57 protein-coding genes (1 of these 57 cut by a window edge) are annotated in these 56,233 nt (G+C 60.9%); 27 read left to right on the top strand and 30 right to left on the bottom strand.

From position 1 onward, the window contains the following. On the bottom strand, positions 1-197 hold the 5' portion of the coding sequence (locus tag QTL94_RS15080) for a formate--tetrahydrofolate ligase (protein ID WP_289802429.1). The gene continues 1,483 nt to the left of window position 1, outside the view; only the first 197 of its 1,680 coding nucleotides appear in the window; its start codon is at positions 195-197; the stop codon falls past the left edge of the window. 155 nt (positions 198-352) lie between these two features. On the opposite strand from QTL94_RS15080, the gene QTL94_RS15075 reads away from it, so the two are divergent. Both QTL94_RS15075 and QTL94_RS15070 read left to right on the top strand, forming a co-directional pair. Further along, the gene (locus QTL94_RS15075; protein WP_065690909.1) at positions 353-865 is read left to right on the top strand and encodes a TIGR00645 family protein; all 513 of its coding nucleotides are present in this window, start codon (positions 353-355) and stop codon (positions 863-865) included. A 268-nt stretch (positions 866-1,133) separates the two neighbouring features. Then, positions 1,134-1,853: a helix-turn-helix transcriptional regulator gene (locus QTL94_RS15070; protein ID WP_065690908.1), complete on the top strand. Its 720-nt coding sequence runs from the start codon at positions 1,134-1,136 to the stop codon at positions 1,851-1,853. Between the two features lie 6 nt (positions 1,854-1,859). Here QTL94_RS15070 and QTL94_RS15065 read toward each other — a convergent pair whose 3' ends face one another. The 3 genes from QTL94_RS15065 to QTL94_RS15055 form a co-directional block, all read right to left on the bottom strand. Beyond that, positions 1,860-2,990 carry a DUF2333 family protein gene (locus tag QTL94_RS15065; RefSeq protein ID WP_289802428.1) on the bottom strand — a complete coding sequence of 377 codons (1,131 nt, stop codon included), beginning with the start codon at positions 2,988-2,990 and terminating at the stop codon, positions 1,860-1,862. A gap of 105 nt (positions 2,991-3,095) precedes the next feature. After that, positions 3,096-4,169: a hypothetical protein gene (locus tag QTL94_RS15060; RefSeq protein WP_289802427.1), complete on the bottom strand. Its 1,074-nt coding sequence runs from the start codon at positions 4,167-4,169 to the stop codon at positions 3,096-3,098. 69 nt (positions 4,170-4,238) lie between these two features. After that, the gene (locus tag QTL94_RS15055; RefSeq protein ID WP_289802426.1) at positions 4,239-4,838 is read right to left on the bottom strand and encodes a thymidine kinase; all 600 of its coding nucleotides are present in this window, start codon (positions 4,836-4,838) and stop codon (positions 4,239-4,241) included. A 236-nt stretch (positions 4,839-5,074) separates the two neighbouring features. Here QTL94_RS15055 and QTL94_RS15050 point away from each other — a divergent pair, with 236 nt between their 5' ends. The 5 genes from QTL94_RS15050 (at position 5,075) to QTL94_RS15030 (ending at position 9,210) form a co-directional block, all read left to right on the top strand. After that, positions 5,075-6,031 (top strand): choline ABC transporter substrate-binding protein, encoded by a 957-nt coding sequence (locus QTL94_RS15050; protein ID WP_065690905.1) that lies wholly within the window; start codon positions 5,075-5,077, stop codon positions 6,029-6,031. An 81-nt stretch (positions 6,032-6,112) separates the two neighbouring features. After that, on the top strand, positions 6,113-6,958 hold the full coding sequence (gene choW, locus QTL94_RS15045) for a choline ABC transporter permease subunit (RefSeq protein WP_289802425.1): 846 nt from the start codon (positions 6,113-6,115) through the stop codon (positions 6,956-6,958). Continuing rightward, positions 6,955-8,007 (top strand): choline ABC transporter ATP-binding protein, encoded by a 1,053-nt coding sequence (gene choV / locus QTL94_RS15040; protein WP_065690903.1) that lies wholly within the window; start codon positions 6,955-6,957, stop codon positions 8,005-8,007. Before choW ends, choV begins: the two co-directional genes overlap by 4 nt. Positions 8,008-8,039: 32 nt before the next feature. Beyond that, positions 8,040-8,795: a HugZ family pyridoxamine 5'-phosphate oxidase gene (locus tag QTL94_RS15035; protein ID WP_289802424.1), complete on the top strand. Its 756-nt coding sequence runs from the start codon at positions 8,040-8,042 to the stop codon at positions 8,793-8,795. 100 nt (positions 8,796-8,895) lie between these two features. Then, the gene (locus QTL94_RS15030) at positions 8,896-9,210 is read left to right on the top strand and encodes an ArsR/SmtB family transcription factor (RefSeq protein WP_065690901.1); all 315 of its coding nucleotides are present in this window, start codon (positions 8,896-8,898) and stop codon (positions 9,208-9,210) included. Positions 9,211-9,278: 68 nt separating this feature from the next. On the opposite strand, the gene QTL94_RS15025 is transcribed toward QTL94_RS15030, so the two are convergent. Beyond that, positions 9,279-9,482 carry a hypothetical protein gene (locus QTL94_RS15025; protein ID WP_289802423.1) on the bottom strand — a complete coding sequence of 68 codons (204 nt, stop codon included), beginning with the start codon at positions 9,480-9,482 and terminating at the stop codon, positions 9,279-9,281. On the opposite strand from QTL94_RS15025, the gene aptA reads away from it, so the two are divergent. The 3 genes from aptA (at position 9,481) to ade (ending at position 13,990) form a co-directional block, all read left to right on the top strand. Continuing rightward, positions 9,481-10,806: an omega-aminotransferase AptA gene (gene aptA, locus QTL94_RS15020; protein WP_289802422.1), complete on the top strand. Its 1,326-nt coding sequence runs from the start codon at positions 9,481-9,483 to the stop codon at positions 10,804-10,806. The genes QTL94_RS15025 and aptA overlap by 2 nt on opposite strands. A 250-nt stretch (positions 10,807-11,056) precedes the next feature. After that, positions 11,057-12,160, top strand: coding sequence for a branched-chain amino acid ABC transporter substrate-binding protein (locus QTL94_RS15015; protein ID WP_065690898.1), 1,104 nt, complete (start codon positions 11,057-11,059; stop codon positions 12,158-12,160). Between the two features lie 120 nt (positions 12,161-12,280). Further along, positions 12,281-13,990 (top strand): adenine deaminase, encoded by a 1,710-nt coding sequence (gene ade / locus QTL94_RS15010; protein WP_289802421.1) that lies wholly within the window; start codon positions 12,281-12,283, stop codon positions 13,988-13,990. A gap of 22 nt (positions 13,991-14,012) precedes the next feature. On the opposite strand, the gene bglA is transcribed toward ade, so the two are convergent. Further along, on the bottom strand, positions 14,013-15,665 hold the full coding sequence (bglA, locus tag QTL94_RS15005) for a beta-galactosidase BglA (RefSeq protein ID WP_289802420.1): 1,653 nt from the start codon (positions 15,663-15,665) through the stop codon (positions 14,013-14,015). A gap of 103 nt (positions 15,666-15,768) precedes the next feature. Further along, positions 15,769-16,005: a hypothetical protein gene (locus tag QTL94_RS15000; RefSeq protein WP_289802419.1), complete on the bottom strand. Its 237-nt coding sequence runs from the start codon at positions 16,003-16,005 to the stop codon at positions 15,769-15,771. A gap of 156 nt (positions 16,006-16,161) precedes the next feature. Between QTL94_RS15000 and QTL94_RS14995 the strand changes: the two genes are divergently transcribed. Together QTL94_RS14995 and QTL94_RS14990 are read left to right on the top strand one after the other, a co-directional pair. After that, on the top strand, positions 16,162-17,082 hold the full coding sequence (locus tag QTL94_RS14995) for a sugar kinase (RefSeq protein ID WP_065690895.1): 921 nt from the start codon (positions 16,162-16,164) through the stop codon (positions 17,080-17,082). Positions 17,083-17,220: 138 nt separating this feature from the next. Next, positions 17,221-18,417 carry a glycosyltransferase family 4 protein gene (locus QTL94_RS14990; RefSeq protein WP_289802544.1) on the top strand — a complete coding sequence of 399 codons (1,197 nt, stop codon included), beginning with the start codon at positions 17,221-17,223 and terminating at the stop codon, positions 18,415-18,417. A gap of 20 nt (positions 18,418-18,437) precedes the next feature. Here the strand turns inward: QTL94_RS14990 and QTL94_RS14985 are convergent, their stop codons facing one another. After that, on the bottom strand, positions 18,438-19,652 hold the full coding sequence (locus QTL94_RS14985) for an MFS transporter (protein ID WP_289802418.1): 1,215 nt from the start codon (positions 19,650-19,652) through the stop codon (positions 18,438-18,440). 264 nt (positions 19,653-19,916) lie between these two features. Here QTL94_RS14985 and QTL94_RS14980 point away from each other — a divergent pair, with 264 nt between their 5' ends. After that, the gene (locus QTL94_RS14980; RefSeq protein WP_065690892.1) at positions 19,917-20,150 is read left to right on the top strand and encodes a hypothetical protein; all 234 of its coding nucleotides are present in this window, start codon (positions 19,917-19,919) and stop codon (positions 20,148-20,150) included. Between the two features lie 180 nt (positions 20,151-20,330). Further along, positions 20,331-21,923, top strand: a complete 1,593-nt coding sequence (locus QTL94_RS14975; protein WP_289802417.1) for an ABC-F family ATP-binding cassette domain-containing protein — start codon at positions 20,331-20,333, stop codon at positions 21,921-21,923. Positions 21,924-21,968: 45 nt separating this feature from the next. On the opposite strand, the gene der is transcribed toward QTL94_RS14975, so the two are convergent. The 3 genes from der to QTL94_RS14960 all read right to left on the bottom strand — a co-directional run bounded on the left by der (position 21,969) and on the right by QTL94_RS14960 (position 24,778). Further along, a complete protein-coding gene (gene der / locus QTL94_RS14970) occupies positions 21,969-23,390 on the bottom strand; it encodes a ribosome biogenesis GTPase Der (protein ID WP_289802416.1) in 1,422 nt (473 codons plus the stop codon). A gap of 15 nt (positions 23,391-23,405) precedes the next feature. After that, positions 23,406-24,089 carry a tetratricopeptide repeat protein gene (locus QTL94_RS14965; RefSeq protein ID WP_065690889.1) on the bottom strand — a complete coding sequence of 228 codons (684 nt, stop codon included), beginning with the start codon at positions 24,087-24,089 and terminating at the stop codon, positions 23,406-23,408. 104 nt (positions 24,090-24,193) lie between these two features. Next, positions 24,194-24,778, bottom strand: a complete 585-nt coding sequence (locus tag QTL94_RS14960; protein WP_289802415.1) for an NnrU family protein — start codon at positions 24,776-24,778, stop codon at positions 24,194-24,196. Between the two features lie 117 nt (positions 24,779-24,895). On the opposite strand from QTL94_RS14960, the gene QTL94_RS14955 reads away from it, so the two are divergent. Continuing rightward, a complete protein-coding gene (locus tag QTL94_RS14955; RefSeq protein WP_289802414.1) occupies positions 24,896-25,891 on the top strand; it encodes a polysaccharide deacetylase family protein in 996 nt (331 codons plus the stop codon). Between the two features lie 95 nt (positions 25,892-25,986). On the opposite strand, the gene bacA is transcribed toward QTL94_RS14955, so the two are convergent. After that, the gene (bacA, locus tag QTL94_RS14950) at positions 25,987-27,252 is read right to left on the bottom strand and encodes a bacteroid development protein BacA (RefSeq protein WP_289802413.1); all 1,266 of its coding nucleotides are present in this window, start codon (positions 27,250-27,252) and stop codon (positions 25,987-25,989) included. 122 nt (positions 27,253-27,374) lie between these two features. Beyond that, a complete protein-coding gene (locus QTL94_RS14945) occupies positions 27,375-28,559 on the bottom strand; it encodes a YbfB/YjiJ family MFS transporter (RefSeq protein WP_289802412.1) in 1,185 nt (394 codons plus the stop codon). 150 nt (positions 28,560-28,709) lie between these two features. On the opposite strand from QTL94_RS14945, the gene QTL94_RS14940 reads away from it, so the two are divergent. Then, on the top strand, positions 28,710-29,279 hold the full coding sequence (locus QTL94_RS14940; RefSeq protein WP_065690885.1) for a PadR family transcriptional regulator: 570 nt from the start codon (positions 28,710-28,712) through the stop codon (positions 29,277-29,279). A gap of 49 nt (positions 29,280-29,328) precedes the next feature. On the opposite strand, the gene map is transcribed toward QTL94_RS14940, so the two are convergent. The 11 genes from map to glpK form a co-directional block, all read right to left on the bottom strand. Continuing rightward, positions 29,329-30,087 carry a type I methionyl aminopeptidase gene (gene map / locus QTL94_RS14935; RefSeq protein WP_065690953.1) on the bottom strand — a complete coding sequence of 253 codons (759 nt, stop codon included), beginning with the start codon at positions 30,085-30,087 and terminating at the stop codon, positions 29,329-29,331. Between the two features lie 101 nt (positions 30,088-30,188). Next, positions 30,189-31,250: an LLM class flavin-dependent oxidoreductase gene (locus tag QTL94_RS14930; protein ID WP_065690952.1), complete on the bottom strand. Its 1,062-nt coding sequence runs from the start codon at positions 31,248-31,250 to the stop codon at positions 30,189-30,191. Between the two features lie 153 nt (positions 31,251-31,403). Next, positions 31,404-31,820: a DoxX family protein gene (locus tag QTL94_RS14925; RefSeq protein ID WP_289802411.1), complete on the bottom strand. Its 417-nt coding sequence runs from the start codon at positions 31,818-31,820 to the stop codon at positions 31,404-31,406. 30 nt (positions 31,821-31,850) lie between these two features. Beyond that, positions 31,851-32,318, bottom strand: coding sequence for an SRPBCC family protein (locus QTL94_RS14920; RefSeq protein ID WP_289802410.1), 468 nt, complete (start codon positions 32,316-32,318; stop codon positions 31,851-31,853). Positions 32,319-32,419: 101 nt separating this feature from the next. Next, entirely contained in the window at positions 32,420-33,679 is a 1,260-nt protein-coding gene (locus QTL94_RS14915) for an RNA polymerase sigma factor (RefSeq protein ID WP_289802409.1), read from the bottom strand. Then, positions 33,676-34,050, bottom strand: a complete 375-nt coding sequence (locus QTL94_RS14910; RefSeq protein WP_289802408.1) for a YciI family protein — start codon at positions 34,048-34,050, stop codon at positions 33,676-33,678. Before QTL94_RS14910 ends, QTL94_RS14915 begins: the two co-directional genes overlap by 4 nt. A 274-nt stretch (positions 34,051-34,324) precedes the next feature. Next, positions 34,325-34,546, bottom strand: coding sequence for a DUF4287 domain-containing protein (locus QTL94_RS14905; protein WP_289802407.1), 222 nt, complete (start codon positions 34,544-34,546; stop codon positions 34,325-34,327). Next, positions 34,543-35,028: a VOC family protein gene (locus QTL94_RS14900; protein ID WP_289802406.1), complete on the bottom strand. Its 486-nt coding sequence runs from the start codon at positions 35,026-35,028 to the stop codon at positions 34,543-34,545. Before QTL94_RS14900 ends, QTL94_RS14905 begins: the two co-directional genes overlap by 4 nt. Positions 35,029-35,412: 384 nt before the next feature. Continuing rightward, positions 35,413-36,402 (bottom strand): potassium channel beta subunit family protein, encoded by a 990-nt coding sequence (locus QTL94_RS14895; protein ID WP_289802405.1) that lies wholly within the window; start codon positions 36,400-36,402, stop codon positions 35,413-35,415. 68 nt (positions 36,403-36,470) lie between these two features. Then, a complete protein-coding gene (gene greA, locus QTL94_RS14890; protein WP_289802404.1) occupies positions 36,471-36,953 on the bottom strand; it encodes a transcription elongation factor GreA in 483 nt (160 codons plus the stop codon). A 141-nt stretch (positions 36,954-37,094) separates the two neighbouring features. Beyond that, positions 37,095-38,588, bottom strand: coding sequence for a glycerol kinase GlpK (gene glpK, locus QTL94_RS14885; RefSeq protein WP_289802403.1), 1,494 nt, complete (start codon positions 38,586-38,588; stop codon positions 37,095-37,097). Positions 38,589-38,772: 184 nt separating this feature from the next. Between glpK and QTL94_RS14880 the strand changes: the two genes are divergently transcribed. The 5 genes from QTL94_RS14880 to QTL94_RS14855 all read left to right on the top strand — a co-directional run bounded on the left by QTL94_RS14880 (position 38,773) and on the right by QTL94_RS14855 (position 45,430). After that, positions 38,773-39,549, top strand: a complete 777-nt coding sequence (locus QTL94_RS14880) for a 3-hydroxybutyrate dehydrogenase (RefSeq protein WP_289802402.1) — start codon at positions 38,773-38,775, stop codon at positions 39,547-39,549. 34 nt (positions 39,550-39,583) lie between these two features. Further along, positions 39,584-41,050, top strand: a complete 1,467-nt coding sequence (gene xdhA / locus QTL94_RS14875) for a xanthine dehydrogenase small subunit (protein ID WP_289802401.1) — start codon at positions 39,584-39,586, stop codon at positions 41,048-41,050. Beyond that, positions 41,050-43,389, top strand: coding sequence for a xanthine dehydrogenase molybdopterin binding subunit (gene xdhB, locus QTL94_RS14870; RefSeq protein ID WP_289802400.1), 2,340 nt, complete (start codon positions 41,050-41,052; stop codon positions 43,387-43,389). Before xdhA ends, xdhB begins: the two co-directional genes overlap by 1 nt. 3 nt (positions 43,390-43,392) lie before the next feature. After that, the gene (xdhC, locus tag QTL94_RS14865; protein WP_289802399.1) at positions 43,393-44,247 is read left to right on the top strand and encodes a xanthine dehydrogenase accessory protein XdhC; all 855 of its coding nucleotides are present in this window, start codon (positions 43,393-43,395) and stop codon (positions 44,245-44,247) included. 286 nt (positions 44,248-44,533) lie between these two features. Then, positions 44,534-45,430 carry a LysR substrate-binding domain-containing protein gene (locus tag QTL94_RS14855; protein WP_289802397.1) on the top strand — a complete coding sequence of 299 codons (897 nt, stop codon included), beginning with the start codon at positions 44,534-44,536 and terminating at the stop codon, positions 45,428-45,430. Positions 45,431-45,437: 7 nt separating this feature from the next. Here QTL94_RS14855 and QTL94_RS14850 read toward each other — a convergent pair whose 3' ends face one another. Beyond that, on the bottom strand, positions 45,438-45,770 hold the full coding sequence (locus QTL94_RS14850) for a hypothetical protein (RefSeq protein WP_065690868.1): 333 nt from the start codon (positions 45,768-45,770) through the stop codon (positions 45,438-45,440). Between the two features lie 303 nt (positions 45,771-46,073). On the opposite strand from QTL94_RS14850, the gene puuD reads away from it, so the two are divergent. The 3 genes from puuD (at position 46,074) to guaD (ending at position 49,139) form a co-directional block, all read left to right on the top strand. Continuing rightward, a complete protein-coding gene (gene puuD / locus QTL94_RS14845; protein ID WP_289802396.1) occupies positions 46,074-47,318 on the top strand; it encodes a urate hydroxylase PuuD in 1,245 nt (414 codons plus the stop codon). Next, positions 47,315-47,731, top strand: a complete 417-nt coding sequence (locus QTL94_RS14840; protein WP_065690866.1) for a COG3650 family protein — start codon at positions 47,315-47,317, stop codon at positions 47,729-47,731. Before puuD ends, QTL94_RS14840 begins: the two co-directional genes overlap by 4 nt. A 100-nt stretch (positions 47,732-47,831) precedes the next feature. After that, complete coding sequence (guaD, locus tag QTL94_RS14835) at positions 47,832-49,139, top strand: guanine deaminase (protein ID WP_289802395.1); 1,308 nt, start codon at positions 47,832-47,834, stop codon at positions 49,137-49,139. A gap of 88 nt (positions 49,140-49,227) precedes the next feature. Here guaD and QTL94_RS14830 read toward each other — a convergent pair whose 3' ends face one another. The 3 genes from QTL94_RS14830 to QTL94_RS14820 are packed head-to-tail and all read right to left on the bottom strand — an operon-like array spanning position 49,228 to position 51,179. Beyond that, the gene (locus tag QTL94_RS14830) at positions 49,228-49,500 is read right to left on the bottom strand and encodes a hypothetical protein (protein ID WP_065690864.1); all 273 of its coding nucleotides are present in this window, start codon (positions 49,498-49,500) and stop codon (positions 49,228-49,230) included. Between the two features lie 45 nt (positions 49,501-49,545). Next, the gene (locus QTL94_RS14825) at positions 49,546-50,322 is read right to left on the bottom strand and encodes a molybdopterin-dependent oxidoreductase (RefSeq protein ID WP_065690863.1); all 777 of its coding nucleotides are present in this window, start codon (positions 50,320-50,322) and stop codon (positions 49,546-49,548) included. Then, positions 50,319-51,179 (bottom strand): cytochrome b/b6 domain-containing protein, encoded by an 861-nt coding sequence (locus QTL94_RS14820; protein WP_289802394.1) that lies wholly within the window; start codon positions 51,177-51,179, stop codon positions 50,319-50,321. The genes QTL94_RS14825 and QTL94_RS14820 overlap by 4 nt, the downstream gene beginning before the upstream one ends. A 444-nt stretch (positions 51,180-51,623) precedes the next feature. On the opposite strand from QTL94_RS14820, the gene QTL94_RS14815 reads away from it, so the two are divergent. Beyond that, entirely contained in the window at positions 51,624-51,932 is a 309-nt protein-coding gene (locus tag QTL94_RS14815) for a hypothetical protein (protein ID WP_289802393.1), read from the top strand. An 82-nt stretch (positions 51,933-52,014) separates the two neighbouring features. Here the strand turns inward: QTL94_RS14815 and QTL94_RS14810 are convergent, their stop codons facing one another. Beyond that, positions 52,015-52,611 carry a dihydrofolate reductase family protein gene (locus tag QTL94_RS14810; protein WP_289802392.1) on the bottom strand — a complete coding sequence of 199 codons (597 nt, stop codon included), beginning with the start codon at positions 52,609-52,611 and terminating at the stop codon, positions 52,015-52,017. A gap of 138 nt (positions 52,612-52,749) precedes the next feature. Beyond that, positions 52,750-53,586: a LysR family transcriptional regulator gene (locus QTL94_RS14805; RefSeq protein WP_289802391.1), complete on the bottom strand. Its 837-nt coding sequence runs from the start codon at positions 53,584-53,586 to the stop codon at positions 52,750-52,752. A 97-nt stretch (positions 53,587-53,683) separates the two neighbouring features. On the opposite strand from QTL94_RS14805, the gene QTL94_RS14800 reads away from it, so the two are divergent. Both QTL94_RS14800 and QTL94_RS14795 read left to right on the top strand, forming a co-directional pair. After that, a complete protein-coding gene (locus tag QTL94_RS14800; protein WP_289802390.1) occupies positions 53,684-54,652 on the top strand; it encodes a quinone oxidoreductase family protein in 969 nt (322 codons plus the stop codon). A gap of 92 nt (positions 54,653-54,744) precedes the next feature. After that, on the top strand, positions 54,745-55,887 hold the full coding sequence (locus QTL94_RS14795; RefSeq protein WP_065690857.1) for an alpha-hydroxy acid oxidase: 1,143 nt from the start codon (positions 54,745-54,747) through the stop codon (positions 55,885-55,887). Positions 55,888-56,233: the final 346 nt, after the last annotated feature.

Here is a 56,233-nt window from a genome sequence, read left to right as displayed (position 1 = left end):
TTGATCGCCGTCACCAGAATGAGCTTGCCGTCCGGCTTGCCCGCTTGCTCGGCAATGAACTCGGCGCTGACCTTGGCCTTGTCGTGACCATAGGGCGCCAGGTGCGCTGCCGGGATGCCAAGCTTGCCGCCGATCTCGATGATCGACCTCTTGTCCGCCGCGCGGGCAATCTCGATGTCGGACTTGAATGCTTGCATGACCCTGTGCTCCCATCATCTGCGCCGTATCGACTTCACGTTTATTTCAACCGATCAGCGAAATACAGTGGCAGTGTGAAGCGCGGCACCGTTGCCCAGGGGCCTAGCCAATGCCTATCTGTCAGCCACTGATTCTGAAATTGCGAGGATAAGACATGAAATCACTTGAGCTCCTGGTGGAGCGGATCATCCTTTCCAGCCGCTGGATCCTGGTCGTCTTCTATATCGGGCTGGCGCTGTCGCTGGCCGTTTATGCCGTCTCCTTCGGCTACAAGTTCCTGAAGGTCGCAGGCAACGTCTTCGTCCTCGATGAGGGCGAAATGATCCTCGCCATGCTCGGCCTGATCGACGCAGCGCTGGTCGCCAGTCTGATCGTGATGGTGATGATCTCCGGTTACGAGAATTTCGTCAGCCGCTTCGATGAGACCGACGCAGATGTCTCTTTCATCGGCAAGCTGGATTCCGGGAGCCTGAAGATCAAGGTCGCCTCCTCCATCGTCGCGATTTCGTCGATCCACCTCCTCCAGGTGTTCCTCAACGTCAACCAGTTCAGCGACGGCAAGATCATGTGGCTGACGGTCATGCACCTTGCCTTCGTCGTCTCGGCGGTGATGCTCGGCTTCCTCGAGCAGCTGATGAAGAAGCCCAAGCCAGCGGACAAGAGCTGACAGCTTCTGATTCGGCCCACTGCCGAATTCGATTCCGAGCCAGCTCGGTTGCATTGTTGCCAATCGCGCAACAATGCAACCGACCAAACCGAACAACCGCACCCAGAAGTTTATTTTCCAGCTCCTGAAAAACAATCAAGAGAAGCTGCTTAGTGATTAAATTAAGAAATCGTCATTTAATCACAATGTAGAAACTCAATAAGGGCTATGAAATATATCAGTTTGCATATTTGATGCAGGCCACAGGAAGACAAGCAGGGGCTGATTGATGTCTTACGTGAGCACATCGGAGCGGCAGTCGTTTTTGACGACGGAAGCCACGGACGTAAAAACGCGACCGGCTCTCGGTCAGTTTTTTGCCAAGATAGCCACGGCATTCGGCTTCAACTACATCACCCTGATGGATGCGCCATCGCCCGATAACATCCTGCTCAAGCCTCTCCTCATCGAAACATCCCTACCCAACGCCTACGTCAACCAGTTCGACCGCTCCCGCTTCATGCAGCTTCCCCTGTTCGCCACCGGCATGAAGGACTCGGTCCTGCCCCGGCTGTGGAACCTTGCCGATCCTGCATGCATCTTCCCACCGGAACTGCAGGCGCTGAAGCGCGATTATGGAATGGTCGTTGGCGTGGCTATCCCCGTGCATTCGATCGAGGGGCACCGGCTGCTGTTCTGGCTCGGCGGCGATCGCGCGCCGCTCGGGCAGACCGAAATAAACGAACTCACCATGGTGATCCTGCACGCGCTGGATGCCTATAACAGGGTCAAGCGCGCCAAGAGCGTGGAGCACCCCCCGCTTTCAGCCCGCGAGCGCGAGGTCGTGCGCTGGACGGCACAGGGCAAGACATCCATAGAGATCGGCCAGATCCTGTCGCTGTCCGACCATACGATCAATGCCTACATGACCAGCGCGATCAAGAAGCTCGATTGCGTGAACCGCACGCAGCTCGTCGCCAAGGCCATCCGCCTGCAGCTCATCAGCTGACCGGCATCACCGGTCCAGAACCGACCGGATTTCCACCAGGTTCGAACGCACCCTCAAGATATAGAAACCCATCGTAGCCAGATGGCTCGGCATGATCCAGCCGTCCTCGCGCCCGTTGGAAATGATCGCCGGCTGAATGCGCAGCGCCGCCTGGAACTGCTTGATGGTCGCACCGAAGATCGCCCCCAGATTGCGCTCGGCAACCACCCTCGAGAAATCCGACTGCGCCGCGCTCAGGATCGCGTAATACGCATAGAGCTGGCCGTAAGCGAACCAGAACCGATCGTCGGCTCGCGTGTCGAACCAACCGCGGGAATGATTGGCGGAACGCTCTGCCAGCATGTCCGAGGTGCTGCCTAGGTCGTTGGCAATACGGTCGATGAACTGGATCAGGTTGTCGGCGCGGCCATCGAAAATAGCATCGCAGTTCGAAAGATCGGTGTTGAACTTGCGCAGGCTTTCGATCGCCGAACGATAATAGCTTGGTGTCGGCGTCTTCGGCCCGAACGGGTCGAGCCCGAAGTACCAGCTGTACTCATCGAACTGCAAATTGCCGCGGGCCTTCTGGAGATCGTTGTTGATGCCCGAGGTGCCCCGTACGCGGCCAAGACTGTCGACCAGCTCGACGGAGGTGCGTCGGACCGCCTGGTTCACGCCGCGCTGGAACGAGGCCCTGTTGTCGAGAAACGGCGTGTGATCCCAATCGATGCCGAAGAAGCCCAGTCGATAGAGCAGCATGGAAGAAATCCACGCATTCTGGTTGACGTTGAAATCGGTGAGGTCTGCCGCGACATCGACGATCGCAGAACGCTGGCAGGTCTTGGCGGCGGGTGCTGCAGTGCCCTCAGCTACGGGAAGCTCCTGCCCCGCCGGAACCTTGCGCTCGGAGAGCCGGTATTCATCCACGAAGGATGGGTTGAAACCTGACCAGGACTGGGTCTGCCAGAAAAAGTAGCCGTAGAGGCCCACAAGCAATGCCACGAGCCCCATGACAGGAAGACGGACCATCCATGTTCGCCGCACGTACCAGCCGCGAGCGGCCATAAACGGCCAGACGGCCCAGGCAATGAACAGCCGAGCCCAACGACCGAGAGCCCGGCCGATCGACCTGAAAAACTCGGCGATCCTGTCACCCATCATCTTCTCCCAGCTTGCGTAAGCCCGATATCTCTTCGCATTGACATATGTGCTCGGTCGCGCAAGCACAACATGCGGCTGATATTATTGTGTCTTTGAGACGAGCTACGAGCGCAGGAACCGAAAGCGCAATCGAGTGGATATCTTTGTGGTGTCGATGAGCGGCGCCCCGGGCTCCTCGGTCCGCTCATGCGCGAATGCCGCGAACTTCTTGTCGAAAGCGGCGTCGGCGGTGTATTTGCGCTGCTGCAGATCCTGCGGCACCAGCATGTTGCGCTCGAACAGCGAGATGGCGTCGGCGATGTTGGGAAAGAGTTCCGCCGATATCTGCACCTTCGAGCCGGGAATATCGGTGTCAACTTGCGCCTGATAGATCAGCAGGCGCTCTTCCGTATCGATCATCAGCTTGCGTATGAGCGTATTGCAGAGACCGACCTGATTGTTCAACGCATCGACGAACATCTGGAAGATACCGATGAAACGCTCGCGCCGCTGGCTCTCATCGCGAAGACGATGCTCTTCGGTGGAGATGCGATCGGCCTCAGCCTTGAGCGACTGCCGCTCGCGCTCCATGCGCTCCCATTCGGTCTTGCTGCCGTAAAGACCGATGCGTCCCTGCGTCGTCAGGGCCTTGGCATTCAGTTCCTTGATGCGGATCCGCGCGATATCGATCTCATCGACGAGCCGCCGACGGTGTTCGATAATATCGATTAGTTTGCGCTCAGCGGCCTTGTGTGCGGAAAGCGCGAATGTCCGGTAGTCCGCGACCAGACCGGCAGCGGCGTTTGACTTCACCATGAGGTCGCGAAGCCGCTCGACCACCGGCGCTGCGCGCACGCGAGCACTGTGACGACGCCACATGCGTTGGCGGGAAAACCGCCCGATCAGCCGCTCGACGGCGGTAAGGCCACGGAAACTGTCGAGATCGGCCGACACCTTCACTGTCAGCAGGTCAAGGCCGGAGACCAGCTCGGCGGCCAGATCCGTGAAGGTGGTGCCGTTGGCGACGAAGGTGTGAAACCGCGTGTTCTCAGTCAGAAACCGCTCGTCGTCGATCTCGCTGTCGCTTCTGGCGAACTCACCGATGAAATCGACGCAGAGGCGCCCCTCGGGCGGCAGTGCTTTTGCAAGCGCGCAAGCCGCATCAAGTTGCATGTCGAAGGAGAAAGCCTTGCGCACCGGACGCTCCCGTGAATCATTGCCACGAAACTAGCTGGTCGCCTTCACAAAGAAAACCTGCTTGCGACGTCAGACAGCCTCGGCAACCCATTCGCCGTTCATGGAATCGTCCCAATGGCGACGGCAGAGGGAGACATATTTCTCGTTGCCGCCGACCTCGATCTGGGCACCTTCCCGAGCCACCTTGCCGTTGCCGTCCAGGCGCACCACCATGGTCGCCTTGCGCCCGCAATGGCAAATGGTGCGAACTTCACGCATCTCGTCCGAAATCGCCATGAGTTCCTGCGATGCCGGAAAGAGCTTGCCCTGAAAATCTGTTCTCAAGCCGTAGACCATGACGGGAATGTTCTTGCGATCGACGATGCGCGCCAGCTGCCAGATATGCTCGCGCGTCATGAAATGCGCCTCGTCGACGAACACACAGGCAATTGGTTCATCGCCACCCAGATCCCCGATCAGCGCAAACAGATCCGCCTCCGGTTCGAACGCCACGGCATTTGCCTGGAGACCGATCCGCGACCCGATCACGCCCTTCCCGGCCCGCTCGTCGAAGGCCGCAATCAGGAGGACGACGCGCATGCCGCGTTCCTCATAATTGTAGGCGGCCTGAAGCAGCATCGTCGATTTGCCGGCGTTCATGGTCGAGTAGTTGAAATAGAGCTTTGCCATCGATTTCTCCGTCTTTTTGCTTCTTGAAAGCTCGGGCCCGCGAAGAAAAGCCCCGCATTTTATTAGCCACAGGAAATTCCCGCCCGAAATGCGTGCAAAGCCCGAAAATCCGGGCATTCCGGGAAAAATGCCGACGTCGCATTCGGATACTGCAATGCGGCGCAAACGCACTGAGGTCGCTTGTAAAACTGCGCTATTGGTGATTGGCTTGGGAACGTAAGACTGGGAGTCTATAAATGAAAACGACAAGCGCATTCAAACTGATCACCGCCACTGCAGTTGCCGCTCTCTCCGTCGCAACAGCCGTATTTGCAGCCGATCCGGACAGCTGCTCCACCGTCCATTTTTCGGACGTTGGCTGGACGGATATCACCTCGACCACCGCAACCGCAGCTGTTGTCCTCCGGGGCCTCGGCTACACCCCCGACGTCAAGGTTCTTTCCGTACCGGTTACCTACCAGTCGCTGAAGAACAAGGACATCGACATCTTCCTGGGCAACTGGATGCCGACCCAGGAAAAGGACGTTCGTCCGTTCCTCGACGACAAGTCGGTTGAATCTTTTGGCCCGAACCTCGTCGGCGCGAAATACACATTGGCGACCAACGCCAAGGGCGCTGAACTCGGAATCAAGGATTTCAAGGACATCGCCGCTCACAAGGAAGACCTGGACGGCAAGATCTACGGCATCGAGCCCGGTAACGACGGCAACCGCCTCGTGATGGACATGATCGACAAGGACACCTTCGGCCTCAAGGGCATGGAAGTGGTCGAATCTTCCGAACAGGGCATGCTGGCGCAGGTCGCCCGCTCCGAGAAGGAAGGCAAGCCTGTCGTCTTCCTCGGATGGGAACCGCATCCAATGAACGACAACTTCAAGCTCACCTATCTGACGGGTGGTGACGACGTCTTCGGGCCGGACTTCGGCGGCGCGAAGGTCTTCACCAACGTTCGTGCGGGCTATCTCAATGATTGCCCGAACGTCGGCGTCATGCTCAAGAACATGGTCTTCTCGCTCGAGATGGAAAACCAGATCATGGGCAAGATCCTGAACGATGGCCAAGAGCCTGAAAAGGCAGCGGCGGAATGGCTGAAAGCCAATCCGACGGCACTTGACCCGTGGCTCGCCGGCGTGAAGACGCGCGACGGCAGTGCTGATGGCCTTCCGGCCGTCAAGAAAAGCCTCGGCCTCTGATATCGAAAAGCGGGGTGGTCTACCCCACCCCGCTCCCGCTATCATCGCGATTGTTGTTGTTCTTTCTGGATAGGCGAGCCCTTGAACTGGATCACCGACTTTAAAATTCCTATTGGCCCGTGGGCGAAAGCCTTCGTGGATTGGTTGACGTCCAACGCCGACTGGTTCTTCAACCAGCTTGCCTTCATTCTCTCTCACGTCATCGATGGGCTGCTTTTCGTCCTCCAGAAGCCGCATCCTTTGATCGTCGTCCTGGGCATCAGCGCCATCGCCTACTGGCTCCGTCGCTCGGTCGTCGTTGCCGTCTTCACCTGTCTTGGGCTGCTGTTCATCATGAACCAGGGCTACTGGAAGGAAACGACGGAGACACTGGCGCTCGTCCTGGCATCCACCTTCGTCAGCATGATCGTCGGCATCCCGCTCGGCATCGCGGCTGCCCGGCGCGCCTGGGTCTACTCCACGCTGCGACCGATCCTCGACTTGATGCAGACCATTCCGACTTTCGTCTATCTGATTCCAGCGCTTATCCTTTTCGGTCTCGGCATGGTGCCCGGCCTGATCGCAACCGTGATCTTCGCGATCCCCGCCCCCATTCGCCTGACGCGCCTGGGAATCATCTCGACCCCGCCCTCGCTGGTGGAGGCAGCCGAGTCCTTCGGTGCGACGCCGATGCAGGTGCTGCGCAAGGTTGAGCTTCCCTACGCCACGCCGCAGATCATGGCCGGCCTGACACAGACGATCATGCTGTCGCTGTCGATGGTCGTCATCGCGGCCCTCGTCGGTGCCGACGGTCTCGGCGTGCCGGTCGTCCGCGCTCTGAATACCGTCAACGTCGCCAAGGGTTTCGAGGCAGGCCTCTGCATCGTCATTCTCGCGATCATTCTCGACCGAATGTTCCGCACCGCGGGTGAAGGAGATGGCGTATGAGCGCGGTCCGCTTCGACAATGTCAGCATCGTCTTCGGCGACAAGCCGGAAGCCGCTCTCTCCTTGGCTGATCAGGGCAAGACTCGTGACGAGATCGGAGCTGCAACCGGCCTCGTCCTCGGCGTCGCCGACGCTTCCCTCAGCATCGAGGAAGGCGAAATCCTTGTCCTGATGGGACTTTCCGGTTCCGGTAAGTCGACCCTGCTGCGCGCCGTCAACGGGCTTGCCCCGGTCGTGCGCGGCGAGGTCACGGTTTCGACCGCCTCCGGTCCCTGCAATCCTTACAAGACGAGCGCAAAGGGCCTGCGCGACCTTCGCATGCATACCGTATCGATGGTCTTCCAGCAGTTCGCACTGCTCCCCTGGCGCACCGTTGCCGACAATGTCGGCTTCGGCCTCGAACTCGCCGGCATGCCGGAAAGTGAGCGCAAGAAACGGGTCGGCGAGCAGCTTGAGCTGGTCAACCTGACGAAATGGGCCGATCGCAAGGTCAACGAGCTCTCCGGCGGCATGCAGCAGCGCGTCGGCCTTGCCCGCGCTTTTGCGACTGGCGCGCCGATCCTCCTGATGGACGAGCCGTTCTCGGCACTCGATCCGCTCATCCGAACCCGCCTGCAGGATGAGTTGCTCGAATTCCAACGGCGTCTCAAGAAGACGATTCTCTTCGTCTCTCATGATCTGGACGAGGCGTTTCGCATCGGCAACCGCATCGCCATCATGGAGGGCGGGCGTATCATCCAGTGCGGCACGCCGCAGGACATCGTGAAGAACCCGGCCGACCAGTACGTCGCCGACTTCGTCCAGCACATGAACCCGATCAGCATGCTGACGGCCCAGGATGTCATGCAGCCTGGTCTGGGCCATGCCGCCGTCGGTTCCACGGTCAGCGGCACCGCCCGCGCGGAGACACCGCTGATCGACATTCTGGATGCGTTGTCGCGTCAGCCCGGCAGCATCGGCGTCGTCGAAAATGGCGCCATCATCGGCACGATTTCGGCACAGGACGTCGTCTCGGGCCTGACGCAGCATAGGCGAAAAGAACAGGCTTGATCCCATCGTCCGCTTACGTCAGAAAAGTGGACATGAAAGATCAAGCTTCTGTAATCAGGGAAACGGACGGAGAAGCGCGCAAGCTCGCTCGCACCCTTCTCCGCTCCGCCCGCTATGCCGCCATTGCCGTCATCGACCCGGAGACGGGCTTCCCCTTTTCCAGCCGCGTTCTGCTTGGCACCGATATCGATGGCACACCCGTCATTCTCGTCTCCGGTCTGTCGGCGCATACCCGCGCGCTCGATGCCGACTCGAGGGCGTCGCTGTTGACGGGTGAGCCCGGCAAGGGCGATCCCCTCGCCTATGCTCGCCTGACGACGCAGTGCCTGGCCGAACCGGTGGACCGCGACAGCCCGGTCCATGCACGCATTCGCGCACGGTTCCTCGACCGCCATGCCAAGGCAAAGCTCTACATCGACTTTCCGGATTTCCGCTTTTTCCGCCTCGTGCCGCAATCCGCCAGCATGAACGGAGGCTTCGGCCGCGCTTACATTTTGACCGGCGACGACCTCACGATTCGATCGGAGGCAAACGAGACGCTGGCAGCACGATCCGAGCAAATAGTGCGAGAACTGCTAGTCAGCCACCCCCAACTGGCCAGAGAGACAGCCCTTGCGCTCAAGGGCCCCGACAATGCCGATTGGCGCATTTGTGGAGTAGATTGCGCCGGTTTTGATGTAATTTCAGGGGATTCGCTGCTGCGGCACGAGTTTGAAGAGGTTGCGCAGGACGCGGAATATGTTTATTTGCGTATGTCTAACATGAAATACGCAATACCTGAAATTTAGCTATATACAATCTTGAGACGGCGTGGGTATTTTTGATACGTCCGCTGGCTTCGGGCAGACACATGTCTTTTTGAATATAGTTTCGCATGGGATCACGATTATGGACACAATCGATTTAACAGCCAACGCCAACGTTGCAGCTGCCTTGCTATCGGCAATGGCGAACCCCAAACGTCTGCTCATTCTCTGCAATCTGGTCAAAGGCGAAATTCCCGTCGGAGCCCTTGCTACCGAAGTTGGCCTCAGCCAGTCGGCCCTGTCGCAGCACCTCTCGAAGCTGCGCGCACAGAAGCTCGTAAAGACCCGTCGCGACGCGCAAACGATCTATTATTCGAGCAGCTCCGAGCAGGTCATCAAGATCCTCGAAACCCTCCAGGACATCTATTCCGTCCAGGTTCGCACCAAGGCCGCTTAACGGTCCGCTTGACATCATTTCGGCTTATAAGTCGCGTTGTCGAGTGAATACTGGTCTACGCGGCACTGCTATTTCATCACCTTTTCATATTCCTGAACCGGCAAACTAAGTTTGCCGGTTTTATCTTTTTCAGGCCCTCGTCTCCCGCTCTCGGTGAGACATTTCCCCGGCTTGACGCCCAAAGATGCGCTGATAATTTGACCGGGCAGTAAAAATATCGGCACTCGCCAAATACCGGGAACGGCCTCCTCAAAGGCCATGGAGAACAGCATGTCCAATCGCCTGAATGCCCCCAACGATCTACGCGCCTTCTGGATGCCCTTTACGGCAAACCGGCAGTTCAAGAAGGAGCCGCGCATGTTCGTCGGCGCCAAGGACATGTACTACACGACCCACGACGGCCGGCAGGTGCTGGACGGCACGGCGGGCCTCTGGTGCGTGAATGCCGGGCATTGTCGCCCGAAGATCACCGAGGCGATCAGCCAGCAGGCGGGCGAACTCGACTACGCGCCGGCCTTCCAGCTCGGCCACCCCAAGGCCTTCGAGCTGGCCAACCGCCTCGTCGACCTTGCCCCCGAGGGTCTTGATCACGTCCTCTACACCAACTCCGGTTCGGAATCGGTCGAGACCGCCCTCAAGGTCGCGCTGGCCTACCATCGCGTGAAGGGCAACGGCTCCCGCTTCCGCCTGATCGGCCGCGAACGAGGTTATCATGGCGTCAATTTCGGCGGCATCTCCGTCGGCGGCATCGTCTCGAACCGCAAGATGTTCGGCACCCTGCTCACCGGCGTCGACCACATGCCGCACACCCATCAGCCAGACAAGAACCGCTTCACCCGCGGCGAGCCGGAACATGGCGGTGATATCGCAACCGAGCTCGAGCGCATCGTCACCCTGCACGACGCCTCCACGATCGCAGCCGTGATCGTCGAACCGGTCTCCGGCTCCACCGGCGTCCTGATCCCGCCGAAGGGCTACCTGCAGAAGCTCCGCGAAATCTGCACCAAGCACGGCATCCTGCTGATCTTCGACGAAGTCATCACCGGCTTCGGCCGCCTCGGCGCTCCGTTCGCCGCCCAGTATTACGACGTCAAGCCCGACATCATCACGACCGCCAAGGGCCTGACCAACGGCGTCATTCCGATGGGCGCCGTGTTTGTCACCTCCGAAATTCATGATGCCTTCATGACCGGTCCGGAGCACATGATCGAGTTCATGCACGGCTACACCTACTCCGGCAATCCGATTGCCGCGGCGGCCGCACTCGCCACCCTCGACACCTATAAGGAAGAAGGCCTGCTGACGCGCGCTACCGAGCTTTCCGACTACTGGGCGGACGCACTGCACTCGCTGAAGGACTGCCCGAATGTCATCGATATCCGCAACACCGGCCTGATCGGCGCGATCGAACTCGACCCGATTGCAGGCGAACCAACCAAGCGCGCCTTCACGGCCTTCCTCAAGGCTTACGAGAAGGGTCTGCTGATCCGCACGACCGGCGACATCATCGCGCTTTCGCCGCCGCTGATCATCGAGAAACACCACATCGACGAACTTTTCGGAAAACTTCGCGAAATTCTGCAAAACAACATCTAAACTGTGTTCTCATAGGCCCGTTTTGTCGGTTTCGGCAAAAACGGGCCTAATTTTTTTATCTTCTTGCGCAATCAACGGTAAATTCTTAAGAAACTTGCCATGCACCGTCGAAGCCAAACATGGCGGACGGGGCATTCGCCGCGCGCGACCCGTCGTCTCTTGGCGCATCCCTTGAGGGCTGTTGTACGACCTGGGTTGGCCGCTGCGGCAGGATAGTCGCGGGTTTGAAACCCATCCAAGGAGACAAAATATGACCCTGAAGACCCTGACGGCAGCGCTCGTTGCCTCCATCTCTTTCGCGCCACTTGCCCATGCCGACATCACGATTGGCCTCATTGCGCCTTTGACCGGCCCTGTCGCCGCCTACGGCGACCAGGTGAAGAACGGCGCCCAGGCAGCCGTTGACGAGATCAACAAGAGCGGCGGCATTCTCGGCGAGAAGGTTGTCCTGAAGTATGCAGACGACGCCGGCGAACCGAAGCAGGGCGTATCGGCAGCGAACCAGCTCGTCGGCGACGGTATCCGTTTCGTCGTCGGTCCTGTTACCTCGGGCGTTGCAATCCCGGCCTCCGACGTGCTTGCTGAAAACGGCGTCCTTATGGTCACGCCGACCGCAACCGCTCCTGACCTGACGAAGCGCGGCCTTGCGAACGTCTTGCGCACCACCGGTCGCGACGACCAGCAGGCGGAAGTTGCCGCCAGCTACGTCCTGAAAAACTTCAAGGACAAGCGCGTTGCCATCATCAACGACAAGGGCGCCTACGGTAAGGGTCTCGCTGACGCCTTCAAGGCAACGCTGAACGCCGGCGGCATGAAGGAAGTCTTCGACGACGCCCTGACGCCCGGCGACAAGGACTTCAGCGCGCTCACCAGCCGTCTGAAGGCAGAGAAGGCCGATGTCGTGTACTTCGGCGGCTATCACCCGGAAGGCGGCCTGCTCGCCCGTCAGCTGCATGACCTCTCGGTCAACGCCACGATCATCGGCGGCGACGGCCTCTCGAACAGCGAGTTTTGGAACATCGGCACCCAGGCAGCTGCCGGTACGATCTTCACCAATGCCGTGGACGCAACCAAGAACCCCGATTCCAAGGTTGCAGCCGACGCCCTGAAAGCCAAGGGCATCCCGGCTGAAGCCTTCACGCTCAACGCCTATGCCGCCGTTGAAGTCATCAAGGCCGGCATTGAAAAGGCCGGCAGCGCGGAAGACGCGGAAGCCGTCGCCACCGCGCTGAAGGCTGGCGAACCGATCGCAACCGCCATCGGTAAGCTCACCTACGGCGAGACCGGCGACCTGACATCGCAGAGCTTCGCACTTTACAAGTGGGAAGACGGTAAGATCGTTCCCGCCGAATAAGGCTTGATCTTTCCAAAATCGATACTCGACCGGGCGCCTCAACAGCGCCCGGTTTTCGTTTGGCCAATAGCGACGATCTCGCTTTGTCCCGCTTATGGGTTATAACGAACGACACACAGCATGAGGGAAACAATGACAGCCAAACTCGAACGCTTCATCGATCAGGGAACAGGCCGCGTACCGGCCGACCTTGTCCTGAAAGGCGGTCGCTTCTTCGATCTCGTAACCGGTGAACTCGTCGCCTCGGACATCGCCATCTGCGGCGACAGGATCGTCGGCACCTGCGGCACCTATGAAGGCGAAGTCGAGATCGATATCTCCGGCCGCATTGTCGTCCCCGGTTTCATCGATACACATCTCCACATCGAGTCGTCGCTGGTGACGCCACATGAATTCGACCGCTGCGTCCTGCCTTACGGCGTCACGACAGTGATCTGCGATCCGCATGAGATCGCCAACGTGCTGGGCAGCGACGGCATCCGCTTCTTCCTGGACTCGGCGCTGGAAGCGATTATGGATATCCGCGTCCAGCTTTCCTCCTGCGTGCCCGCCACCCATCTCGAAACCTCGGGCGCCGACCTGCCGATCGAGAAGCTGCTCCCCTTCCGCGACCATCCGAAGGTTATCGGCCTTGCCGAGTTCATGAACTTCCCCGGCGTGATCCACAAGGATCCCGTCTGCATGGCAAAGCTCGAGGCGTTCCAGGGCGAGCATATCGATGGTCACGCCCCGCTCCTCAGCGGCAACGATCTCAACGGCTATCTCTCGGCCGGCATCCGCACCGAGCACGAATGCACCACGGCTGCGGAAGCACTCGAGAAGATCCGCAAGGGCATGCACATCCTGGTGCGAGAAGGCTCGGTCTCGAAAGACTTGGCGGCGTTGATGCCAATCATCACCGAACGCCTGTCCCCTCACCTGGCGCTCTGCACCGACGACCGAAATCCTCTCGACATCGCCGAGCAGGGCCATCTCGACTACATGATCCGGACCGCCATCGCCAACGGCGTCGAGCCGCTTGCCATCTATCGTGCCGCCTCCATCTCTGCCGCCCGCGCCTTCGGCCTCCGAGACCGTGGCCTCGTCGCTCCGGGCTGGCGCGCTGACCTTGTCGTTCTCGACAGCCTCGAAAGCTGCAAGGCCGAGATTGTCTTTTCCGGTGGGCGCAAGGTCACTTCGGAGCTTTTCGCTACCCGCAAGCCGGTCGCGCCCGTCGGCCTCGACAGCGTCAAGGCCCGCCCGGTGAACGCCGCACACTTCGGCGTGCCGGTCGCCGATGGCGAAACGCCTGTGATCGGCGTCATGCCGGGCAAGATCATCACCGAACACCGGCGCTACCGGCTGCCGGTCAAGGGCAACGAAACCGCCGTGGATCTCGCCAACGACATCATCAAGGTGGCCGTGATCGAGCGGCACGGCAAGAACGGCAACCATGCCAATGGTTTCGTTCAGGGTTTTGGCCTGAAGAAGGGCGCAATCGCATCGACCGTCGGCCACGACAGCCACAACATCTGCGTTGTCGGCGTCAGCGAGGACGACATGGCGTTCGCAGCCAACAGGCTTGGCGAAATCAAGGGCGGTTTCGTCGTCGTTGAAGACGGCAAGGTGACCGGCGAAATCGCACTGCCGATCGCCGGCCTCATGAGCCTGGAACCCTACGAGGCCGTGCGCGACACGCTGCACAGCTTGAGAAAAGCGGCGTATGCCCTTGGAACGACTCTGGAAGAGCCCTTCCTCCAGGTCGCCTTTTTGCCGCTGCCCGTCATCCCCCACCTCAAGATTTCGGATATGGGGATGGTGGATGTCGACAAATTCCAGCTGATCCGGTGAACGAGGCGGCCCAGGGGCCGCCTCAGCCGCGAACGTCGACGCAGATGGCGTCCAGCGCCTTCAGCTTTATGCTTCCAGCCGCCGTGGCCGCCTCGAAGCCCGGCATCGGAACAACACCGCCCAGCGACATCCCGACCGGCAGCCTGAATTCGGCTGGCAGCCGCGTCAGATTGAAGACGAAGAGCAACGTCTCGCTGCCCTTTGTTCGCGTGAAGGCCAGCAGATCCTGGTTGGTGTCGATGAACGACATAGAACCATCCATCAGCACAGGGCGGCTCTTGCGGAACGCGAGCGTCTGCCGGTAGTGGCTGAGCACAGAGCCCTCGAGCCCATCCTGAGCATCCACGGCAAGCGCCGCCTGCTCATAGGGTACCGGCAGCCACGACTTCTCGGCGGTCGTAAAGCCGGCATGTGCCTTGGCAGCCTCCCACGGCATCGGTGTGCGGCATCCGTCGCGCCCCTTGAAGGCAGGCCAGAAGCGGATGCCATAGGGGTCGCGCAGATCTTCGAAGGCAAGCTCGGCCTCCGGCAACCCGAGTTCTTCCCCCTGATACAGGCAGATCGAGCCGCGCAAAGCCGCGAGCACGGAGATCGCCAGCTTCGCGACGACGGGCTGCTCCTCCTCGGTCTTTGCAAAACGGCTCACATGACGGTTCACATCGTGGTTGGAGAAGGCCCAGCATACCCAGCCGTCGACCACCGCCTTCTGGAAGGCATCGACGCAATTGCGGATATGCGCGGCCGTAAAATCGGGGCCGAGCAGGTCGAAGGTGTAGCACATGTGCAGCTTGTCGCCGCCGCTGGTATAGGCGGCCACGGTCTTCAGCGACCGCGCGCCATCCCCCACTTCCCCAACCGTAGCGCGCCCCTCATAGCGGTCCAGAAGCGCGCGGAAACGCTGCAGGAAGCCGATATTCTCCGGCTGCGTCTTGTCATACAGGTGGTTCTGCATCCCATAGGGGTTGGAATCGGGCGCATCGAGGCCGCCGTCGCTCGCATCCGGCTCGTGCGGCGGGTTGTCCCGCAGGAGCTTGTCGCAGAAGTAATAGTTCACCGTATCGAGGCGGAAACCATCGACGCCGCGATCGAGCCAGAATTTCACGGTGGCAAGCAGCGCGTCCTGAACGTCCTTGCTGTGAAAGTTGAGGTCCGGCTGCGACGTCAGGAAATTGTGCTGGTAATATTGGCGCCGCACGCCATCCCATTCCCAGCCCGGGCCACCGAAGATCGAAAGCCAGTTGTTCGGCGCGGTGCCGTCGGGCTTCGGGTCGGCCCAGACATACCAGTCCGCCTTGGGATTGGTTCTGCTCGACCGGCTCTCGACGAACCAGGGGTGAACGTCCGACGTATGCGAGATCACCTGGTCGATGATGACCCTGATGCCCAGCCCATGGGCAGCGGCCATCAACTCGTCGAAATCGGCGAGCGTTCCGAAGATCGGGTCGACATCGCAATAGTCCGAGACATCATAGCCCATGTCGGCCATGGGCGACTTGAAGAACGGAGAGAGCCAGATGGCATCGACACCAAGGCTGGCGATGTATGGCAGGCGCTGGGTAATGCCCTTCAGGTCTCCAAGGCCGTCCCCGTTGGTGTCCTGAAACGATCGCGGATAGACCTGATAGATAACCGCGCCACGCCACCAGTCCGCATTCCCGTCTGCCCGCAATGCCATGCGTCTTCGTCCTCACTCAAATTCATTCGAGCTCAGACTAAAGCGGACGAAACAAAAGACAACCAAAAGCGAAGTGTTCGAAGAAATGGGCCGTGAAAAGTTCTTACGCGGTCTCAGGCAGCGGGCAGCCGAGCCTCTTCATCTTCTTTTCCGCCTTGTCGCGCACGTTGAAAACCTTGGCCATGTGATGGCTGTGATCCGCCCCGCGCCATTTCATCAGGAGCATATGGCATTTTTCCGCGGTGCTTTTCCCTTCTCCACCGCCACGCGCATAGGATAGCGCACCATACGAAGGCAACAGCAGCGCAACAACCACAGCGACACGAACGGCAGGCGCCATCGCCTTCCTCCTTTGCCAGGCATTTCGTCTTCAGCTTACGCCTGAACCAAACGCTCCGCAAATCCAGACATTTGCGCCCAAACTTCCGCTTCGTGCGCTTGTCACCGCCAGTCTCTCCGCGTATCAGCGAAAGCGCACAATTCAGGGAGGCTGGTTTTGAGCAAACGTTTTCTGTCGATCGGCGAATGCATGGTGGAACTCTCGCAGGCCGGTGCCGGTCTGCTGAGGAAGGGATTTGCCGGCGATACGCTGAACACCGCCTGGTATGCGCGCGCCTGCCTGTCGCCGGAGTGGTCGGTCGACTATTTCACGGCACTCGGCGACGACGCCATGTCGGACGAAATGCTTGCGTTCTTCAACCAGGCGCAGATCGGAACCGGCTTCATCCGTCGCATCAAGGGAAAGGCGCCGGGCCTCTACATGATCAGCCTGAAGGACGGCGAACGCTCGTTCAGCTACTGGCGCGATAGTTCGGCAGCCCGGTTGCTCGCCGCTGACCCCGACCGCCTGCGCGAGGCGATCGAAGCTTGTGACGTCATCTATTTCTCCGGCATCACCCTTGCCATCCTGTCGCGCGATCACGTCGATACGCTCCTTGCCGAAATCCGTCGTGCCAAGGCGGTCGGCAAGCTCGTCGCATTCGATCCGAACATTCGCCCACGGCTCTGGTCCGGCTACGATGAGATGCATGCGACCATCAGCGAAGGCGCGCGCGCATCGTCGATTGTCCTCCCCAGCTTCGATGACGAGGCAGCTCACTTCGGCGACGTTTCGATCGAAGCGACGATCGAACGGTATCGCGCGCTCGGCGCCACCAGTGTCGTCGTGAAGAACGGTGCCGACGGTGTAACCCTCAGTTTCGGCGGTACCGTCAGTTTCGTCGCGGCGGAAAAAGTGGAACAGGTCGTCGATACGACCAGTGCTGGGGACAGCTTCAACGGCGCGTTTCTGGCGAGCTATCTGCGAACGAACGACGCGACACAGGCGGCGCGCGCCGCAGCCAAGGTCGCCGCGCGCGTGGTCAGCGAGCATGGCGCGCTCGTGGCTCCTGAAAAGCTCGGGCTCGACACGCTGTAGGCATCGTGAGACGCCGACCACAGCTGTAATATTTCCATCATGGAGGCCCGGCAGAATAAGCCCTGCGGGAATCGCTTGTCCGACGACCGCCCGGAATTTGCGCCATGACCGGATACGGCGCGGATGGAAGTCAGGGCCATGCTGCAGCGTCTGTCGAATACCCCAAGCGCCCAGAGCCTCGTCTCGGAGGTAGACCGTCCGGGGGTTGCCGAGCGGCTCGTCATCGTCACCGATGCCTGGCACCCGCAAGTCAACGGTGTCGTCCGCTCCATCGAGAACACAAACCGGGAACTGGCGACGATGGGCGTTGCGGTGTCGATGGTGACGCCGCAGGATTTCCGCAGCATTCCCTGCCCTACCTATCCCGAAATTCGCCTGTCGATCGCCAGCTACCGCCGCGTGGCCCGCGCAATCGAGAAACACAAGCCTTCCTATGTGCATATCGCCACGGAAGGGCCCCTGGGCCTGCGGGCGCGGCGCTGGTGCCTGAAAAACCGCATGCCGTTCTCCACCAGTTACCACACGCGCTTTCCGGAATATGTCTCCGCCCGTTTGCCGGTGCCGAAGAGCTGGCTCTATGCCTTCGTCCGGTGGTTCCACAATTCCGGTGCCGGCTGCATGGTGGCCACCCCGAGCTTGGCGCGGGAGCTCTCTGGAAAGGGCATCCGCAACCTGATGCCCTGGAGCCGTGGCATCGACGCGAACCTCTTCCGCCCAGCGCCTCTTGATGCGACGCCCTTCGATCTTCCACGCCCGATCTTCATGACGGTCGGTCGCGTCGCCCTGGAAAAGAACCTGCCTGCTTTCCTCGACCTTGACCTGCCCGGCTCGAAGGTCGTTGTCGGCGATGGTCCGGCGCGCGCCGAACTCCAGAGCCGCTACCCCGATGTGCTGTTTACCGGTATGAAAGTCGGCGAGGAGCTGGCCAGCGCATACGCGCAGGCAGACGTCTTCGTCTTCCCGTCCCTAACGGATACCTTCGGTAATACCATCCTCGAAGCGCTTGCTTCAGGCGTTCCGGTCGCGGCCTATCCTGTTACCGGGCCGCTCGACATCATCGGGGACATCGGCGAGGTCGGCGTCCTTGACGATGACCTGCGCAGCGCCTGCCTCGCGGGCCTCGCATCCTCACGCGAAAAAGCGCGCGAGCTTGCCTTGCAGTATTCCTGGGAAGCCGCGACGCAGCAGTTCATCAACAACATCCGCGCCGCCAATGGCATCATCACGCCAAAATGGAAGAAGGCCTGGCAGTTCGCGGCGAAGTCCCGTGCCAAGGCAAGACGATCCGAGAACGAGGCGGCGCAGCTATGCGGCGGAACCGGCCTTAACGGCTAAGGCCGGTTTCTGATTCCAACTCAGGAGGACAGGCCAAGCGCCGGTTCGCTCTCTGCCCTCCGCAAGGGCGGGAAAGCCAGAGCAATGGCTGCAGCCGCAAGTCCCACCATCGCCGAGCCGATAAACAGCCACGAATAATTCTGGAAGGTGTCGAAGATCCAGCCGCCAACCAGCGGTCCGAACGCCATGCCGAGGCTCGACAGCATCGTGGCCGCGCCAAACACGGTGCCGATGATCCGGGGACCAAAATACTCCCTGGCGAGCAAGGCGTAGAGCGGCATGACGCCACCATAGGCACTGCCGAAAATCATCGCCAACATATAGAACTCGCTGAGCTGGCTGACGAAGAGATAGCCTGCGAGGGCAATGGCCTGCACCAACAACCCGCCGACGATAACAGGCTTCACCCCGACCCTGTCGGCAAGCGTTCCATAGAACAACCTGCCGCCCAGACCCGCCAGGCCCTCGACGCTGTAGATGCTGACAGCCGCCATCGGCGCCACGCCGCAGATCGTCGCGTAGTTGACCATGTGGAAAATCGGTCCCGAATGCGCCGCGCAGCAGGCAAAGAAGGTCAGGCCGAGCACAATGAACTGCGGCGACCGAAACACCTTCGATAGCGCAACCGGAGCGCCTTCGGTCGAGACATCGGTGGCAGCTTCGCCCGCGGTTGCAGGCGCACGACGGACGAGCAGTGCCGCCGGCAACAGCAATGCCCAGGCGCCAATGCCGATAATCAGCATGGCGGGACGCCACTCATAGGCAGAAATCAGCCACCGAGCGAAAGGCGAGATGGTCATGGGCGCAACGCCCATCCCTGCCGAGACAAGGGAAACGGCCAGACCACGGTTCTTGTCGAACCATGCCGTCGTCGCCGCCATCATGGGCGCGAAGAACGTGCTGGCCGCCAGGCCAACGAGAATGCCGTAGGTGAGCTGAAACTGGAGAAGCGTCGTCGCGCGGCTCGACAGGACCAGGGCCAGCCCGAGAAGAGCGGCCCCAAACAGCACGACGACACGCGGACCAAAGCGATCGCTTGCGGCGCCCCACAGGAAGCCACCGACACCCATAACAAGGAAATTGAGCGTCATCGCACTGGCGATACCGACATGCGACCAGCCGGTTGCCGTTGCGATCGGTTCCTGGAAAATCGCCAGCGAGAACATCGCGCCAAGCGCAACACAGGTCATCAGCGCACCTGCACCAACAATGACCCACCGGTAGGACATACTCATGGCCACGTAACCTCCCGAGCCGAAATAGTGATCCAATCAGCGTTACGGCATGCCTTCACAGCATGCGTGCTATTAAGACGTCCCGGCAAGCTAGCTTTCGACATCACGGTCGCACTTTTTTTGCAGGCTCCTCACTGTCCCGCGCCGGGGCAACTGGCTATTACTCGCGCTTCGGCAAGCAGAGAGTCCGGATATATTAAAATACTACTATTAGACATAACGCGATCGCCGTGAGATTCTAAAACAATAGAATCGGAAGGCGACATGTCTGGCGAGCGTTATTTATATGATTACAAGTCGCACAAAGCCGTAATGTATCAGGCTGGCGACGCACTATACCCCATGTCCAGCAGCAAGTCGGAGCATTGGATCTCCGGAGACTATATCTTTTGTTCGAATACCAAGACGATTTCTTTCTGGATCCTGGGAAACGACGTCTACGGCCACCTCGGGCGCGGAGAACTGACCCGCGAACCTGTTTATTATTTCGGCGACTGAACAAGCGTGTCTTGAGCGCTCAGCGCCCGCATCGCATTCAATAACGGCCGACCGGGGTTGAACACCCGCCCCTCATCGCCTATTTTCCGACCGTCTTTCATTCCAACAGGATGTGTGCCGCAATGGATTCCAACCGTATCGCAACGCCAACTTGCCTTGCCAACGGGGAATCTCATATCCATGCCGACATCCATTGCCATCTCCAATCTTTCCTGGTCCACGCCTGACGGACACCCTCTCCTCTCGGAACTAAACCTGACACTTGGCCCGGAACGCACGGGCTTGGTCGGCAGGAACGGCGTCGGCAAGACGACGCTCCTGAAACTGATCTCGGGAGAGCGGAAACCCCGCTCCGGCACGATATCCTTTGCGGGCAGCCTGGGCGTTCTGCGTCAGGTGGTGCAGGTCACCGCCGAAGAGACCGTGGCCGACCTCATGGGAGCGACGGAGGCTCTCGACTGGCTTCGTCGCGCAGAACTGGGCGAGGCAACAGCCGATGAACTCGCCGCCGCCGACTGGATGCTGGAGGCTCGGATCGCCGCCACCCTCGCACGCGTGGGCCTCGATGCGGAGCCTGACACAAAGCTGTCGGCGCTATCCGGTGGCCAGCGCACCCGTGCCGGGCTCGCCGCGCTCGTCTTTGCCGAACCCGATTTTCTCGTTCTCGACGAACCAACCAACAATCTCGATCGCGATGGCAGACAGGCCGTCATCGATCTGCTTGCAGGCTGGCGTTCCGGCGCGGTCGTCGTCAGTCACGACCGGGAACTGCTGGAGACCGTCGATGCCATCGTAGAGCTGACATCGCTCGGTGCAGCGCGCTATGGCGGCAACTGGAGCAGTTACCGCGAACGCAAGAGCCTGGAACTCGCGGCCGCACAGCACGATCTGGCCGATGCCGAAAAGCGCGTCGCCGACCTCGCCCGCAACGCGCAGGTCGTCGCCGAACGGAAGGCCAGGAAAGATGGAGCTGGGAAGCGCAAGGCTGCCAAGGGCGATGCTCCGCGCATCGTGCTCGGTGGCATGAAGGAGCGAAGCGAGGCCACGAGCGGCGAGGACGCCCGCCTCGCCGAGCGTCGCCGTACGCAGGCGCTCGGTGAGGCCAACGCGGCACGCGCAAGGATCGAGGTTATCCAACCACTCTCCGTCAAGCTGGCGCCGACAAACCTGCCGGCGGGCAGAACCGTTATGAAGATAGATGGCATCGCCGCAGGCTACCACCCGGACCGCCCGATCTTCACCAACCTCTCCCTCGACATGACGGGACCCGAACGCGTGGCGATCGTCGGCCCGAACGGTTCCGGCAAGACGACTTTGCTGGCGCTGATCACCCGACGCCTGCAACCATTCGCCGGCGTGGTGTCGACTGTTGCCGACCTCGCCATGCTCGACCAGCAGGTGAGCATCCTCGACGCCGGGCTGTCGATCCGCGACAACTTCCGCCGGCTAAACCCGCAATCGGACGAAAACGCCTGCCGCGCCGCCCTCGCCCGCTTCATGTTCCGGGCGGACGCCGCGCTGCAGAGCGTATCGACGCTCAGCGGCGGTCAGTTGCTGCGTGCCGGACTTGCCTGCGTCCTCGGCGGATCGTCGCCGCCATCGCTGCTCATCCTCGACGAGCCGACCAACCATCTCGACATCGATTCAATCGCGGCAGTCGAGGCCGGTTTACGCGCTTATGACGGGGCGCTCCTCGTCGTCAGCCACGACGAGGTCTTCCTGGATGCAATCGGGATAACGCGCCGGATCGAGCTTCCGCTCGCCGGCGCCTAGACCAGGCGCAGTCATGCCGTGGCGGAGGAGACCTCCGCTGCGGCACTACGTCCGGCGCTTTTTCGATTCGTACGGGTTCTCCGACGCACGATAGTGGATGCGGATCGGCACGGCCGGCATGTTGAAGTCGGTGCGCAGGCTGTTGATCAGATAGCGCGTGTAAGACTCCGGCAGGGCATCGGCGCGGGTGCAGGAGATCATGAAGGCCGGTGGACGGGCCTTGACCTGGGTCATGTACTTCAGCTTCAGGCGCCGCCCGGAAACGGCCGGTGGCGGATGCTGCGTCGTGATCGAATCGAGCCAGCGGTTGAGCTTGGCGGTCGAGACGCGCTTGTTCCACACCATGTCGGTGTCGATGATCGACTGCATCAGCTTGTCGAGGCCGCGGCCCGTCTGACCTGATATAGGAACGGCGCGGATGCCGCGCGCCTGCGGCAACAGACGTTCGGTCTTTTCGCGCAGATCCGCGAGAACCGCCTGCTGGTCCTCGATCAGGTCCCACTTGTTGAAGGCGAGCACGGCGGCACGGCCCTCGCGGATAACCAGATCCGCCAGCTGCAGGTCCTGCTTCTCGAACGGAATGGTCGCATCGAAGACGATCACCACGGTCTCGGCGAAGCGGATCGAACGCAGGGAATCGGCGACCGACAGCTTCTCGAGCTTTTCGGTGACGCGCGCCTTGCGGCGCATGCCGGCCGTGTCGAACATCTTGATGGTGCGGCCGCGCCAGTCCCACTCGACGGAAATGCTGTCGCGGGTGATGCCGGCCTCTGGTCCGGTCAGCAACCGGTCCTCGCCGAGGAAGCGGTTGATCAGCGTCGACTTGCCGGCATTCGGACGACCGATGATCGCCACGCGCAGCGGCTTGGTATCGTCGTATTCGGGCTCGTAGTCCTCGTCCTCTTCCATCTCGGCGGGAAGGTCGACGTTCGTCTCGGCAACGTCTTCCTCGTCCTTGGCATAGGCGCGGTCCTTGCCGACTGCATCGACGATGGCGTCACGCAGGTCGAGCATGCCCTGCCCGTGTTCGGCCGAGATCGGCACCGGCTCGCCGAGGCCGAGCGTGTAGGCGTCATAGAAGCCGCCGTCCGAGCCCTTGGCTTCCGACTTGTTGGCGACGAGGACGACCGGCTTGCCGCGACGGCGCAGCATCTCGGCCAGTTCCTTGTCGACCGGCGTCAGGCCGAACTTGGCATCCACCACGAACAGCGAGATGTCTGCCTCGTCGATCGCCGCTTCGGTCTGGGCACGCATGCGGCCCTGAAGGCTCTCGGCGTCGGCCTTTTCGAGACCGGCGGTATCGATGATGGTGAAGGTCAGCCCCATGAGCCGCGCATCGCCGGGGCGACGGTCGCGGGTTACGCCGGGCGTGTCATCGACAAGCGCCAGCTTCTTCCCAACCAGGCGGTTGAAAAGGGTCGACTTGCCGACATTCGGGCGACCAACGATCGCAACCGTAAAACTCATGGAAATTCCTTACACTCAGCCCTGTGCGGCGGGCGCCTTGCCGGATGCAGTGATGTTATCAAGCATCATCTGGGCGCGATTGGCAACATTGCGCGGGCTCTGCGCGTCGTCGACGATCGCCTGGTACCACTGGCGAGCCTGCGTCATGTTGCCGGCCTTGTAGGCGGCAAGACCGAGTGCTTCACGGGCGGAGTGGCGAAATGCGTTGGTGGGAACGGCCATTTCCTCGACATGGGCGGAAACCTGCTCGTAGGTGCCGCCCTCGATCAGCAGCCAGCCGGCGCGCATCTTGGCAGCATCGCGAACGGCAGCCGGTGCGGCGTTGTCCTTGCCGATCACGTCGAAGGCAGCAACGGCGCCAGCGGTGTCACCCTTCTGGGCCAGAACCGAGGCAGCGCGCAGACGTGCTAGGATCGGATAGGCGCCGTGCCCGTCTTTCTCCAGCTGCTCGAGTGCGGCAAGTGCCTCGTCGTTCTTGTTCTCGTCGGCAAGCTTCATGGCGGCAATGAACTTGTCGCCGGCGCCGGAAGACTGATTGTCGTCCCAGTATTCGTAGACCTTGAAGCCGATCGTACCGAGCACGATCAGGACGGCGAGCGCGATCAGATAACGGCCGAACCGGCGCCACGCGCCCTTCACCTGATCGGAACGCAGTTCCTCATTGACCTCACGAATGAAGCTGTCGTCGTTGAATGCCATTCTCGTCTCCGGCCGCGGATATGCCCAGTCATGCGGGTTGCACGCACATTGTGGGGCCTTCTACCCCATTTTGCGGCGGTTGTAAGGGGGATGTGAAAGATTCGTCACATGACGAGCGGGGAAACGCCGATCAGGAGTTCATGCAGCTTGAAAGTGATGAGCGCCCAGGCGATCACGCCGATGATCACGGCATAGAGGTCATATTTGGCCGAGACGAATGGCTGAAGCGTGATTTCGCCGGCGCGCTCGCGTCGTTTCAGCGAGATGCGCAGGATCACGCCCCAGGCGAGGAACGCGGCAAAGAGCAGCACCGACGACGTCTCGCCGTTGGCAAGCAGGTGCGCAAAGGCCCAGATCTTCACCGACAGCACCATCGGATGCTTGGTCTTGACCGCGATATGCCCCGCCGGCAGCAGCGAGGCGACCAGACAGATGACTGCAATCAGCATCAAGGTAATGGTGATATGCGCCATCCAGACCGGCGGCGTGTAAAGCATCCCGGTGACCTGCCGCGCCTGGCCAAAGCCATAGATCAGCAGCACAAGCGCCAGGATGCTGACGATCGAATAGGTGGCCCTCCAGCCGTTCGCCCCGAGTGTCGAGATCATGGATTGACGAAAACCAGGGGCGACGACCCGCACCAGATGAAGTCCGAGGAAAAGTATGATGCCTACGATCAGCAATGTCATGGATGCGCCTCCTGTGCGTTACCTGACTTAACGGCAGGCGGGAAAAAACGCCAGCGGCACCGCAGCTTCGCCGCAATTCTGTAACAGGAAAGCCGCAAACAAATTGTCGCGGTGCCCATGTTTCGTCCCTTTGCCCAAGCCTCCCTCGCCCTTTCCCTGCTCATGCCGGCCGCAGCCGGCGCTGCCGACCAGCCGAAACAGCTGGTGATGATCTCGTTTGACGGCGCGCACGATAATGCGCTCTGGCAGAAAAGCCGTGAGATGGCCGCCAAAAATGGCGCACACTTCACCTATTTCCTCTCCTGCACGTTCCTGATGAACCAGGCCGCGAAGAAGGTCTACCAGGCCCCGCATCAGAAGCAGGGACGGTCGAATGTCGGCTTTGCCCAGAGCGATGACGAGATCCGCGAGCGGCTCGGCAACATCTGGCACGCCCACCTCGAGGGCCATGACATATCGAGCCACGCATGCGGCCACTTCGACGGCCGCCAGTGGAGCGAGGCCGACTGGTCGCAGGAATATGCGACCTTCCACACTACCCTGAAGAACGCCTGGAAAGGCGTCGATCTCGAAGAGCCGAAAGGCTGGCAGGATCTCGTCGACCACGGCATCCAGGGTTTTCGCGCGCCATATCTCTCCGCGACGGCCGGCGCCGACATGATCTCGGCGGAAAAGAAGGCGGGCTTCACCTATGACGCCAGCCTCGTCACCAAGGGCCCGGCCATGCCCGTCGAGGAAGCCGGCATCATCCGCTTCGGCCTGCCGCTGATCCCCGAGGGCCCGCGTGAGAAGCCTATCATCGGCATGGATTACAACCTCTTCGTCCGCCATTCCAAGGGCGAGGAAGACAAGGCCGACACGAAGGAATTCGAAGACCGCGCCTACGCCGCCTTCAAGGAGGCCTTCGACAAGCAGTATGCCGGCAACCGCATCCCGCTCCAGCTCGGCTTCCATTTCGTGGAAATGAACGGTGGCGCCTACTGGCGCGCGCTCGACCGTCTGGTGAGCGATGTATGCCACCGCCAGGACGTTTCCTGCGTCAGCTATTCCGAAGCCATCCCGCTGATCAAGGCACGCGGAAAGCTGCAGCCGGCATCGACCTCCGGCCTCTGAGGCCGTTTCTGACATCGGACATCACCCAAATGAAAACGCCGCCCATCTGGAAAGATGAGCGGCGTTTTTCTTTGGTCATAGGCTGATTTGGGCGACTAGCCGTCGGCGTGGATGATGCCCGCCTCGCGCTCGAGATAGCGCTGGTCGATATCAGGCAGCGGCTCGCCTTCGATTGCGGACTCGAAGGTACGCAGGCGCTTGTAGATCGACAGCAGTTCCACGATCGTTGTCCACGAATTGACGAGATACTGGAACGAACCACGCACCTGGTCAAAGACGTTGTTGATCTGCGTCAGCAGGCCAAGCGTCAGCTTGCCGGCGACGATCGAGGGCACGAGCACGATCAGGCTGAACAGGTTGTCCGCCTGCAGATAGAAGATGCGGGCGACGTTGAAGTACATGTAGTGGAAATAGAGGCGAAAGTAGTTGCGGCGGACATTCGCGAACAATTCCGCGACGGTCGGCGGTGTCGCGCGGTCGGCATGGTCTTCACCGTAAACGAGTTCCTTGCGGTAGGACGCCTCTACCCGCTGGTTGCGGAATTCCAGGCCCGGCAGCTTGATACCGACAAGCCCGAGGAAAACCGTACCGAAGATCGACCAGAACAGCGCGGCCCAGACAAGCGCATGCGGCACTTCGCCGATCAGCGGCAGTTCAGTGATGTTGGCACCGATCTTGAAGAGAACCGGCAGGAACGCGATCAGCGTCATGACCGAGCTGACGAGGCTGACACCAAGGCTTTCCACCGTGGAGGAAAAACGCATCGTGTCTTCCTGAACACGCTGCGATGCGCCTTCGATGTGACGGAGCTTCGGCCAATGCGCCATGTAGTACTCGTTCATCGCGGTACGCCAGCGGAAGATCCAGTGGCTGACGAAGAACAGGTTCAACACGCCGACGGTGATGGCGATGAAGGCGATGCCCGCGAAACCGAGCATGCCGAGATAGAGCTGCGATGCCGTGACCGGCGCAGTCTTGGCGAGTGCCTGCTGGATAAGGTCGTAGAAAGGACCGTACCAGGCATTGATGGCGACGCTGACCTGCACCGAGAAGTACGTATTGAAGATGATCAGCGCCGAGCCGAGCACGGACCACATCTGCCAACGATGCGGGCTGTAGCTGAACCAGAAGGCCGCGAAGAGTGCGACCGCGACGACGTAGTAGATGTAGAACCACAGGAACGGCGTCGACCAGAAGACGGAAACGCCGATCGGAGCGTCCTGCCCTTCGCCGAGCGGCGGCAAGCCGATGACGGAGCCGAAGCTGGCGCCGCCAAAATACCAGAGCAGAACGGCCAGCAATGACCAGACGACAGCTGAGATGAAGAAGAGTTTCGGCTTGGGGAAGAAGGATACGAACACGGAGACGTTGCTTTCCTGAACGGGTGTCTTCGAAGTCTCTAACAGACCAATTGCGGCAAAAACTAAGGTAGTTCGCCGAAAGCAGCAATGGGCTCACCCCATTGTTACGCAATTGTAACCGACTAGGATACTTTCTTGACCACCGGCAGGACGAGCACGGCGCAGACCACCAGCGCCGCCGCAGCGACATAGGTCGGGGCCGTAAAACTCCCGGTCCGCTCGGCCATCCAGCCGCCGACAATGGGGCCGACGATCTGGCCGATACCGAAAGCCGCCGTCATCATCGCAAACGCCCGGCGCGGGCTGGCCGGCGAAAGCCTGCGGCCGATCTGCAGCCCGTATGCGGTGATCGCAAGGAACGTTGCGCCGAAGAGTGCACCGCCGATCAAAGGGGCAATCGACCGGGGCAGGAGCACCGTTGCAAGCACGCCAAGCGCCTCGACCAGCAGTGCCGCGATATAGACCCATCCCAATCCCAGCGGCCGCACCAGCGGCTTCCAGAGGAACAGCGCCACCGCGGCCGTTACGCCGGCAATGAACCAGCAGAGGAATTCCACCATCTGGCCGGCAGCATCCATGCGCGCGATGGTCACGAGGAATGTCGCGGTGATAACGTAGCCGAAACCGAATAATCCATAAGAGCCGGTCAAGAGGAGCATCGGCTTGCTCCAGACGATCGCCGGCTCGTTGCTCGCTTGGGCCGCAGCAACAGGCCCTGCGGGCAAAAGCCACCACACGGCCACGAGACTGACGGCGGCATAGATCGCGCCGCCGATCCAGTCGGCCCTCCACGCGTCGGGGCTGCCGGCATAGCCAAGACCGATCAGCATCACCATGACCGACGACAGCGCAATGCCCGCCCCCGGTCCACCGAAATGGGCGGCCTGGACATGATCGTTTCCGGCGGCCGCGGCATGGCTGAGCACGATCGACGAGGTGAAGATCATGGCGAACGCGCTGGCGGCGCCGGCGAAAAACCGGATGACCGCAAAAACCATGACCGAACTGGTCAGCGCCATCGCCGCAAGCAGCGCGGCGGTGGCCGCAAGCGCCAGAAGCGCCACCTTGCGCTCGCGCCCGGAAGCCCAGCCATAGGCAGCCAGCACGGCGCCCACGAGGTAGCCAACGAAGTTTGCTGAGGCGACGAAACCGGCATCCGCGGCCGACAGTGGCACGCCGCTCATCATGCCCGGCAGGATCGGCGTGTAGGAGAAGCGCCCGAAGCCCATGGCCGCGGCCATGGCAATGGTGCCTGCGAGGCCCGTGCGGAACAGATTTGCGGGGAGAGTCTCATTGCGTGCCAACATGCTTCGCTTATCGCGCTGCACAATGCCGGCGGCAATCAAGATTTTCTGATGGGTCGATCAATTTGAGAAAAGTGCGCGGCGCTCTTGAAAGCCATTATCTTACGATATATGTTTTACGACATAGTGAAAGATACATCTAAGGAGTGACCTATGAGAGGTTTTAGAGGTGGAATGATGGGTGGCGGCGGTTTTCGCATGGGGCGGAAATTTGCGGCCGGCGATTTGCAACTGGTGATCCTGGCCCTGCTCTCCGAGCAGCCACGCCACGGCTACGAGCTGATCAAGCTTTTGGAAGAGCGTTCGGGAGGCTTCTATGTGCCGAGCCCGGGCGTCATCTATCCCGCACTGACATATCTGGAAGAAACAGGCCTTGCCGACGTGGAGAGCGAGGGAGCCAAGAAACTCTATCGCATCACCGAAAGCGGCCGGAAACTGGTTGAGGAAAACAGCTCGATGATCGAAATGACGCTCGGAAAGCTGGAAAAGATCGGCGCCAAGATGGCGCATGTACGCCGCATATTCGATCCCGAAAGCCGAGGACCGGAACGCGAGGACGACGAAGGGTTCGGCGACGACAGGAGCGAGGTCGGGGCTGCCCGCATGCTGCTCAAGTCGGCGCTGCGACTGCGCCACCCCTGGTCAAAAGAGGAAGCCAAGCGGATCGCCGGCATTCTCGAGCGGGCAGCCGCGGAAATCCTGCAGGGCGGCCAGCGCGATTGAAATACGCATCCGCCGGCAACGGGGGAGATAAAAGCCTGACGGCGTGGCGTTACGCTTCGCCGTCGGCCAGCGTCAGGATCAGCGGTCCGTTGCGCGTCGCGACAACGGTATGCTCGTATTGTACAGTCGGCGCCTGCGGATCGCCATAGAGCGTCCAGGCATCGTCCCCGCCTTCGGCCCATGTTGCACCAAGCGACAGGAACGGCTCGACAGTAAAGACAAGGCCATCGCTCATGATTCGCTTTTCAGACGGATCCGGCCAGGTCGACAGCTCGCCGGGCTCCTCATGCAGCGAGCGCCCGACACCGTGGCTCGCAAGGTTTGTGACAAGCGTGTAGCGGTTCTTGGCGGCAAAGGCGCCGACGGCCTGGCCGATCTTGGCCAGCGGCTCACCCGCCTTCACCTGGTTGAGACCAACCCAAAGCGCGCGCTTGCCATCCCGGCAGAGCTTATCGATCTTTGACTTGGATGGCGGCACACTGAAGGAAGCCCCCGTATCGGAAAAGAACCCGTCCTTTTCAGCCGAAACGTCGATATTGACGAGGTCACCCGGCCGGATGACGCGGGCGCCCGGAATACCATGGGCGATTTCCTCGTTGACGCTGATGCAGGTTGCGCCGGGAAACTGGTAGCAGAACTCGGGCGCCGAGCGTGCGCCGGCATCCTCAAGCATCTTGCGGCCGATCTGATCGAGCTCCAGCGTGGTGATACCAGGTTCGAGCGCAGCAGCCATCCCCTTCAAGGTATTGGCACAAATGCGGCCGATTTCCTTCAGCTTGAGGAGTTCGTCTTCACTCTCGATAATCATGAACCTGTCCGGCCTCCGCGGGCCGGTCGGCCGGCTCTCAGTCAGAATGAGAGCATGACGTCGCGGGAATTCCAACTCATCCTTTTGCGCCATGCTTGTGCTTAGGCGGTGGCTTTCGCGCCTTCGCCGCTTTCAGTCAATGCCTTTCTGACAATCGGCGCGACTTTCGTGCCATAGAGCTCGATACCGCGCATGATCTGGTCATGCGGCATCAGACCGATCGCCATCTGCAACAGGAACCGGTCGTTCTTGAACAGCCTGTGATGTGCGATGATCTTTTCCGCCACCAGTTCGGGATCGCCGACAAACAACGCCCCCTTCGGACCGCGCGACAGGTCGAAATGCACGCGATTGGTGGGTCCCCAACCGCGTTCGCGGCCAATGCGGTTCATCACCTCGGCCTGTGGACCATAGAATTGATCGGCCGCCGCGTCCGTCGTATCGGCGATGAAGCCGTGGACGTTGATACTGGTCTTGAGCTTCGAAACGTCCTGTTCCGCCCGTCGGGCGGCCTCACGATAAAGATCGAACAAGGGCGCAAACCGCCGCGGCTCACCACCGATAATCGCCAGCGCCACCGGCAACCCGAGCGCCCCTGCCCGCGCCAGCGACTGCGGCGTACCGCCGACCGCCACCCATATCGGCAGCGGATCCTGCAGGGGTCGCGGATAAACACCCCGCCCATTGATCGCCGCACGCATCTCGCCGGACCACGTGACCACCTCGTTGTCGCGCAGCGCCATCAGCAGATCGAGCTTCTCCTCGAACAGCTGGTCGTAATCTTCAAGATTGTAGCCGAACAGCGGGAAGGACTCGATGAACGAGCCTCGCCCGGCCATGAGCTCCGCGCGACCGTTCGAAAGCAGGTCGAGCGTCGAATATTGCTGGAAAACCCGCACCGGGTCATCGGAACTGAGCACCGTCACCGCGCTCGTCAGCCGAATATTTTTCGTCTTCACGGCAGCAGCCGCCAGTGCGACCGCGGGCGCCGAAGCGGCATAATCCGGCCGGTGATGCTCGCCCAGGCCGAACACATCGAGCCCGACCTGATCGGCGAGTTCGATCTCCTCGATCAGGTGCTTCAGTCGTTCGGCCCCCTCCGCCCCCTTGCTCCGGCTTGGATTGGGGTTCACGTCGGCAAAGGTATAGAGGCCTAGTTCCATGGCATGCATCCCGTTGAATTCATGTCTGGAGATAAGGATGGGGCAGTCGAGGTGCAATTACAAATTCTAGAACGAATTGTTCGAGAATATTGATGGGCGGCGCAGGTCCAACACCTGCGCCGCGACCAGAATTCGACTCCAAATTCAAGGACTTCAGAGCCGGAACGGAATCATCTTCCGAACGGCTTCGTATCGGAGATAAAGCCCGCCCCAGGCAATGAGGCCGAGATAGACGCCGAACAGCAGATGCGAAAACACCGGGCTGCCGACGCGCAGATGCGTCGCGATTGCCCCGCCGAGAAGACCGGTGAGGAGAATGGCGCCGAGCACCGATGTGCGCGGCAACGCATAGAGCAGCGCGCAGGCGAGCGTGATGATGCCGAGGCTACGCGCAAGCGCCGGGTCGGCGGAATAGCCGAGTGCCGTCAGCGTGTCCGTCACCGGCGCGATCGGCACCAGCTTGATCGCGCCGTCGAAGAGGAGGAAAGCAACGATGAGCCCGCTCATCACGCTCCCCGTCACGGTCTGCCAACGCGGCTGCACGGCATGTGATTCAATAACTGCGGACATGGCTATATCCCCTTGTTCGGATTCCTGAATTCACATCCGGGCCAGCAACTCGGCAAGCTGGTCGGCGCATTTGCCCCAGCCCTCATGGAAGCCCATCTCCTCGTGGGTCTTCTTGTCCTCGGCGGTCCAGTGCGCAGCCGTCGCCGTGTATTTGGTACGGCCGTTGCCGAGGTCTTCGAGCAGCACGGTCGCCGTCATGAACGGCTTTTCCGACGGCACCCAGGCGGTGGTATAGGCGTCGGTGAAGACCAGCTTCTCGTTCTCGACGACCTCAAGATAGACGCCGCGGTTGGGAAACTCCTGTCCCTCCGGGCTGCGCATGACGATGAGATTGGCGCCACCAGGACGCAGGTCGATTTCGGCCCGGGCAATGCTCCAGGGCCGTGGCACAAACCACTCCTTCATCAGTTCCGGATCCGTCCAGGCTTTGAAGATCTTTTCGCGCGGCGCATCAAATTCGCGGACGAGAACCAATTCGTGTTCGGCAGTAGCGGTCATTTCCAAATTCTCCGTTTGAGCGAAACCCGTTTTGCATCAGGTTGTTACAAGGACGTTGGATCTGTCGCCGTCCCGACAGGCAGCAAGATTTCCTGCAAGATTTATTTTGCGAGGGGAAGCGCCGGCATATGCTGCAGACTATCGATCTGCATGCGGATGTGAGCCGCTTCCGGTGCCGAATGCGCCAGCGCAATGGCACGATCGAAGGCTTCCCTTGCCTCGCGGACCCGGCCGATCTGCTTCAGGAGGCCACCGCGCAGGCCGTGGTAATAGAAATAGCCGTCAAGCTTCTCTTGCAGCGTCTCGACAAGCATCAGCGCTTCTTCCGGCCCCCGCAGCTTCGATACGGCCACGGCCCGGTTGAGCGTCACGACAGGTGACGGCTGCATCCGCTCCAACGCGCGATAGAGTAGCTCGATTTCTTCCCAGTCCGTATCCTCGGCCCGCTTGGCCCGCGAATGCAGCGCTGCGATCGCTGCCTGAAACTGGTAGGGACCAGGCTGCCGGTGGCGGATCGCCTTGTCGAGCAGCGCCAGCGCCTCGTTGATCAGCTCGCGATTCCAGCGCGACCGATCCTGGTCTTCCAGGAGGACAATGTCGTTGTCCGCGCTGAAACGCGCCTCGCGCCGCGAGATCTGCAGCAGCATGAGCGCCAGCAAGCCCATGATCTCGGGTTCAGCAGGAAAGATCCGCAGAAGCAGTCGGCCAAGACGGATCGCCTCGTCGCTGAAGGCACAGGCCTCGCGCTTCGGATCTGCCTGGCTGTAGCCTTCGTTGAAGACGAGATAGACCATGGTGCTGACGATCTGCAGCCGCTCCGCCCGCTCCGCCGCATCCGGCGTCTCGAACGGCACACCGGCCTTGGCAACGCGCGCCTTGGCTCGCGTGATACGCTGTTCCATGGCGCTTTCGCCGACGAGAAAGGCCCGCGCGATCTGCTGTACGGAAAGCCCGGAGACGATGCGCAGCGCCAGAGCAATCTGTTGCGTCGCCGGCAGGTCGGGATGGCAGCAGATGAACAGCAGCCGCAGGATATCGTCGCGATAGTTGGAATCGTCCAGCCGCTCGGCGATATCGCTTTCGGCGTCCCCGGTGTCGGAAATCAGCTCCTCGTCAGGAAGCGCCTGTGTCTTCGAGCGCTTGCGCACCGCATCGATGCCGCTGTTGCGGCCAACGAAGATCAGCCATGCCGTGGGATCGCGCGGCGGCCCCTTGTCCGGCCAGGTGCGGATGGCGCGCAGGCAAGCCTCCTGGAAGGCCTCTTCCGCGATATCGAGATCGCGGAAGTATCTGAGCAGCGCGCCAAGCGCCTTCGGTCGGGCCGAAGCAAGCGTCACGTCGATCCAGGCAATGTCTGTCATGTCGAAGTTTCTCCCGGCCGGAACACGTAGAACGGCCGAATTTCGTAAGAGGTGGAACCCGGGTTGACGGACGACAACTCCTTGGAAAAGGCCACGGCCTCCTCCAGCGTGTCGAAGTCAACCACATAGAAACCGAGAAGCGCTTCCTTCGTTTCGGCGAAGGGACCGTCGAGCACCAGAGGCTCTTCCTTGCCCTTGCGCACGGTCGTCGCCGCCGTCGTCGGCATCAGTCGCCCGACCGGTCCAAGCTTGCCGGCCTTGGCGATCGGTTCCTGAACCGCGTAGAGCTTCGCCATCACGGCGTCCTCTTCCTCCTTGGTCCAGGAGAAAACCGTCTCTTCATTGGCATAACAAAGAATTGCATAAAGCATCTCGTACTCCTCTTCCTCAATGACGCAGGAGTAACGCGATGCCCGACAGGACGCAGCAAAAATTTCAGCCGAGTGCGGGAGTGCGCCTGGTCGCCGTCACCTGGGAGCCACCTGAGGCCGAGCTCAACTCATGCCCATGCCCCCGCCGGCAGCGGCGGTCACAATTGACGATCAGATCCTATAGCCGATGGCGTGCATGATCTGGTCAGCAATGCCTGCCGCGCTTCACCACGACAGCATGGGAACGACGTGGTGAACTATGGACCTTGCTCCACTACTTGGCTGTCTGCTTGTCGCTCGAGAGGGTGTGCGCAACGAGCGCGTTTGCATGGCCGTGACCCATTCCGTGATCGCGCTTCAGCATCTCGACCAGTTCCATGTGCTTGGCAGGATAGTGACGTCGCACGATCTGCTGCCAGTCATCGATCGGGCGGCCGTATGTCTTTTCGATCGATGGAAAATAGGAAGCAGGTCCTTTGACCTTCTCGGTGCTCATCGAGGGTCATCCCCTCTTCGTGCCGCGTCAATGACAGCAACGTCGATTTTCCTCATCGTCATCATCGCTTCGAATGCGCGGCTCGCTTGGTTACCGCCCGCTGCAAGGGCGTCCATGAGAGTGCGAGGTGTGATCTGCCAGGAAATTCCCCACTTGTCCTTGCACCAACCACATTCGCTTTCCTGGCCGCCGTTGCCGACAATCGCGTCCCAATAGCGATCCGTTTCTTCCTGATCCTCGGTGCTGACCTGGAATGAGAACGCCTCGCTATGCTTGAATGTGGGGCCGCCGTTCAATCCGACGCAGGCGACACCCAACACCGTGAACTCGACGACCAGAACGTCTCCCTCTTCTCCGTCGGGGTATCTGCCGGGCGCGCGGATGATGGCTCCCATCTTGCTGTCAGGAAAAGTTGCTGCGTAAAAGCGGGCGGCTTCCTCAGCGTCCTTGTTGTACCACAGGCAAATTGTGTTCTTAGGCATCGTGCTGTCCTCCGGCTTGCTGTCTCCGTCAGGTCGAGAACCGACCCGATGATACAATGACGCACCAGCGGCCTCCAATCCGACATCATGTTCGAGATAGCGGCACTTTTATTTGTCGCGGACAAACCTCGCGAGCCGACCGGCGGCCTCGGTAGCTCTGCGTCAGCAACTGACCACTACGACCCGGCATGCGTTACTCAAGCCCCGGATGCAGCCCACCAATTCTGTTTAAACAACGGTTAACCAACCAGGCGCATATTAGCGACGCTGCAAGGGCATATGTGCAGCACGCATGTAAAGCATGGCAGTGCAGTGACTTGCATAAAAAGGGGTCCGCAGCAGTTTGTTGCGGACCCCTTTCTAATTTGGTTTGGAAGCAAGATCTCAGAAGCGTTGTGGCGCGGCCGGCTTGTTGCCGACGATGGCGTCGATGCGCGCCAGAACCTCTGAATTTACCTTGTTCTTGTTCTCCAGGGCCGCCAGGTTGTCCTTCAATTGGCTAAGCCGCGATGCACCGAGAATGACGGTCGAGACGTGGCGGTTCGAAAGGCACCAAAGCAGGGCGAGATGGGTCATGGATATTCCGATCTCGTCGGCGAGGCGTGTCAATTCCTCTACCTGGGATAGCTGCGCGCGTCCGGCTTCGCTCGACCATTTCTCCTTGAGCCATTCATATCCGGGCAGGTTCAGGCGGCTATCGTTCGGGGTACCCTTGTTGTACTTGCCGGTCAGGATGCCTGACGCCAGCGGCGACCAGATTGTCGTGCCGAGCCCCATCAGTTCGTAAAGCGGCAGGTAATCGCTCTCCACCTTCTGACGCTCGAAGATATTATACTGAGGCTGCTCCATCGTCGGCGGCGTTATGCGCAGGTCACGGGCCACCGCGAAGGCTTCCGTCAGTTGCTGCGCCGACCATTCGGAGGTGCCCCAGTAGAGAACCTTGCCCTGAGTGATGAGATCGTGCATCGCGCGTACGGTCTCTTCGATTGGCGTATCGATATCAGGGCGATGGCAGAAATAGAGATCGAGATAGTCCACCTGCAGGCGCTTAAGCGCGGCGTGCGCGGCATCTGTCACATGCTTCCGCGACAGGCCTCGCTGCGTCGGCTTGCTGCCTCCCCAGAAAACCTTGCTCGAAACGATATAGCTGTCGCGGGTCCAGCCCAGGGTCTTGAGCGCCTCGCCCATGACCACTTCCGATTTCCCGCTCTCGTAACCCTCGGCGTTATCAAAGAAATTGACGCCGTTATCGTAGGCATGTGCCATCAAGCTTACGGCATCGCCGCCGTCGACTTGCTTGCCGAACGTAACCCACGATCCGAACGAAAATTCACTGACCTGCAGGCCAGACTTTCCAAGACGGCGATATTCCATGACGTTTCCTCTCCACTGACGACGGTGAGTGTACTAGCGGAAGATCCGTTCTGCGGCAAACGCCCGAGCTAAGAGATCGCGGTGATCTCGAGTTCGTGGCCACCGACTTCGACGGCATCGCCGACGGCCTTGCCTATAAGGAGCCGAGCAACCGGCGAGACGAAGGAGATCGAGCCGGCCTTGGGATCGGCTTCGTCCTCGCCGACGATGCGGTAGGTCTGCACACGGCCGTCGTCGCGGCTGAAGGTCACCGTGCTGCCGAACGCCACGGTGTCCGTGGAGACAGGATCAGGGACGAGTTGGGCCGTGCGCACCCGGGCCACAAGATAGCGGGCGTCACGCAGGGGCGCTGCGGCCTGGCGCCGCCGTTCGTTCACATCTTCGATTGTGCTCGCGGCCTCGTAGGCCTCGCGCGCTTGCTGAAGCTGCAGTTCGAGGGCCTTCAATCCCGCTTCCGTGACAAGGTTCGGATGGGGCGAAATCACCCGGTCGGGCAGCAGCGTTTCCGAAGCTGTTTCGAAGCTCTCTTCCTTGGTGAAGGCAACGGCCAATCTCTAAACTCCGTCTTTGCTACCGCGCTCGGGCGGTGCATGAGGCAATCGTCTCGTCGAACGTGCATATACCGGCAACCGACGAGCGGCCATCCCGCCCGTCAGATCATCGTAGCCGTCCACTATACACGAAAACGATGGTCAGCTCTCCGAAAGCGTCCGCCTCACGGCGCTGCGCCAGCCCTTGAGCTTCGCCGCACGCGTCTTCTCGTCCATGTCGGGTTCGAAGCGACGATTGCGCTTCCAGCTTTTGGCAAAGCCCGCACGATCAGGCCAGACCCCGGCCCTGCTCCCGGCGAGCCAGGCCGCGCCCAGTGCCGTGGTCTCGAGGATCACCGGCCGATCGACAGGTGCGTCGAGAATGTCGGCGAGCCGCTGCATCGTCCAATCGGACGCCACCATGCCGCCATCGACGCGCAGCACGGTGCTTTCCACGCCGCCTTTCCAGTCCTTGTGCATCGCATCGAGCAGATCGCGCGACTGGTAGCAGACCGCCTCGAGCGCAGCGCGGGCAAATTCCTTTGGACCGCTGTTGCGCGTCAGGCCGAAGATCGCACCCCGTGCGTTGGCGTCCCAATGCGGCGCGCCGAGACCGGTGAAGGCCGGCACTAGGTAGAGCTCTTGGGTCGGATCTGCCGCATCGGCAAGCTCGCCGGTGCGCGATGCGCTATCGATAATGCCCAGACCGTCGCGCAGCCATTGCACGGCAGCGCCCGCGATGAAGATCGAGCCTTCCAGCGCATAGGTCGTCTCGCCGTTCAACCTGTAGGCAATCGTCGTCAGCAGCCTGTTCTTCGAGCGCACGATGTCGCTCCCGGTGTTGAGCAGCGCGAAGCAGCCTGTGCCATAGGTCGATTTCATCATGCCCGGCTCGAAGCAGGCCTGTCCGATCGTCGCCGCATGCTGATCGCCCGCTACGCCGAGGATCGGGATCGAGGCCCCGAGGATATCGTGCTCGGTCACGCCAAAGTCGTCGGCACAGTCTTTCACGTCAGGCAGCATCGCCGCGGGAACGCGCAGGATGTCGAGCAGGTCCTTGTCCCAGGCATTTTCGGCAATGTTGTACATCAGCGTTCGCGATGCGTTGGTCGCATCCGTTGCAAAGCACTTGCCACCGGTCAGGCGCCAGATCAGGAAGGTATCGACCGTGCCGAAGCAAAGCTCGCCCTTGGCGGCGCGGGCTCTGGCACCCTTCACATTGGCAAGCATCCAGGAAAGCTTGGTGCCGGAAAAATAGGGATCGAGGAGCAGGCCCGTCTTCTTGGTGAAGGTCTTTTCGAGGTCCTGCTTCTTCAGCTTGTCGCAGTAGCTGGCCGTGCGGCGATCCTGCCAGACGATCGCGTTGTGGATCGGCCGGCCGCTCTCGCGCTCCCAGACAACGACAGTCTCCCGCTGGTTGGTGATACCGAGCGCGGCAATGTCCTTGGCTTCGATCTTCGCTTCGCGGATCGCCATCTTGATCGTGGAGACGACGGAATCCCAGATTTCCTCCGGATCGTGCTCGACCCAGCCGGAACGCGGATAGAGCTGGGTAAACTCCTTCTGCCCCGCACCGGCGATCTGCATGTCGCCATCGAACACGATCGCCCGCGTCGATGTCGTCCCCTGATCGATCGCCAGAACATATCCGCTCATGCCAGTCCTCCCCCGCGTCATGATTATCGCGTCGAATCAATAGGACAGCCGAACGGGCGAGGAAAGCGCCCGGTGTCGTTTTGGACACAAGAGATTTGCCAGGAACGCAATTGCCAGCGCTGCCGCTTTGCGCATAACCTCCCATTCTATTGCGTCGCAAAACCGATCAGACCGGGAGAAGAACATGGCCAGGACAGTCGTCGTCACCGGATCCACCAGCGGCATCGGCCTGGCAATCGCCACGACGTTTGCCGGCAAGGGCGATAACCTCGTCATCAACGGCTTCGGAAAACCGGAAGAAATCAAGGCGATAACCGAACGCCTTGAATCATTGTCCAAAGCCGGCGTGATCCATCATCCGGCCGACATGACCAAGCCGGCGGAGATCGCGGACCTGATCGAGACCGCCGCCACGCGCTTCGGAACGGTCGATGTCCTGGTCAACAACGCCGGCATCCAGCATGTCGAAAAGATCGAGGATTTCCCGATCGAAAAGTGGGACCAGATCATTGCCATCAATCTGTCCAGCTCCTTTCATACGATGCGGGCTGCAATACCGCTGATGAAGGCGAAGAAGCACGGCCGGATCATCAACATCGCCTCGGCGCACGGGTTGGTGGCCTCGCCGTTCAAATCCGCCTATGTCGCGGCGAAGCATGGTATACTCGGCCTGACGAAGACGGCAGCGCTCGAGCTCGCGGAATTCGGCGTGACCGTAAACGCGATCTGCCCGGGCTATGTCCTGACGCCGCTCGTCGAGAAGCAGATACCCGATACGGCCAAGGCCCGTGGGATGACCGAGGAACAGGTCAAGACCGAGGTGATCCTCAAGGCTCAGCCGACGCATGAATTCGTCAAGGCGGAAGAGATTGGCGCGCTGGCTCTCTATCTCGCAAGCGACGACGCCCGTCAGGTCACCGGTACCCATATCTCGATTGACGGTGGCTGGACGGCGGCATAACCATTCAAAATAAAGATAAAAAACAAGGAACAACATGAACGACTGCATCCGCTTCATCCTGAATGGCGAGGACGTCTCCTTAAACGATGTCCGGCCGACCGAGACGCTTCTTGATTTCCTCCGGTTGAAGCGGCGGCTGACGGGCACGAAGGAAGGATGCGCGGAAGGTGACTGCGGCGCCTGCACGGTTCTCGTCGGCCGGCTGATCGACGGCAAGCTGCACTACGAATCCGTCAATGCCTGCATTCGCTTCATGGGATCGCTGAATGCTACCCACGTCGTCACCATCGAGCATCTGGCGGCCAAGGACGGGACGCTGCACCCGGTACAGCAGGCAATGGTCGATTGTCATGGCTCGCAATGCGGCTTCTGCACGCCGGGCTTTATCATGTCCTTGTACGGCCTCTGGCTGTCGAACGAGAAGCCGAGCCGCGCCGATATCGAAAAGGCGCTCCAGGGCAATCTCTGTCGCTGCACCGGTTATGAGCCGATCGTGAAGGCGGCAGAACAGGTGAGCCGTGTTCGCCCGAGCGCATTGTTCGATCCGCTGCAGAGAACCCGATCCGACATCGTCGCAAGGCTTTGGGCCATGCAGCCGAGCGGTACCATCTCGATCACGTCAGGCGACGAACGCCTGCTGGTTCCGAAGTCGGAAGAAGCGCTCGCACGGATTCTGGCCGATGAACCGAACGCAACCATTGTTGCCGGCTCCACTGACGTCGGGCTGTGGGTGACCAAGCAGATGCGGGCATTGAACCCCGTCGTCTTCATCAATCACCTGTCCGAACTGCAGGCGATCACGGCAGGCGAAGGCGGCTTCACCATCGGCGCCGGCGTTACCTACTCCCGCGCCTTCGAAACCATTGCCCGCAAGGTGCCCACGCTCGGTCGCCTTATCGACCGCATCGGCGGCGAGCAGGTTCGCAACATGGGAACGATCGGCGGCAACATCGCTAATGGCTCGCCGATCGGCGACAGCCCACCGCCTTTGATCGCGCTCGGCGCCACCGTCAAGCTGCGCTCAACCCACGGCACGCGTATGCTGCGGCTCGAGGATTTCTTCATCGACTACGGCAAGCAGGACCGCCGCGCCGGCGAGTTCGTGGAAAGCATCTTCGTGCCCTACCCGGCCGAGGACACGAAATTCTCCGTGTACAAGATCACCAAGCGCCGCGACGAAGACATCACCGCCGTTCTTGGCGCCTTCTATCTGACGCTGGACGCCGAAGGTGACGTCAACGACATCCGCATTGCCTTCGGTGGCATGGCCGGCACGCCCAAGCGCGCCCGGGCCGTCGAGAGCGAGCTGATGGGCAAGCCTTGGAACGAGGAAACCATCGAAGCCGCCCGGGCGGCCTTCGATGCTGATTTCCAACCGCTCAGCGACTGGCGCGCAACGGCCGAATACCGGCAGCTGACCGCCAAGAACCTGCTCACGCGCTTCTATCTTGAAACCTCGGGCACGCCCGCGGAACTGCGCCGCTTCGAGGAGGTGGCATAATGGATAAATCTGCCTTCCCCGAACCCAAGTTCATCATCAACGGCGCCATGCACGGTTCGCTGCGCCACGATTCCGCGCACAAGCATGTGACCGGAGCCGCCGACTACATCGACGACCTGCCGGAACCCGCGGGCCTGCTGCACGGCGCGCTTGGACTATCCGACCGCGCGCACGCCGAAATTCTCAGCATGGACCTCTCGGAGGTTGCGGCGACGCCGGGCGTCGTGTGGGTGTTCACCGGCAAGGACGTCCCTGGCGTCAACGATGTCAGCTCCAACGGCAGCCACGACGAGCCGCTGCTTGCCGAGACCAAGGTTGAATTCCACAACCAGCCGATCTTCGCGGTCATTGCCGAGACCCGCGACATCGCTCGTCGCGCTGCCCGCAAGGCCAAGATCGAATATCGCGACCTTCCACACTGGAGCGACATCGACGGCGCACTGGAAAACGGCAGCCCGCTGGTGATCACGCCGATGACGCTGAAGCGGGGCGAAGCCAAGGCCGAGATGGAGAAGGCACCGCGCCGCCTCACGGGGCAGATGCGGATTGGCGGCCAGGAGCACTTTTATCTCGAAAGCCACATCGCCATGGCGATCCCCGGCGAAGACGACGAAGTTGCCGTCTGGTCGTCGACACAGCATCCGAGCGAAATCCAGCATATCGTCGGCCACGTCCTCAACATCCCCTCGAATGCCGTCACCGTGAACGTGCGTCGCATGGGCGGCGGCTTCGGCGGTAAGGAGACCCAGGGCAACCAGTTTGCCGCCCTGGCTGCCATTGCCGCCAAGAAGCTCAAACGCGCCATCAAGTTCCGCCCCGACCGTGACGAAGACATGGCGGCGACCGGCAAGCGCCATGACTTCCTGGTCGATTACGAACTCGGCTTCAACGACGAAGGCCGTATCCACGCGGTGGACGCGACCTATGCCGCACGCTGCGGCTTCTCGTCCGACCTTTCCGGTCCGGTGACCGACCGCGCGCTCTTCCATGCGGATTCCAGCTATTTCTACCCGCATGTTCACCTGACCTCGAAGCCGCTCAAGACCCATACGGTCTCGAACACCGCCTTCCGTGGTTTCGGCGGCCCGCAGGGAATGCTGGGCGGCGAGCGCTTCATCGAGGAGATCGCCTATGCCGTCGGCAAGGACCCCCTGGAGGTCCGCAAGCTCAACTTCTACGGCCAGCCCGGCTCAGGGCGCACCCTGACACCCTACCACCAGGAGGTCGAGGACAGCATTCTGGAGCGGATCGTCGGCGAACTGGAAGAAAGCGCCGATTATCAGGCTCGCCGCAAGGCGATCATCGAGTTCAACCGCGACAGCCGCTACATCCGCAAGGGGATCGCGCTGACGCCGGTGAAATTCGGCATCTCCTTCACCATGACCGCCTTCAACCAGGCCGGCGCCCTCGTCCACGTCTATCAGGACGGATCGGTCCACCTGAACCACGGCGGCACCGAAATGGGCCAGGGTCTTTACACCAAGGTCGCACAGGTCCTCGCCGACAGCTTCCAGATCGATATCGAGCATGTGAAGATCACCGCGACGACGACAGGCAAGGTGCCGAACACATCGGCAACGGCCGCGTCCTCCGGCTCGGACCTCAATGGCATGGCTGCCTATGATGCCGCCCGGCAGATCAAGGAGCGGCTGGTCGGCTTTGCTGCGGATATGTGGGGAGTGCCGGAATCGGAGGTGGTCTTCCTTCCGAACCGCGTGCGCGTCGGCGACAAGGAAATACCCTTCCCCGACTTCATCAAGCAGGCTTACTTCGCCCGCGTGCAGCTCTCGGCTGCCGGCTTCTACAAGACGCCGAAGATCCACTGGGACCGCGCCGCCGGCAAGGGCACACCGTTCTACTACTATTCCTACGGCGCATCCTGCACCGAAGTCTCTATCGACACACTCACCGGCGAATACCTGATCGACCGCACCGATATCCTGCACGATGTCGGCCGCTCGTTGAACCCGGCCATCGATATCGGCCAGGTCGAAGGCGCCTTCGTCCAGGGCATGGGCTGGCTGACCACAGAAGAACTCTGGTGGGATGCCAAGGGCCGCCTGCGCACGCACGCACCCTCGACCTACAAGATTCCCCTCGCCTCCGACCGGCCGAAGATTTTCAACGTCCGCCTCGCGGAATGGTCGGAGAACGCCGAGCACACCATCGGTCGCTCCAAGGCCGTAGGCGAGCCGCCCTTCATGCTTGCTATCTCCGTGCTGGAAGCTCTGTCGATGGCTATCGCCAGCGTCGCGGATTACAAGGTGTGCCCAAAGCTCGATGCGCCGGCAACGCCCGAACGGGTGCTAATGGCCGTCGAGCGAATGAAGAAGGTGTAACTGATGACCCGGCGCGAGGTCCTCTCAGGGTTTATTCCGAGGAGTGACTTCCGCGGTTTCCTCGCGACGCGCCCGCACGCGATCCTGATCGAGATCATCGGCACGCAGGGCTCGACGCCACGAGAAACCGGGACCTTCATGCTCGTCTCCGACGATGCCATCTGGGGCACGATCGGCGGCGGACAATTCGAATACATGGCGATCCGCAACGCGCGGGAACTGCTCGCCGGCTCCGGCGGCCTGGAAACGATGGACATCCCCCTCGGCCCAGAGATCGGGCAATGCTGCGGTGGGCGAACGCAGTTGCGCTTCCGCAAGGTGACGGGCGGTGTCGTTTCCGAGCTGGAGAAAAAACGAAGCGGCGAAACGGAGCAGCAATCCGAGGTCTACCTCTTCGGCGCCGGCCACGTCGGACGGGCGCTTGCGGCTGCTCTTGCGCCGTTGCCGCTGCTGGTAACGCTGGTCGAAACTCGCAAGGAAGAGCTCGCTAACCTACCAGCGGAAGCCCGGACACGCCTCGTCCCGATGCCCGAAGCGCTGGTTGAGGAAATTCCGGCCGGCGCCGCCGTGGTCATTCTCACTCACGACCATGCGCTCGACTTTCTGATTGCGCGGGAAGCGCTCGCCCGCACCGATCTCGCCTATACCGGCATGATCGGCTCCGCCACGAAGCGTGCCACTTTCTCCAGCTGGCTGCTGCGCGAAGGCAGCGGCGAGAGAAGCTGGATGGACAGGCTGACGCTGCCGATAGGCGGCTCGACGGTCAGAGACAAGCGACCTGAAGTCATCGCCGCCATGACCGCCGCCGAGATCCTGACGGCGCTTGCCACCCATCATCGCCTGAGTTCCGCCTCGTAGCGCGGCTCGCGGCCGTCGAGAAATCCGAGGTCGCGCTTCACACGGTCAGGCATCCCTTCCATATAAAGTCGATCGGCCCGCCGGCGGTGGACAAGCATTCTGCGCGCCAAGCCGACGACCCAACGCAGGACGCCGTGACCATCCAATTCTCTGCTGTGCTCGATAGCGCTGCTATTGCAGTTCATGACATCACCTCAACAATCTGATCTGTTAGGTTGCAGTTTGCGGAAAAAAGTGATGCAATTCCAATCGAACAACCATCTGCATACATAAAGAGAACTTATCCATGAAGCTGTCGAAGCAATTCCCGCTGAATGCCCTGCGTGTCTTCGAGGCTGTGGCGCGGCTTGGCAGTTTCACCAAGGCCGGCGAGGAGCTGGGCATGACCCAGACGGCGGTCAGCTACCAGGTGAAGCTTCTCGAGGAGAATATCGGCGAGCCGCTCTTCCTCCGCCGACCCCGCCAGATCTCGCTCACGGAAACCGGTGAACGGCTGGCGCCGCAGGTAGCCGAAGCCTTCGAGACGCTGCAGCAGGCCATTGCCGAAGCCCGCGGCGAGACGGAGGTGACGCTGACGATTACCTGCCTGACCACCTTCGCCTCGCAATGGCTGGCGCGCCGGCTGGGCAACTTCCAGCTCGCCCATCCACATATCGCCGTGCGGCTCAGCACCTCGGACGCGCTTGTCGATTTCAGCCGCGAAGCTGTCGATGTCGCCATCCGCTCGGGCAACGGCGTGTGGCCTGGCCTGCGGGTGGAGAAGCTGATGGAGGTCTTTTTCACTCCGATGCTGAGCCCGGCGCTGGCCGAAAGCATCGGCGGCATCCATGAACCGGCTGACCTGTTGAAGTTGAAGATCTTCGACCCTTCCGATCCATGGTGGCTGCAATGGCTGGAAGAGGCTGGCGTGCGCAGCGCGGGCCTTGAGAAACGCATCAAGAGTTTCTACGGCGCTCAGGCCTTCGAAGCGGCGGCGGCCGTAGCCGGCCAGGGCGTCGCCATCCTGACGCCGGCCTTCTATCCGGACGAACTTGCCAGCGGAAAACTCTACCGCCCCTTCGAACTGCAATGTTCCGACGACCGCGGCTATTGGCTGGCTTACCCCGAAAACCGTCGCAACGTTGCCAAGATCCGAGCCTTCCGCAACTGGATTTTGGCGGAAATGAAGGCGGACGGACAGTAATCAGACGTCAATATCCCATCTCGGGCGCGTAGAAGCAGCGCGGCGTATCCTCGTTCGGAAACAGGCAGAGATGGTAGTCGCCATCGCCTGACTTCATCGCCTTGGTCATCGGCAGAAAAAAGACGTGCGCGTGAGTAACAAGACGGTGATCGCCGGGCAGCAATGTCACCCGATAGCCCCGCGGGGTAATTGCGACGCTCTTCGGAGGGATCATCTGACAGTCGCCGGTCTCGTTGTTGCCGTTGCAACAGAAGGGCTCGTAGCTCCAGCCCGTCGGCGCGTCATGGGCGTAAACCCCTGATGCAAAGGCAATCATCACAAACACAAGAATACTGCGCATCGGCATCTTCTCCGTCGATGAATGCGTCGCCGTGATGATGCGGTTCCGACCTCATCGCGGTGGCCTCAAACAGAAGTGTAATCGAATCTTAACATTTCAAGGACCGCCAAATTCCCACCGGGGAGCGATGCCGCCGCGGGCTGGCCGCCCGTCCATATCCCGCAGGCGGCTACATTCGGGAAAACAAAAATGGACGCACGCACTTAGTCAGCCTGGGGAAGAGCGCTGATTGACGTGTTTCCCCTTTCCTCCGAGCCGAACTTTTTGCATGGTGCTGAATCGGAGGAAGAACAGGGGAACTAAATGTATGAATACGCCATAGCGTGGGAATGGCTGGCCTTTGCTGCTCGCTGGTTTCACGTCATCACCGCAGTCGCCTGGATCGGCTCGTCGTTCTATTTCATTGCGCTCGATCTCGGCCTGGTGAAGCGCCCGCATCTTCCGCCGGGCGCCTATGGCGAGGAATGGCAGGTCCACGGCGGCGGTTTCTACCATATCCAGAAATACCTGGTGGCGCCCGCGCAGATGCCCGAGCACCTGACCTGGTTCAAATACGAGAGCTATTTCACCTGGCTTTCCGGCTTCCTGATGCTCTGTATCGTCTATTACGGCGGCGCCGATCTGTTCCTGATCGATCGCCACGTGCTCGACGTCAGCGCTCCCGTCGCGATCGCGATCTCGCTCGCCTCGCTCGCCGTCGGCTGGATCATCTATGACCTGCTCTGCAAGTCGCCGATCGGCAAGAACACCTGGGGCCTGATGGTGGTGCTCTATGCCGTGCTGGTGTTCATGGCCTGGGGCTATACGCAGCTCTTCACCGGCCGCGCCGCCTTCCTACATCTCGGCGCCTTCACGGCCACGATCATGTCGGCCAACGTCTTCATGATCATCATCCCGAACCAGAAGATCGTCGTCGCCGATCTCATCGCCGGCCGCACGCCGGATGCGAAGTATGGCGCGATCGCCAAGCAGCGCTCGCTGCACAACAACTACCTGACGCTGCCCGTCATCTTCTTCATGCTGTCGAACCACTACCCGCTGGCTTTCGGCACAGCTTACAATTGGGTGATCGCGGCGCTGGTTTTCCTGATGGGCGTGACCATTCGCCATTGGTTCAACACCACGCATGCCCGGAAGGGTCGTCCGACATGGACGTGGATCGCCACCGTCATCCTGTTCATCCTGATCATGTGGTTGTCGACCGTACCCAAGGTTCTGACCGGCGAAAAGGACGCGGCCGCCGAAACCGTCGCGCCCGCTTTCCAGCAGTTTGCCGGCGACCCGCATTTTCCCGCCGTGAAGCAGCTCGTCTCGACGCGCTGTTCGATGTGTCATGCCGCCGAGCCCGTCTATGAGGGCTTGGCGCGGCCGCCAAAGAACGTCGTCCTTGAAAACGATGCCGAAATTGCCGCCCATGCGCGCGAGATATATATTCAGGCGGGCCGCAGCCATGCAATGCCGCCCGGCAATGTGACCGACATCACGCCGGACGAGCGCAAGCTGCTGGTCGCCTGGTTCGAAAGCGCTGTCGAAGGCAAGAAGGAATGATGACCATCCCCCGCGCCCTGCTTCTGCTTTCTGCGCTGGCCCTTTGCGGCCAGATCGCGACGACGGCCTTGGCGGAGGCGACAACGGCGAGCGACTTTTCGGGGGATCTCAACGCCCTCGGGACGGAGCCGTTCTGGGCCGTGACAATTCGGGCTGACGGCGTGACCTTCAGCCGGCCGGGCGAAGACGATGTCAAAAGCGCAAATCCCGGCCCGGCGGTTGCCCAAGGCGCTGCAACATGGACAGTCCCAGGCGGCGCTGCGCCGTTCACGCTGACACTCACCAAGGAAGCCTGCTCCGACGGCATGTCCGACCGCCACTACACTTTCAAGGCAACGCTGGCATTTCAGGACAAGACACTATACGGCTGCGCCGCGTCTCCGGCAGCGATCGCTGCCCAGCCTGCGCCCTGACGCAAGTCGAGAAGCAGCTTCAACGGCCAGTCTCGCGAGATACCAGAGAGCCGCGCCGCACGACACAAACGAAAACCATGATCGATAAAGGCGAACGCCCATGACACAAACCCTTCTCCGTGGCCGCCTGCTCTCCTTCCTGCGTGCCCCGCAGAGCCTGACCGACACCGAGAGCTACCGCTATGAAGCCGACGGTGGGCTGCTGATGCAGAACGGCCAGATCGTCGCGTCCGGGCCATACGCCGAGGTCAAGGCCAAGGCGGCCGGAGATGTTGCCGAGATCGACCACCGCCCGCATCTGATCATGCCCGGCTTCATCGACATGCATCTGCACTTCCCGCAGATGCAAGTGATCGCCTCCTATGCCGCCAACCTCCTGGAATGGCTGAACACCTACACCTTCCCGGAGGAATGCCGTTTCGTCGAGAGCGCACATGCTGAGCGCATCGCGACCCATTTCTACGACGAACTGATCCGCCACGGCACGACGACGGCGGTTGCCTATTGCTCCGTCCATAAGACCTCGGCCGACGCCTTCTTCTCCGAGGCTATGAAGCGCAACATGCGCATGGTCGGCGGCAAGGTGATGATGGACCGCAACGCGCCGCAGGGCCTGCTTGATACACCGCAGATGGGCTATGACGAGACCCGCCAGATCATCGCCGACTGGCACGGCAAGGGACGCAACCACGTCGCCATCACCCCGCGCTTTGCGATCACCTCCACGCCGGCGCAAATGGAAGCGAGCCAGGCGCTGGCGCGCGAATTTCCGGACCTGCATATCCAGACGCATCTCTCGGAGAACCACGACGAGATCAAGTTCACCTGCGAACTCTACCCCGAGGCGGTCGACTACACCGATATCTACGCCCGCTACGGCCTGCTGGGCGACAAGACGCTTTTCGGCCACTGCATCCATCTCTCGGACCGCGAAGCGGATGCGATGAGCGAAGCCGGCTCGGTCGCCGTTCACTGCCCGACCTCCAATCTCTTCCTCGGCTCCGGCCTCTTCCCACTGAAGGCGCTGGCGCGGCGCGACAAGCCTGTGCGTATCGGCGTCGCCACGGATATCGGCGGCGGCTCGAGCTATTCCATGCTGCGCACGATGGATGAGGCCTACAAGATCCAGCAACTGCTCGGCGAACGCCTGAACCCGCTGGAAAGCTACCACCTCATGACATTGGGCAACGCCCTGTCACTGTCATTGGCCGACAAGATCGGCACGCTGGATAACGGCACCGACGCCGACGTCGTCGTCCTGAACGCCGCCGCAACGCCTGCAATGGCCCTGAAGATGGAGGTGGTAAAGACACTGCCCGAAGAACTTTTCCTGCTTCAGACCATGGGTGACGACCGGGCAATCGTCGAGACCTACGTGGCCGGCGTCGCTTTCAAGAGCACAATCTAGGGCAGCCGGGACCGGACGGTCCGCGATTACTCGGATTCCAACATCGATACAGGCCGCCGCAGTGGCAGCCTGTATCGATGCGGAAGGATTACATCGTGCCCATGCTTTTCATTGCGTTGTCCATGTGCATCTTGCAGTCGTCCATCTTCTTGGCCTTCATCGAATCGTGAGCCATCATCATTTCCTTGGATGCCATCTCCTTCTTTTCCTTCATCATCGGATCGGTCATTCCGTCGATTTTCGTCTGCATTTTCATCATCGACGCATTGTCGCATTTCGCCTTCATCATAGTCTCTGCGGCAAGCACCGGCGTGACCGATACCGATGCCAGAACAATGGCAGCCAGGGTGAATTTCAACATCGTCTTCTCCTCATTGTGGGCACCATTGCCCGTTGGTAAAGCCGCTCAGATTCCCGCGTACCATTCGTAACCACGATCTTCCCAGAACCCGCCTTTGCCGCCCCACAGGCCGGCGAAGCTGTCCTTGATCTCGATCCTCATCAGGTATTTCGCGTGCTTGTAGCCGAGGTGCCGCTCGACCCGCAGGCGCAGCGGCGCGCCGTGGGCGACCTCGAGATCCTTGCCGTTGAGCTGATAGGCAAGAAGCGTCTGCGGGTGGAACGCATCTATGAGATCAATGCTCTCGTAATAAGTGCCGCTGCCGTCCATCGTCTGTTCAAGCTGATCAGCACAATAGAACACAGCATAGCGCGCACCAGTCTTCAGGCCCGCGCTCTGCAGCAACGGCCCCAAAGGTGTGCCGGTCCATTTGCCGATGGCGCTCCAGCCCTCAACACAGTCATGACGGGTGATCTGTGTGCGCGATGGAAGCAGCTTCAGGTCGGAAAGAGAAAGGGCGACGGGACGCTCTACCAAACCGTCGATCTTTAGCCGCCAATCGGCGAACCCATTTTCCACAAGGCGAGCATACTCTTCGCTATCGGGCTGACTGGTCCCGTTTGGCTTGAAGGTCGGCGAAATATCCGCCTCCGAGAATTCACGAGCCAGCTTGTTCTTGGGAACCAATAGCCGCTGGCTTTTCAGCGTCAGTTGCTCTGCCATTGCGAGAACATTTTGAACGTTGGCATCTTGGGAAACGTCATCGCAGCCAGTCAGTCCGATAGCCCCGAGCCCTACGGCCGATCCGATCAACAGACGACGGCGTGTGATCGAAAAGGTCATTTATCGTCTCCTGCAATTTCAATGGCATAGCGACCGGTGATCATCGAACGCAGGTTGTTCCAAAGGCCGGAGAGAATGACCATTGAGACGTGCAGGATGACGAAGAGAACGATCGACCACGCACAGATGAAGTGAATGGAGCGCGCTGACTGCCGCCCGCCGAAGACATCGAGCAGAAACGGATATCCCGCGTCGATGCCGGGGGACATGGTCAAACCGGTCGCCAGCATTAGCGGCAGCAGAACGAAGATCACGGCGAGGTAAGCCAGCTTCTGCAGGACATTGTAGTGACGCGCTTTCTCACCCTTTGGAAAGCGCAACCGCGCATGGTCGGCAATCTCTTGCTTGAGATGACGCGGCGACATCTCCTCCGCGCTAGGCGCCAGATCACGGCGGAAGTGCCCCGTTGCGACGCCATATAAGGTGTAAACCAGCCCGTTGATGACGAAGAGCCAGGCAAAGAAAAAATGCCACCGGCGACCTGTTGCCAAGTCCTGATAGCTCGGTATCGTCAACCACGACGGGAAACCTCGTTGCGCTGCATCGTCACCGGCCCCCGAAATGCCCAGAATACCGGTCGTCGTTACAGTGAGACTGCCAACTCGCAAAATGCCGCGGAAACCATCTCCTTCTTCGACCGCCTCGATCGAAAGCCATGAGGGATCGGCGTCGGCGCCATATTGCCCCCAATAGAGGGCCGGATGCGCATTGAATATCTGGAGTCCGCTCATCAAAAGCAGGCTAAGACAGAGCACGTTGATCCAGTGCGTGAGACGAGTCAGCGCCGAATGGCGTTGAATGAATGTCGTCCTTGGCGCTCCCGGCGGTCTTTCGTCGTAGTCTTCGATCGTCGCCATGGTCGTCCCTCGACGCCTGGTTGCGGGCGTCTCATGGCAAGTACGGGGGGCAAGCGATATTTGTTACACCAAGGATGAGATTGTTGTGGCGGCCGCTCGAAGTCGTCTGGCTTTTGACAGTGGATGTCGGCATAGCGAAACCGCCAGAGAGAACGGCTACAACAAGCCATTGAGCGGCATCCTAAAACGCGATCTCGGGCTGTTGACTTGATGGGTATTCTGCAGGCGTGTACCACTTAACGTCGCGACCATGGCAGCGGTTTGGGCCAGCTTCAATGCCTCACCGCGAGATTGGCCGTCGCTTTGATTTCGTGCATGCAAGGAGATTGCCACGCTAGATCGAGCGGCATGTGATCGCTCGAAGCCCGACAATCCTCCAAGAAACCTCAAGCAACAGCGTTGGAGAACTTTTCAGCGCTTCCATCGGTCCCGGAGGAGCATACATTGCCCAAAAGCACAGCCACGACACTCGGACTTGTCTTCTGCCTGCTTGTAACACCGCTTGCCGTTCCGACACCGGCGCATGCCGTCACCATCAACATCAATATCGGAACCAACCTCAACCACGGCCGGCCGATCACCTGCCGCGAAGGGGAATGGCGGATCCGCGACCGTGGCTTCCGCGACGTGCGCCGCATCGATTGCCGCGGCCGCTTTTTCGTCTACCGCGCATGGCGTGGCGCCCAGCGTTTCGAAATCTCCCTCGATCGCCGAAATGGCCGTGTCGTGGACTTCCGCCGTATCCGAAGATAATAGCTCAGGCAGCGCCATCGGCGCATCGGGCAGGAATAGCTGCTGAAGCGACACTTTAGCGCCCCGACCGCAGGCACCCCTGTCACACCCGTCGATAGATCTGGGCGATGGAGCCCTTCGGGAAAACGCGCGAGCTGATCAGCTCCAGGCGCCGCGGCTGGGCGAGGTCAGAGAAGATCGGCAGGCCTTGGCCCAGGGCCAGCGGGTAGACCGTCAGCATATATTGATCGACCAGATCCTCGGCGATGAGGCTCCGCGCGAAGGTCGCACCGCCATGGGCGATGATCGGCTTGCCTTCTCCAGCCTTCAACCTGGAGATCTCGTCGGCGAGGTTGCCGCTTGCCACATAGGCATCAGCCCAGCTTTCCGCTCCCGGCTGAAGCTCTGTCGAAGCCGAGCCGCCCGCCTTCTTTGGCAACATCGCGTTTCCCTGCTTCGAGAAGACCGCCTTGGGTATCTGGTTCATCGGCGGAGCGAAGGCGTTCGTGGACGTCGGCCAGAAGCCGGCCATCCCCTGGAATGTCCGACCGCCCATGATGTGCAGGCTGGCGTTCCAGGCGTTCTCCAGTTTCCAGGCAATGGCCTCCTGATCACCCGAGAATATCCACTCGGTCTCGCCCGCGGGACCGCTGACAAAGCCGTCCAGCGACATCGACATGGCCAGTATCAACTCTCTCATCACTTCCTCCTCGTATTGCTTGCATCAAGGACGGGTCGGATCATTCGGTTCCGACACCGCTCATGCACCAAACACAAGAAACTAGCCGGACCGGCGCTAGAACGCGGCGACCCGCGCAGCGCGGCTCACCGACATCCCTCACCGCTCGCACAATGCATCCGTCACGGCCCGCACCAACGGCACATCCTTGATATCGGTGTGCACGGCAAGCCAGAGATCACGGGTGATTGCCGCGCCCTCAACCGGCAGCTGAGTCAGCCCGTGGCCCGCGGCGATGAAATCCGGCAGCAGGGCCACGCCGCCTCCAGCCTTCACTGCCGTCAGCTGAAACTCGAGCGTCGAAGCCCGGATTGCGATCGGCCGTCCGCCGGCAATCTCCGCCAACCGCTCCTCCTGTGGCGACGATGCCATCGCCTCATCGTAACCGACGAACGTCCAGTCGCGCTCGTCGGTCGTCTCGGCGTAACAAGGTGCCGCATAGGCATGAAAGCCGAGTTCGCCGATCTTCCTGACCGTGAGATCGCCGCTCTCCGGTCGGCTGAGCCGCACGGCGATATCCGCCTCCCGCCGCCCAAGCGATGCATAGCGCGTCTCCCCGATGACTGTGACACGGATGCCCGGATGGCGCTGCCGCAGCCTCACGAGCGGCGCCGCAAGAACCACGCCGGCATAAGCCGGCGGCGCGCTGATGCGGACTTCGCCGACGTGGCGCTGATCGGCTCCGATGCCGCCGCGCTCGATCGTCATCGCATCTGCGCTCATGCGCTCGGCAATAGCAGCGACCCGTTCTCCCTCGGCGGTCAGCTGGATCCGTCGTCCCCGCCGGTCGATCAGTTTCGCACCAATCTCCTGTTCGAGATGCGCCACGCGGCGCGATACCGTCGCATGCTCTACGCCAAGCGCCCGGGCTGCGCCCGACAAGGTCCCCATACGCGAAAGCGCCAGCAGATGCCGCAGATCTTCCCAATCCAGCATTGATCATATTTTCTCATTGAATGTGAAATCATAGGGAATTTTCAATCACACAGCCAGCCTCCATCTTGGACTCCAAGCCAACTCCAGGAGACCGAGCATGGACATCGCAATCACCCTCACTGCTCCCGGCGGCATCGAGCAGCTCACTGTCGTGCGGCAGCAGCCACAAGCGCCTGAAGGAAACGAGATCCGCGTCCGCCACCACGCCATCGGCGTGAACTTCCTTGATATCTATCACCGTAAGGGCCTCTATCCGCTGGCGTCCTATCCCGCCATCATCGGCGCGGAAGGCGCCGGCGTGGTCGAGGCGGTCGGCTCGGAGGTCACGGCGCTCTCGCCCGGCGACCGCGTCGCCTACATGGGCGCTCCCGTCGGTGCCTACGCCTCCACGCGCCTCCTGCCGGCGCACCGGGCAATCCGCCTGCCCAACCACGTCGCCTCGACGCAGGCCGCCGCTACCCTACTCAAGGGGATGACGGCCTACATGCTGCTCACCCGCACCTATGCCGTCACCTCGGCATCGACCATCTTGGTCCATGCGGCCGCCGGCGGACTCGGCACACTTCTCGTGCGCTGGGCAAAGCACCTCGGCGCCACCGTGATCGGCGCGGTCAGCAATGAGGAGAAGGCAGCGCTGGCGCGCGCCAACGGCGCCGATCATCTGGTCATCGGCCGTGACGCCGATCTCGTTGGCGAAGTCATGGCACTGACCGGCGGGCGCGGCGTCGACGTTGGCTATGACGGCATCGGCGGGGCGATGCTGGCAAAGACCATCCAATGCATCCGTCCCTTTGGCATGGCTGCGAGCTTCGGCCAGGCAGCAGGGCCGATACCGCCGGTGTCGATCGAGGCGCTTCGTCCGAACCGCTCGCTGTCGCACCCGAGCATCATGGCCGCGAGCACCGATGCGGACTTTTATGCCCAGGCCGCCGTTGCCGTTATCAACGCCATCGGGCTCGGCATTCTGTCGCTTCCCGTCCGCGAATTCGCGCTCGCGGACGCAGCCGCCGCGCACACTGAGCTGGAGGCCGGACGCAGCAGCGGCAGCCTGCTTCTCATCCCCTGAGCACGTACCGGCGCGTGGCAAAAGATACCGTTTCGAATGCAATTTTTATGTGATATGGCCCGTTGCATTGTTCAGGTTTGAAAGTCTTATCCATGGCCACGCCTCTCACCATTGCCGATCTGAAATCACTCGCCCAGCGCCGCGTTCCGAAGATGTTTTTCGACTATGCGGATTCCGGTGCCTGGACGGAGTCGACCTATCAGGCGAACGAGAGCGATTTTGCCAAGATCAAGCTGCGCCAGCGCGTTCTGGTCGACATGACCAACCGTACGCTTGAGACGACAATGATCGGCCAGAAGGTCTCGATGCCGGTGGCCCTCGCGCCGACCGGCATGACCGGCATGCAGCACGCGGACGGCGAGATGCTGGCAGCCCGCGCTGCCGAGGAAGCTGGCGTTCCCTTCACCCTTTCCACGATGAGCATCTGCTCGATCGAGGACGTCGCGTCGGTGACGACAAAGCCTTTCTGGTTCCAGCTCTACGTGATGCGGGACAAGGACTTCGTCATGAACCTGATCAACCGCGCCAAGGCCGCCAAATGCTCGGCGCTGGTTCTGACCGCTGACCTGCAGATCCTCGGCCAGCGCCACAAGGACCTGCGCAACGGCCTCTCCGCACCGCCGAAGTTCACGCCGAAGCACATCTGGCAGATGGCGACGCGGCCCTTCTGGTGCCTCGACATGCTGCAGACCAAGCGTCGAAGCTTCGGCAACATTGTCGGCCACGCCAAGAACGTCTCCGACCTCTCCTCGCTCTCCTCGTGGACGGCCGAGCAGTTCGATCCCCAGCTCTCCTGGGATGACGTTGCCTGGATCAAGGAAAAGTGGGGCGGCCCGCTGATCATCAAGGGCATCTGCGACGTCGAGGACGCGAAATCCGCGGCTGAAACCGGTGCCGATGCCATCATCGTGTCCAACCATGGCGGCCGCCAGCTCGACGGCGCCCCCTCTTCGATCAGCATGCTGCCGCAGATCGTCGATGCTGTCGGACACAAGATCGAAATCCACCTCGACAGCGGCATCCGTTCCGGCCAGGACGTGCTAAAGGCAATCGCCCTTGGCGCCAAGGGCACCTATATCGGCCGCCCCTTCCTGTACGGTCTCGGCGCCATGGGCAAGGAAGGCGTATCGTTGGCGCTCAGCATCCTGCGCAAAGAGATGGACGTCACCATGGCACTCTGCGGCAAGCGCGACATCAATGATGTCGACTCCTCGATCATCCTGGGCCGCCAGTAAGCTAGCCTATGAGCAGCCCTTTCACAAAAGGCACGAATCCCGACTTTCGCGACATTCTTGCACGCTTTGAAAAGTCACGGTTCAAAATGCCCGTAGTTTCAGCCGCATAGCAGTGAGCGGCTGACTTCCGGTCTTCACGCCAGTTTGCCGCCCTTAAAACCGCAGAGCCACGCCCGGGTAAGCGCCTGGAAGGTGCGAGCCGCGGCCTCATGCCTCGCCCTTAAGCGCCGCTTGACGATAGGTGTCAATCGGCACCCAAAACTGACCCCATATCGGCGTCCAATTTTGACCCCCTTGCTCTGTAGATCAGCGCTTGGCCTGCCCGGCGCTGGCCGGGGTTGCAGAG

This window comes from Rhizobium sp. S96 (genome assembly GCF_030382195.1).
Lineage (GTDB): Bacteria > Pseudomonadota > Alphaproteobacteria > Rhizobiales > Rhizobiaceae > Rhizobium.
The sequence above is the reverse complement of the archived record's forward strand: the minus strand, read 5'-3'. Positions and strand labels throughout refer to the sequence as shown.

Bases quoted from the DNA above. Each gene is read 5' to 3' on its own strand.
- map (WP_065690953.1), bottom strand. From the start codon at position 30,087: ATGATTATCGAGAGTGAAGACGAACTCCTCAAGCTGAAGGAAATCGGC.
- QTL94_RS14905 (WP_289802407.1), bottom strand. From the start codon at position 34,546: ATGAGCACCGAGAAGGTCAAAGGACCTGCTTCCTATTTTCCATCGATC.
- xdhA (WP_289802401.1), top strand. From the start codon at position 39,584: ATGAACGACTGCATCCGCTTCATCCTGAATGGCGAGGACGTCTCCTTA.
- der (WP_289802416.1), bottom strand. From the start codon at position 23,390: ATGAGTTTTACGGTTGCGATCGTTGGTCGCCCGAATGTCGGCAAGTCG.
- QTL94_RS14825 (WP_065690863.1), bottom strand. From the start codon at position 50,322: ATGACCTTTTCGATCACACGCCGTCGTCTGTTGATCGGATCGGCCGTA.
- QTL94_RS14925 (WP_289802411.1), bottom strand. From the start codon at position 31,820: ATGTCCGCAGTTATTGAATCACATGCCGTGCAGCCGCGTTGGCAGACC.
- QTL94_RS15015 (WP_065690898.1), top strand. From the start codon at position 11,057: ATGACCCTGAAGACCCTGACGGCAGCGCTCGTTGCCTCCATCTCTTTC.
- xdhC (WP_289802399.1), top strand. From the start codon at position 43,393: ATGACCCGGCGCGAGGTCCTCTCAGGGTTTATTCCGAGGAGTGACTTC.
- QTL94_RS14980 (WP_065690892.1), top strand. From the start codon at position 19,917: ATGTCTGGCGAGCGTTATTTATATGATTACAAGTCGCACAAAGCCGTA.
- glpK (WP_289802403.1), bottom strand. From the start codon at position 38,588: ATGAGCGGATATGTTCTGGCGATCGATCAGGGGACGACATCGACGCGG.
- QTL94_RS14990 (WP_289802544.1), top strand. From the start codon at position 17,221: ATGCTGCAGCGTCTGTCGAATACCCCAAGCGCCCAGAGCCTCGTCTCG.
- QTL94_RS15035 (WP_289802424.1), top strand. From the start codon at position 8,040: ATGAAAGATCAAGCTTCTGTAATCAGGGAAACGGACGGAGAAGCGCGC.
- guaD (WP_289802395.1), top strand. From the start codon at position 47,832: ATGACACAAACCCTTCTCCGTGGCCGCCTGCTCTCCTTCCTGCGTGCC.
- QTL94_RS14960 (WP_289802415.1), bottom strand. From the start codon at position 24,778: ATGACATTGCTGATCGTAGGCATCATACTTTTCCTCGGACTTCATCTG.
- QTL94_RS14800 (WP_289802390.1), top strand. From the start codon at position 53,684: ATGGACATCGCAATCACCCTCACTGCTCCCGGCGGCATCGAGCAGCTC.
- aptA (WP_289802422.1), top strand. From the start codon at position 9,481: ATGTCCAATCGCCTGAATGCCCCCAACGATCTACGCGCCTTCTGGATG.
- QTL94_RS15050 (WP_065690905.1), top strand. From the start codon at position 5,075: ATGAAAACGACAAGCGCATTCAAACTGATCACCGCCACTGCAGTTGCC.
- QTL94_RS14940 (WP_065690885.1), top strand. From the start codon at position 28,710: ATGAGAGGTTTTAGAGGTGGAATGATGGGTGGCGGCGGTTTTCGCATG.
- choV (WP_065690903.1), top strand. From the start codon at position 6,955: ATGAGCGCGGTCCGCTTCGACAATGTCAGCATCGTCTTCGGCGACAAG.
- QTL94_RS15000 (WP_289802419.1), bottom strand. From the start codon at position 16,005: ATGGCGCCTGCCGTTCGTGTCGCTGTGGTTGTTGCGCTGCTGTTGCCT.
- QTL94_RS14910 (WP_289802408.1), bottom strand. From the start codon at position 34,050: ATGCTTTATGCAATTCTTTGTTATGCCAATGAAGAGACGGTTTTCTCC.
- QTL94_RS15025 (WP_289802423.1), bottom strand. From the start codon at position 9,482: ATGCTGTTCTCCATGGCCTTTGAGGAGGCCGTTCCCGGTATTTGGCGA.
- QTL94_RS14975 (WP_289802417.1), top strand. From the start codon at position 20,331: ATGCCGACATCCATTGCCATCTCCAATCTTTCCTGGTCCACGCCTGAC.
- QTL94_RS14915 (WP_289802409.1), bottom strand. From the start codon at position 33,679: ATGACAGACATTGCCTGGATCGACGTGACGCTTGCTTCGGCCCGACCG.
- QTL94_RS14900 (WP_289802406.1), bottom strand. From the start codon at position 35,028: ATGCCTAAGAACACAATTTGCCTGTGGTACAACAAGGACGCTGAGGAA.
- QTL94_RS14840 (WP_065690866.1), top strand. From the start codon at position 47,315: ATGATGACCATCCCCCGCGCCCTGCTTCTGCTTTCTGCGCTGGCCCTT.
- QTL94_RS15075 (WP_065690909.1), top strand. From the start codon at position 353: ATGAAATCACTTGAGCTCCTGGTGGAGCGGATCATCCTTTCCAGCCGC.
- QTL94_RS14945 (WP_289802412.1), bottom strand. From the start codon at position 28,559: ATGTTGGCACGCAATGAGACTCTCCCCGCAAATCTGTTCCGCACGGGC.
- QTL94_RS14895 (WP_289802405.1), bottom strand. From the start codon at position 36,402: ATGGAATATCGCCGTCTTGGAAAGTCTGGCCTGCAGGTCAGTGAATTT.
- QTL94_RS15065 (WP_289802428.1), bottom strand. From the start codon at position 2,990: ATGGGTGACAGGATCGCCGAGTTTTTCAGGTCGATCGGCCGGGCTCTC.
- QTL94_RS14855 (WP_289802397.1), top strand. From the start codon at position 44,534: ATGAAGCTGTCGAAGCAATTCCCGCTGAATGCCCTGCGTGTCTTCGAG.
- QTL94_RS14965 (WP_065690889.1), bottom strand. From the start codon at position 24,089: ATGGCATTCAACGACGACAGCTTCATTCGTGAGGTCAATGAGGAACTG.
- QTL94_RS14880 (WP_289802402.1), top strand. From the start codon at position 38,773: ATGGCCAGGACAGTCGTCGTCACCGGATCCACCAGCGGCATCGGCCTG.
- QTL94_RS15055 (WP_289802426.1), bottom strand. From the start codon at position 4,838: ATGGCAAAGCTCTATTTCAACTACTCGACCATGAACGCCGGCAAATCG.
- QTL94_RS14810 (WP_289802392.1), bottom strand. From the start codon at position 52,611: ATGAGAGAGTTGATACTGGCCATGTCGATGTCGCTGGACGGCTTTGTC.
- QTL94_RS14930 (WP_065690952.1), bottom strand. From the start codon at position 31,250: ATGGAACTAGGCCTCTATACCTTTGCCGACGTGAACCCCAATCCAAGC.
- QTL94_RS14805 (WP_289802391.1), bottom strand. From the start codon at position 53,586: ATGCTGGATTGGGAAGATCTGCGGCATCTGCTGGCGCTTTCGCGTATG.
- QTL94_RS15030 (WP_065690901.1), top strand. From the start codon at position 8,896: ATGGACACAATCGATTTAACAGCCAACGCCAACGTTGCAGCTGCCTTG.
- QTL94_RS14985 (WP_289802418.1), bottom strand. From the start codon at position 19,652: ATGAGTATGTCCTACCGGTGGGTCATTGTTGGTGCAGGTGCGCTGATG.
- QTL94_RS14920 (WP_289802410.1), bottom strand. From the start codon at position 32,318: ATGACCGCTACTGCCGAACACGAATTGGTTCTCGTCCGCGAATTTGAT.
- QTL94_RS14850 (WP_065690868.1), bottom strand. From the start codon at position 45,770: ATGCGCAGTATTCTTGTGTTTGTGATGATTGCCTTTGCATCAGGGGTT.
- ade (WP_289802421.1), top strand. From the start codon at position 12,281: ATGAGGGAAACAATGACAGCCAAACTCGAACGCTTCATCGATCAGGGA.
- xdhB (WP_289802400.1), top strand. From the start codon at position 41,050: ATGGATAAATCTGCCTTCCCCGAACCCAAGTTCATCATCAACGGCGCC.
- QTL94_RS14820 (WP_289802394.1), bottom strand. From the start codon at position 51,179: ATGGCGACGATCGAAGACTACGACGAAAGACCGCCGGGAGCGCCAAGG.
- QTL94_RS14795 (WP_065690857.1), top strand. From the start codon at position 54,745: ATGGCCACGCCTCTCACCATTGCCGATCTGAAATCACTCGCCCAGCGC.
- puuD (WP_289802396.1), top strand. From the start codon at position 46,074: ATGTATGAATACGCCATAGCGTGGGAATGGCTGGCCTTTGCTGCTCGC.
- QTL94_RS15070 (WP_065690908.1), top strand. From the start codon at position 1,134: ATGTCTTACGTGAGCACATCGGAGCGGCAGTCGTTTTTGACGACGGAA.
- QTL94_RS14830 (WP_065690864.1), bottom strand. From the start codon at position 49,500: ATGTTGAAATTCACCCTGGCTGCCATTGTTCTGGCATCGGTATCGGTC.
- QTL94_RS14955 (WP_289802414.1), top strand. From the start codon at position 24,896: ATGTTTCGTCCCTTTGCCCAAGCCTCCCTCGCCCTTTCCCTGCTCATG.
- bglA (WP_289802420.1), bottom strand. From the start codon at position 15,665: ATGGCATTGCGGGCAGACGGGAATGCGGACTGGTGGCGTGGCGCGGTT.